Annotated in this window: 2 protein-coding genes (both running past the window's edge); both read left to right on the forward strand. The window is 72.5% G+C overall.

Features of this window, described 5'->3' with window-relative positions; all coding sequences use genetic code 11:
* Positions 1-148, forward strand: partial view of a hypothetical protein gene (locus NLX83_RS25315; protein WP_254237652.1) — the 3' end only. Its footprint begins 197 nt before the window's first position; only the last 148 of its 345 coding nucleotides appear in the window; the start codon falls outside the window, past its left edge; its stop codon occupies positions 146-148.
* Between the two features lie 92 nt (positions 149-240).
* Positions 241-57,671, forward strand: partial view of a phosphotransferase gene (locus NLX83_RS25320; protein WP_254237653.1) — the 5' portion only. 13,633 nt of this gene lie beyond the right edge of the window; the window shows 57,431 of its 71,064 coding nt (coding positions 1-57,431); its start codon is at positions 241-243; its stop codon lies beyond the right edge, outside the window.

A 57,671-nucleotide genomic window follows, 5' to 3' on the forward strand; every position in this document is an offset into this window, starting at 1 on the left:
GGCCGAGGACTTGCTGCTCACGTTCGCCGACTCCGGGACCAGGGTCAAGGAATTCGGCGACTACCTGATCCAGACGGCCCGCGAGCTGCGCGCCGGTGAGGACGCCAACGAGGTCCAGCACCGGACGGCCAATACAAAGGAGACCTGATCCCGGCGCTGGGGCAATGCCGGGGTAGAACTGCCGAGGGCACGAAAAGCGTGTCCTATTTTGTTGTTTTACGTTGAGGTCTGGGGTGCCTTGTGGGTGTCGGTGACGCGGTAGGGAACGCCATCGACAGTGCCGTCGATCCCTTCGCGTACGCGATGCAGAAGTTCGCGGCCTCGGTCGACGAGTACGTCCACGAGTTCCAGAAGTGGGCGTCGAATCTCGGCATCTGGGTACCGCCGATCGACATGACCATGGTGGTCAACGGTCTGCTCGGCCAGTACCCCAAGGCCGACGCCGAGAAGTCGCGGCAGCTGGCCGAGCACTACTTCGACGAGTCCAAGCGCGTCCTGGACTTCAGCGAGAGCATGCTGACCCTCGGCAAGCAGCTGGAGATGGACTTCGAGGGCGCCACGTCGTTCCAGGCGCAGCAGAAGCTGGCCGAGGTCCAGCGCAACCTCTACGAGGTCGGCCAGGCCGCGCGCCAGATCGGCATGGGCGTCAGCGACTTCAACACCCAGATCGTGCTCATGAAGAGCATGTACCAGGCGAACCTGGCGCTGCTGGCCTACGAGGTGGTGCGCGCGCTGATCGCGGCGGTCCCCACCCTGGGCGGCAGCATCGCCACCTTCGTCGGCATCAGCCTGCCCATCCGCATCCTCGCGGCCAAGAAGATCTTCACCGAGATCATGGAGGCCGTCGCCAGGATCATCGCGGAGAAGGGCTTCATCAAGGGCATCGTCCTCGGCGGGGCGAAGGCCGCGGCCCGGCAGGCTCCGCGAGCGGTCCTCGTCACGGCGCCGAAGGCGATCGCCAAGGTGGTCGCCAAGGGCGCGGTGCACGTGGGGACCAAGGTGGTCCACGCGGTCAAGCCCACCACGATCTGGCAGGGGATCAAGAACGCGGGCCACGCGATGCGGCCCTCCACCATCGCCGGTCGCGCCGTGGCCCGGCGAGTGCAGACCGAACTGGCGGAACGACTGGCCCAGCAGGCCCTGCTCCGCGCGGGGCGCGAGGGAGCGGGCCGGTTCGCCCGGGCCCAGGCGATGCGCAGGGGCATGGCCGGGCGGGTGATGAGCACGGCGACGAACCGGGAGGTCGCCCGCCTCGCCGCGGCCCGGTTCGCGGGACGGGAGCTGGGGCAGTCGGCGATGAACCCGGCGCTGCGCCGGGCGCTGATCTCCCAGGTGGACAACACCCTGGCCAACACGACGATGCGCCGCGAGCTGTTCCAGCGCGTCAAGGGCTACGGTCTGCGGTCGGCCCTGCTCTACGGTGTGGGAACCGACGTCGCCGCGCAGTTCATGACCATGCTGCGCACCGACGGCCACCACCAGTTCTCCCCGATCGCGACGATGGCCGCGTTCGTCGGTGCGGCACTCGGCGGTGCCCCGCTCGGCCTCGCCAACCGGACCTTCGGCTTCCTCGCGCTCGGCGCGGCCGGTGGTCTCGCCGGTCTCTACGGATCGCACTACACCACCCAGGGACTGACCGACCTCTCGATCATGGCTGGCGTGGCGCCACCGGAGGTCATCGCGCAGCGCGCCTCCCGAGGCAACCTGCCCGAGGAGGAACTGTCGGCGAAGGCACTCTGGGAGGCCGCCGTCGGTGGTGCCCTCGGCGGTACCTGGGAGCAGGTGATCGGCGAGCGCAGCTGGGCCGACGCCCGGATGAACTTCACCGACATGCGCCTGGCGTACCGGTCGATGGGCCAGGTCGCCATTCCGGACCTGTTCCAGAACGCGCCGGTCAACGCTCCCCCCATCAACGCGCCCGACCCGACGGTCGCCGGTGGTGGCGGGAACACGGCCACAGGTGGTAGCGGGAACACCGCGACCGGCGGCGGTGGCGGCCGGACCACGACCTCGCAGACCGGGTCCCCGCAGACCGGTGAGGGCGCCGGGCGGCGGGTCGTCGTCGCGGGCGGGGACGGACAGCAGCAGACGCTGAACCCGGCAACGGGGCAGGTACAGGGCAACGACACCCAGACCCCCGGCCAGACCGAGACCCGCAGGCCCAGCCCCGCCCCCGACAACAGCGACGGCGGGACGCGGGACGAGGGCTCCTCCGAGTCCGGTTCCGGCGACGGTGACAGCAGCGGTGACAGCGGCAGCGGTGAAGGCGGTGAGGGCGGGGGGCTCGGTGGCCGCGTCGTCAACACCGTCGCCAACACCGTCAGCAACGTCGGCGAGGCGATCGCCAACCTCGGCGGTGGCGACGGCGGTGGCACCGGTGGCGACGGCGGTAGCACCGGTGGCGACGGCGGTGGCACCGGCTCGAACACCGGCGACGGGCAGACCCAGACCGGGGACAGCGACACCAGCGCCGGCGAGTCGAACACCGGTGACTCCGACTCGGACAGCGGCGACTCCGGGGACGGCACCCGGCAGCAGGGGGACGACGACACCTCCGCGTCGAACCGGCGCCAGAGCAGGATCGAGGACACCCACCAGGGTCCGGAGCAGACGCTGGAGACCCCGGAATCCCGCATGGAGGAGTTCACGACGGAGGGCGAGGGGGACGGCAAGAAGACCGACCAGCCCGTCCTGCACTCCGACGAGATGTCCACGATGGGCTTCTCGGTGGCCGTCGAGGACCTGCAGAACAACGGCACGATCACCATCCACACCGACGCGAACGGCAGTCCGACCAGCGTCACGGCCGTCTCGGAGGACGGTGCCGTCGTCGACGCGACCTTCGCGCTCAACGGGGACCTGCCAACCGGCGCGGTCCGCGTCGTCCCCGGCACGTTCGAGCTGACGCCCAACGGCTGGGTGCAGACCAGTCCAGCGCAGATCCAGGTCTCCACGGCCGTGGTCAACACGGTCGAGGGCATGATCACGCACTCCAAGGAGCAGCTGGACCGGGCGTTGCGCGCGCTGTGGACCGACAGCCCGGTGGTGCAGGTCGGCAACATCGGCCCGAGCAACGGCCGGGCCACTCCGGCGGACCCCGACGTCTCCCGGGAGGGCCAGACCTGGCACACCGCGCCGCGGGCCGTGCGGGTCGACACCCCCTCGACCACGCCGGACGCCGACACGGACACCGAAACCGAGGGCGACGCCGCCGACCGCGGCGTTCAGGCGCTGAGCGACGAGATCAGGCGGCTGCAGGACGGGGCGGAGGCGGACACCCCGGCCACGGACGGGCAGGCACGGCCGATCGCGGTCACCGGCCACGCCGACCCCAAGGTCCCGAGCGCGAAGAAGGCGGCGCTGGGCTTCCTCCAGCCGGAAGAAGAGCCCCGGCTGAACACGACGATCGTGCACTACTCCGACAACACGCGGATCGTCGTGGACTTCGTGGTCGACTCGGACGCCGACCACATCGTCGTCGACGCGGGTGACTGGGTCGGACTGCACGACGGGACGATCGCCCAGCAGACCACCGCGAAGGTCACCATCCCGGTGACGGAGTCCGCGGAGCAGATGCGCTCCTACATCGACACCGCGATGCGGGAGCTGCACAACACCGTCCCCGGCAACGACCCAGACGGGGCGGTGCCGCACGCCCGGTTCACCCACAACGCCGCCGACGCCACCTCCGAGGAGCGCACCCAGCCGCTGGAGGACAAGGTCGAGGTCAGCGCCGACTCCGAGTACCACCAGGAGTTCGACGGCGAGCTCAAGGACGCCGTGGAGCGGCTCGTCGGGCGGACGGCGACCGATCCCGGGACCGGCGCCGCGCTGCCGGTGCGGATGGAACGGGCCGGGGAGCTCATCCGGCTGCACTACCCCGACGGCACCGTGGTCGACGTCCTGATCAGGACCGTCAACGACCTGCGCGCGGGCGGTATCCGGATCACCCCGCCGGAGCGGGTGGCCGTGGACGGCGTGCTGCGGCAGTCGGGCCCGATGATCATCGAGGTCTCCGGCTTCGGCCCGGACGACGCGGGCAAGCGCAAGATGATCGCGGGCGTGCTGATGCGCAAGGCGCTGATGCGCGCACACGAGCTGGTCATGGGCGAGGGCGTGCTGGCCGATGGCGCGGTCGCGCTGCGCACCGACCCGCAGGCGCAGCCGGTCCTCGCCGCGGTCCGGTCGGTGGTGCCGTCCGCACGGGTCACGCCCGACCCCGACGCCCCGGGCGACCCGTCGCGGTACACCGTGCGGCTGGCCGGTCCGGAGTACACCGCCGACGTGCAGCGGATCATCCTGGCGATGGAGGCCGCCGGGTACCGGCTCGCCGCCGACGAGCACGGCGACGGCATCGCCAACGCCTGGGTGGCCGGTGGGCTCGGCGTGACCGCCACGTGGATCACCCCCGGCGGCGACACCATCGTGCTGAACCTGGAGACCCCGGCCTCCCTGACGGCCAGGAACTACGGGCGCCAGGTCCAGCAGCAGCTCCAGGGGCTCGCCGAGGGCGACCCGCTGGCCGACGCCCTCGCCCGGCGGGTGGAGGAGGTGGTCCAGGCCGTCCCCGTGCCGGACGACGCCGCCGAGCTGCGCTCCGAGGGCGACTGGCGCGAGGACCCCGAGCTGCTCGCGCAGCCGAGCCCCGAACCCCCGATGAACAGCCGGGAACGGGCGACCAAGCTGCTCGAGGCCGCCGTCAAGCAGGCCGGCGACGGCATCGGCCTGCTGCGCGACCTGGGCATCACCGGCGACGGTCCCTCGGTGCTGGCCGCGATGGTCCGGCTGCCGGAGACCAACCACGTCGCGCTGGCCAACACCGTGCTGGAGCAGCTGCACGCGCGCGGGCTGCACGTGACCGGCCCGATCGTCAACGCGTGGGCCGACGGCGAACCCGGCGTCCTCGTCCAGCTGCGCGACGCCCAGACCGGCCAGCGGGTGCGGCTGCGGCTGGTCACCGCGCAGGGCGCGGAGGCGAGGGCGGTCGCCAACCACCTCACCCGGCTGGATGCCGCCGACAGCACGGTGCAGCAGGAGATCGCCGACCTGGAGGCCGTACGGCGCAGCCTCGAAGGCACCGCGGGCGAGGCCCTCACCACCGAGCAGATCAACCAGCGGGTCGAGGAGTTCCGCCAGGCCATCGGGCGGGAGGAGGACGGCGGGACCGCGCAGACCCCCGAGCAGTCGGAGGAGCCCGCCGACGCCTTGCGGCGGGCGCTGGAGGACCTCGACGTCCGCCGGGAGCAGCTGGACCAGCAGCAGGCCCGGCAGGACCTGGAGCGGACGCGGCTGGAGCTGGCACGGGACGAGCTGCGGGAAGCCCGGATCGTGCCGCCGGGCGTCGACGGCGTCCGGGCGCCGGAGGCGCCGATCATCCGCTCGGCGTACGTGAAGGCCAAGGAGCACGAGTGGGCGGCCGACGCGGTCCAGGGGGACGAGGCGGCCGCGCGGATCGGCGAGGTCCCGGACGGGGTCACCGAGGAAGCCCTCGGCGCGATGGTCATCTTCACCGACTCCGCCGAGGACAACCAGCGGATGACCGACGCGCACCGCGGGGTCATGGAAGGCCGCGTCGCGGATCTGCAGACGGCCCAGGCGCGTGAGAAGACCATTCTGGAGCTCCTTGAGGAGCACGGCGACCGCCGGTCGGTCCGGAGCCGGCTGGAAAGGCAACTCGCGGAACACCGGGCGGCGATGGACCGGTCGGGCGTCCGCGACCTCACCCGGCCGGTCACCGCGCAGGACCTGCTGGACACCGGCGTCTACGAGGACCTGCTCGAAGCGGAGCCGAAGAAGCGCTTCTGGCACAACGCCGAGCGGCGCCTGCAGAAGGCGCTGACCAGGATGGCCGAGCGCGACGCCACCGTCATCAGCGAGGTCACCGCCGCGGCGCGGCACGCGGTCGCCAGCACCGGGCCGATCGCCGTGCGCTGGGGCTTCGACGACCTCGCGGCGGCGGTCCTCCAGGCCGACGAGAACAAGCTCATCGGGCACCGGTTCGTCCAGCACAGCCCGATCACCGCATCGACCCACGCCGACCACGCCTCGGCCAACACCTACGAGGCCGTCGTCTACCTGCCCGGCGACGCGAGGGTGCTGCACATCGGCGACGACGCCTGGACGGCGAACACGCTGCTGCCCGCGGGCACCGAGTTCGAGATCGCCCGCGTCCGCGAGGTCGGCGGCAAGGTCCAGCTGCACATCGTGGCCGTCGGCGGAACCGCGCTGGGCACGGCGACCTCGGACGACTCGGTCACGGCCGCGACGGGCGCGGACGGCGAGAGCACCACCGAGCGGGTGCTGCGGGCGCTCTACGAGGCCGTCAACCAGACCGCGGACGAACCCAAGCACGAGCTCGACCTCGGCGCGACCGGCAGCGAGATCCCGCACGTCATGGTGCGGCTGCCGGAGGACGGACACGCCGACCACATCCGCACCCTGCTGCGCGAGTTCCAGGCGCGCGACCTGCACGTGACCGGGCCGATCGTCAACGGCTGGCCGGAGGGCGACCCCGGCATCAGGTTCGAGGTGCGCGACGGGCAGACCGGCCAGCGGGTGCGGGTGCGCGTGGTCACCCCGCAGGGCGCGGATCTGCGCCGGGTCACCAACGACCTCACGCGGCTGGACGAGCGTGAACGCACCGTCCAGGAGAACCTCACGCGCCTGGAGTCCGTGGAGCAGATGATCCGCTCCGCTCCCCAGACCCAGGACGAGCGCGACCGGGCCGAGGACGCCGACGGCGACGCGGAGCGGGAGCCCACCCAGCGGGAGCAGGCGCTCGCCGAGCTGGAGGAGCACCGGCGGCAGCTCCAGAGCAGGCAGGACCGCATCAACGGGCGGCGAGCCCGGCTGACGGCGCGGCAGGAGGAGCTGCGCGCCGCCCTGGTCGCCCCGGCCGGTGTCGAGACCGTGCGCGCGCCGCGGCCCGCGCGGCCCGCCGACGCGGCGCTGCGGAACCAGGCGCTGGCCGAGGGCGTCGACGACTACGACGCGATCCTGCGGATGACCGACGCCTCCGAGTGGCGGACCGGCAGGCGCCCAGAAGGCATCACCGACGAGAACGTAGACGCGCTGCACGCCGCCACGGGCATCAGGGCCGAGATGTTCGGCAGGGCGCTCCAGGCGGCGCTGGCCAACCGGCCCGCCGATCAGCGCGCGGAGCCGATCACCGGCGCCGAACTGATCGCGACCGGTCTCTACGCGCACCACATCGACGGGCTGTACACCGAGGCCGAGCTGCGGCAGTTCGCCGAGCAGGACGCCGCGACCTTCAACGGTGTCACCGAGGCCTTCGACAAGGTCGAGCCGTCCACCGAGCCGGTGCAGCTGTACTGGGGCTACGACGACCTCACGCGGCTCACCGGGGCGTTCAGCGCTCCCGGCGAGCTGATCGGCAGGCGTTTCACCAACCAGGCGCCGACCGCGGCCGCGGTCGAGCCGGAGAACACGGGGCGCCCCCACCAGGCCCGGATCTACGTGCCGAGCGGGACGAAGGTCCTCTACCTCGGCGAGGTGTCCGGCACCCCGACCGACGCGCTGCTGCCCGCCGGGGCGGAGCTGGAGGTCGTCCGCGTCCGCGAGGTCGACGGCCAGGTCGAGCTGGACCTGATGCTCGTCGGCACCGCCGAAACGGCGCAAACGTTCGTCCAAACGGACGAAAGCTCGCAGCAAGAACCGGAAAGTGACCCAGCCGATACCGAACGGGCCGATACCGAACGGGCCGTCGAGGTGCTGCGCGAGGCCGCGGACGCGGCCCTGGCCGACGGCAGGCCGGAACTGGTCTCCAGCTCGCTGGCCTCGATGGTGATGCTGGGCGTCGCGCCGGTCACGCCGGACGCCGCCCGGCTGGTCGCCGCCGCGGACGACGTGCTCGCCGCCTACCGCGACTTCGCCGCGATCGCTCCGGACGCCGACACCACCGCGGCGGGCGACGCTCTGCACGACGCCGTGCACGCGGTGCGCGAGCTGCTGGGGTTGCCCAAGCTGGACGAGGCGACGACCGCGGCCGCGGGCTCCGTCGTCACCGAGCTCGACGATCCGGCGCGGGAGCTGGTCGGCAGGGTCGCGGAGTCCGTCGCGCAGGAGATCGCCGACGTCACCGGGCGCTCGGTGGAGAGCGTGCGGCAGGCGATCCGGGACGCCGTGCGGACGATGACCGTCCTCGACGACGGCGACACCGCGGGACGGGCGTTCGTCGACTGGGCCATCGGCGACGGCAGGCTCTCCGTGCGCGTCGAGGACGGGGTCACCGTCGCCGAACTCGCGGGCCGCGTCGTCCACGAGGCCACCCACATGCTCCAGGGCGATCCGCGGGGACTCGCCCCGGATGTGTTGCGGCGCATGGAGATCGAGGCGCACAAGGCCGAACTGGTGCTGTACCAGTCGCTGCCGACGAGCGTGCTCACCGCGGAGCTGGCCGAGGTCGCGTCGTGGACGCCGGGCATGGTCGAGCTGGTCGCGGCGAAGGTCCACCCCGACGACAGCCCGTACATCGTCGGACTGTCCGAGGGCACCAGTTCGCTCCAGTACTCCCGCCGGGACGGCGGCAGGCTCAGGGGTCTGTTCGGCCGTGCCCTGCGGTCGCTGCGCGCCGGTGACAGCGCCACCGGGATCGCCCAGCTCCAGGACCTCGTCGCCAGCGCCGTCGCCACCCTGCCGCAGGGCAGTCCGGTCGACTTCACCGCGGTGGACCTGAGCCAGTTCCGCGACGCGCTGCCGGTCGTCCAGGGCGATCCGGGCACGCTGGACACCGCGATGGACGAAGGCGCCCGCCGAGGCGCGGCCAGGGTCTTCGTCAACGAGATCGCGGCCAGCTACCGGGAGGACGGCCCGGGCACGGCCCACCGCGAGAACCTGCGCCGGTTCGCGGCCGAACAGCTCGGGCTCGAAGCGGACGAGGTCCAGCTGGTCGCGCTGAGCAAGGGCCGGTTCTTCCGGGTGGTCCACAACGGCGAGACCGTCTCGGTCATCGGCGTTCTCTTCACCGTGGAGGAGCTGGCGGCCCGCACTTGGGCGGACCCGTGGCTGCAGTCCCAGGGCTTCACCGCCTTCGACCTGTCGACGGCCCAGGCCGCGGGTGTCATCCACTTCGGCGGCGCCCCGATCCCGGTCCTGATGAGCTCGCCCGCACCGGGCGAGACCGAGTACCAGATCGCCCAGAAGATCGCCGCGGCCGCGCCCGACGAACGGCAGCCGCACGTCGACCGGCTGAAGCGGCTGCTGACGTTGTCCGCCAAGGCGTTGGCGGAGCTGCACGTGCGCACCCGGAACGCCGCGCTCGGGGACGGCCCCGCCGGGGCCCACTGGCTGGAGACGGCCGCGGAGTTCCTGCGCACCGCCCACGCGATGGCCGTGGCCGACGGCAGGCCGGAGCTGGTCCCCGGCAACCTGGCCTCGCTGCTGGAGCAGCAGGCCAGGACCGCGGTGGCGATGCCCGACGAGTGGGTCGCGGCGGCGCACAACGACGCCCACGGCGACAACGTCCTGTACCACCGGGACGAGGAGACCGGCGAGGAACGCGTCACCCTGATCGACTTCGAGTTCCTGCACGAGACGCTGGCCTCGGACCGGACTCCGACGGGCCGGATCTCCACGCAGCGCGACCTGGAGATCTTCGCCGACCACCTCCGGCGCACGCTGGAACAAGACCTCGACCTGTCCGAGCTCAGCACCGAGATGACCGAGCACTTCCAGTCCGCTTACGAGTCGGCGGTGCGCGGGCTGACGCTGGACGCCGAGCTGAACGCCTACAAGGCGTTCGCCGCCGCGCAGCAGGTGTTGACCACCTACCGCGAGGGTGGCTCCCCCGAAACTCTCGCCGCCCAGGTGCACACGGTTCGCGACATGCTGGGGCTGGCCAGGCTGGACGCGGAGACGACCGCCGCCACCGGCTCCGTCGTCACCGAGCTCGACCCTTCGACGCGGCAGCTGGTCGGCACGGTGGCGGAGTCCGTCGCGCGGGAGATCGCCGACCTCACCGGCAAGTCGCTCGGCGAAGTGTCGTGGATGATCGACCACGCGGTGTGGACCATGACCGAGCTCACCAGCGCCGATACCGACGCGCGCGCCGTGCTCGACTGGTCCACCGGCGAGGGGCGGCTCTCCGTTCGGGTCGCGGACGGGGCCACCGTCGCCGAACTGGCCGGGCGGATCGTCCACGAAGTCACCCACCTGCTCCAGGGCGACCCGCGGGAACTGCCCACCGAAGTGTTGCGGCGCCTGGAGATCGACGCGCACAAGGCCGAACTCGCGCTGTACCGGTCACTGCCGACGAGCGTGCTCACCGAGGAGCTGGCCGCGGTCGCGGCGTGGACGCCGGGCATGGTCGAGCTGGTCTCGGCGAAGGTCCACTCCGACGACAGCCCGCACATGAGGGCGCTGGCCGAGGGCGACAGTTCGCTGCAGTACTCCCGGCGCGGTTCCGGCGGGCTCAAGGGTCTGTTCGGGCGCGCGGGCAAGCTGGTCCAGTCGCTGACCCAGAGCGAGTCCATGACTCCCTCGGTGGCGCAGCTGCGCGGTCTCGTCGACAGCGTTCTGGTGGGACCGTCCGGGCAGCGGGTCCGGGTCTCCACCTCGTCGATGAACGAGTTCGTCGACGCGCTGGCCGTGGTCGAGGGCACCCGCGACGGCGACACGATCCCGCACATCGACAGGCGGATGGCGGCGTTCAGCGAGTACTCGACCGCGCTCGTGCACGCCGACGAGCCGGGCAGCCCCGGAGCGCGGCACCGGGAGAACCTGCGCCTGTTCGCCGCCGAGCAGCTGGGCCGTGACGAGGGCGACGTCGAGCTGGAACTGCTTGCCGGGGAACGGTTCTTCAAGGTCCTGGTGAACGGCGAGGCCGTCGCCGTACTCAGCGTGCACCAGTCCATCGAGGACCTGGCGTACCGCTTCTGGGCGGACCAGCGGCTGGCGGAGTACGAGGTCGAGAACCACGGCTACGACCGCTTCGAGATGCCCGAGTACCTCGCGCTCGGCGTGGTGCACGGGCCCGACCTGCTGCTCGGTGTCTCGCTCACCACCCTGATGCCCGGCGAGACCCTGACCCAGCTCGCGCAGCAGGTCGCGCGGGCGGGCGAGGACGCGCGGCCGCAGCAGGTCGAGCGGGTCAAGAAGATGCTGGAGCTGGCCGCCAAGGCCTTCGCGGAGCTGCACCTGCGGACCCGGCACTCGTCCAGCGCGGAAGGCCCGGCCGGGGCGCACTGGCTGACGCCCGCGACCGAGCTCGTCCGCGCCGCGAACGAGCTGGCCGAGGCCGACGGGCGGTCCGACCTGGTGCCCCGGGACCTGGTCACGGCGCTGGAGGAAAGCGGTCTGCTGGCCGAGTTCCTGCCCGCCGCGTGGGTCTCCGCCGTGCACGCCGCCGCGCCGAGCGAGGAGCACACCTCCGCCGACAACTTCCTCTTCAGCGACGAGGACGGCACCGCCAGGCTGTCGCTGATCGACCTTGAGGCGCTGACGCTGTCCCTGGACGGCTCGGGCGTCCCGCTCGGCATGTCCAGCGAGAACGATGTCCGGGCGATCGCTGTCGGCATCCGCACCGCCTTCGGCAGGGTCGGCATGGACGGCCTCGCCCCCGAGCTGGTCCAGCACTTCGAAGCCGCCTACGAGAACGCCGTGCGCATCGCGACGATGGACGGCGACCTGAAGAACTTCCAGACCTTCGTCGCCGCGCAGCGCGTGCTCAACGAGTACAAGGCGTTCAGCGAGACCGGCGAGGACACCGGCGGCGTCGAGGACGCGGTGCGGGCGCTGCACGAGCTGCTCGACCCGCTCGTGGCCACCCAGGCGACGACCGTGGTGACCGACCTGGACGCGCAGAGCGCGGAGATCGAGCGGGTCGCGCTGCTGGCCGTCGACGCGATCGCCGACGCGCTCGGCGCCGACAGCGAGTACACCAAGGAGGACATCGCCGACGAGATCCGCGAGATCGTCGAGACGATGACCTCGCGCCCCGACGGCACGCTCCGGGCCTACCTGAACTGGGAAGACGGGAAGGTGACGGTCCGGCTGACGCCCGGGACCACCGTCGCCGAGGTGGCCGGGGCCGTGGTGCACGAGGTGACGCACTGGCTCCAGGGGCAGCCGACCGGGCTGAGCACGACCGAGTTGCAGGACCGCGAGGTCGCCGCGCACCTGGCCGAACGCGCCGTCTACCAGGCGATCCCGGCCGAGGCGCGGACCGAGGCGATGACCGCGGTCGTCGAGGCCGCCGACTTCGAGTCCATCGTCCGCACCGAGATCCACCCGCCCAACAGCGCCTACCTCGCGGCGCTGAGCAGCGGCGAGACCCTGTTGCAGCAGTCCGCCTCCGACGAGGGGCTGCCCACCGCCGCGCAGGAGCAGGAGTTCAGGGAGGCCCTGTCCCAGCTCGACGTCCACCTCGACGCGAACCGGCTGGTGGAGCCGGGGGCCGACGTGGACCTGCGCGAGCTGCACCGGCTGTTCGGGCCGCAGGACCTGCCGGCCGCGATCGTGACGGCGCTGGCCAGGGGCATGGGCGTGGTCCGGGTGATCGCCATGACGCCGGACGTGCAGATGCGCCGGGCGATGCTGCACCACGCGTGGCACGGGGCCGACGACGCGGGCAGGGCGCAGGTGCCGCCGAGGCTCCTGCGGCTGGCCGTGGAGAACCGCTACGGCGAGAACGTCCCGGCCCGCGTCACCGAGTTCCAGGCTTCGGTCGCCCGGCTCGACCAGGGCTACTCCCCCCTGCCCGCGAACGTGGGCGAAGCCGCCGCGCTCTTCGGCTACGACCCGGCGAACACCACCGAGATGGCGGCCTTCGCCACCGTGCTGGAGCAGGCGGGCATCGACCCGGACACCCGGTCCTACGACGAGCTGAAGGCGTTGCGCTCGGCCGCCGTCGACCTGTCGGTGCGGCGGGGCATGGCGACCGGCGAGCAGCGGCGCAACGTGATCGAGGGCGATCCGCAGGTGCTGGGCGCCGCGGTCCGGCTGCGGCCGTCGTTCCTGCGCCCGAGCGAGGCGCTGCCCGCGGTCCCGCTGCCCGCGGACTCGGCGGCGCGGGCGGCGCTGGACGCGAGCGTGCGCCAGGTGCTGCTCCAGTTCCTGCACGGCCAGCCCGCCGGGGTGGCCCTGCCGGGCGACCTGGCGTCGCCGCAGCTGTGGGACCAGGTGCGGTCGGCGATCTACTTCCACGGCGTCGGCTACGCGGCGCTGATGGTCAGCCAGCTGCCCGGCGCCCACCCGGTGCCGAACCTGGCAGCGGCCGACTTCGCCACCCTGGTCGGCGACCCCAACGCGCCGACGCCCGCCCAGCAGGCGTACCTCAACGGCGAGTTCCTGCGGGTCGAATGGGCGATGCCCGGTGAGGGCACGCTCGGCGCGGCGCTGGACCGCACGGGCGGGCGCACCGGCACGTTCGCCGCGACGACCGAGGACAACCTCCCGGCCCTCGCCGACCAGCTCGGCGTGCGGATCGTGCTGGTCGACGAGAACGGCGAGGCCCAGGTCCACGGCGAGGGCAGGCATCGGCAGCGCGTCGTCGTGCTGCGGCGGGGCTCGCACTACGTCGCGGCGCACACCTGGGGGCTGAGCGTGGCCGCGCCGCTGGGCGACGCCGCCCGGCCCGGTTCCGCCGCGGAGGACGCGTACCAGGGGTCCACCGCGGGCAAGCCCGTCGCGGCGCTCACCGCCGAGGAGACGCTGCGGCGGCTCGTCCCGGAGTTCACCGCCGCCATCGACCCCGCCTGGCTCGCCGCCGCCGGGTTGACCTCGGGCGAACTGCGCATCATCGCCGCGACGACCAGCCCGGAGCTGCTGCCCGCGGTGATCGCCGCGCACCTGGCGCGTGGCGCCAAGGGCATGCGGTTCATGCCCCTGTTCACCGAGCCGAACGAGGTCGCGCGGCAGGTCAAGGTGCTGCTGAGCGGTCCGGCCGCCGACCGCTCGCGCGTCCCGGTCCAGCTGGTCGACATCGCTTTCCACCGCCTCTTCGGCGCCGACGTCCCGGCCTTCGCCGCGCAGGTCCGCGACGAGATCGCCGAGCTGCACGGGGAAGTCGGCCTGCCGAGGACCACCCACGCCCTGCCGACCGCGCCGCCCCTGCCGGAGATCACGCCCCGGGAGGCGCTCCAGCACTACGCGCCGCAGTACACCGGGGACCTCGACTCGGCGACCCTGCTGGCCGCCGGGCTCGACGTCCAGGCGCTGCGCCAGATCGCCAAGCTCTTCGGGCCGGAGCAGGTGCCCGCCGCGGTCGTCACGGCCCTGGCCAGGGGCATGAGCTACCTGCACGAGGCGATCCGCCAGCCCGATGGGCCGATCATGCGCAACCGCGACTGGTCGTTCGCGTGGACCGGCCTCGACGAGCAGGCGATGACGCGCATCCCGGTGGACCTGCTCCAGGTCGCGGTGAACCGCAACCACGGCGCCACCGTCCCGGACGACATCACGCAGTTCCAGGAGGCGGTCGCCCAGGCGCACGAGAACGCGGCCCAGCAACAGACCGAAGAAACCGAAGAGACCGAGCAGACCGAGCAGACCGAAGAACCTGAGCAGAGCGAGCAGCCCGAGACGAGCGCGCCCGTCGAGGTCCCCGTCCTGGTGCCGTGGACCGACGGCACCGCGACGGTGCTGGACCCGGACGCCCTCGCCGCGCTCCAGGCGGACCGCGACGTCCCGATCGCCGACGACCCGACCAACTCCGACGGGCTGTTGCTGCGGATCGGCTTGGGCGCGGAGCCCTTGGTGATCCGGATCGACCCGGACGCAGACGGCCCGCGCGTCGAGGTGCCCGGGGACCGGCGTTCCCCCCTCGTGCTGGTCGTGCCCGCGCTGCCCGGCGACGCCGCGGACCAGGCGGCCGTGCTCGGCCCGCTGCTCGTCCAGCTCCCCGACCTGGTCACCGAGCACCGGGCGACCGCGGCGGAGCCCGGTGAGCAGACGCCTCCCCCGGCCCCCGGCCCCATCCAGGTCCACCACGGCGAACTCGGCACGTCCGTCGTCATGCCGCTCGCGGGGCTCACCCCCTGGGCGTACCAGGGCACCGCGACGCTGATCGACCCCGACGTCTACGTGGCCCTCGGCAACGACCCCGCTTTCCCCGGCGACGCCGCTCCGGACGCGAACTTCCTGCTGATCCGGATCGAGGACGACAGCTTCCCGCTGGGATTCGAGGCGGACGGCGACGAGTCGGCGGGCCCCCGAGTGACCGTCAGCTTCGCCGAGGACGGGACGCTGCAATGGTTCCGCGTCACCGTGCCCGCGCTGCCCGACCACCCCGCCGCGCAGCAGGCCCTGGTCGACCAGATCGTGGACCACCTCCCGGCCGCGCTGGACGGGGCACGGCCGCACGTCGTCACCGGCGAACCCGAGGCCGAAACCGGGGCCGCGCAAGCCGATCCGGATGCGCCGACCCAGCCGCTGCCGCAGGTTCCCGCGGCCAGCACCCTGGCCCTTCCGATCACGATCACCTGGACCGACGGCACCGCGGACACGGTCGACCCGGACGTCATCGACACCCTGCGGCAGGCGTTGCCGGGCTTCGTGCCGGTGCACGAGACCGAGGTGCCGGTGTGGGTCGAAGGAGACGACATCCCGCTGACGATCCAGGTGGAACCGTCCACGACGGACCCGCGGCTGGAGATCGTCAGGTCGGAGTCCGGCGCGCTGATGGAACTGGTGCTGGTGGTACCGGCGCTGCCCGCCGACGCCGACGCGCAGCTGGTCGTGCTCTCCGACCTGGTGAACACGGTCCCGGACTTGGTCGACCCCACAGCAGCCCCCACGACAGCCCCCGCGACCGCACCGGCGGGCCAGTCCCAGGCCGGGACGAGGTCGGTCATCACGGCGCTGCCCGCGCTGACGCCCTGGTCCCACCAGGGTTCCGCGACCACGGTCGACCCCGACGTCTACGTGCGGATCGGCGCGGACGACGCCTCCTCGGCGCAGACCGCGCCCAGCGGGGACCACCTGCTGGTCCAGGTCGACGGGCAGACCGTCCCGTTGGTGGTCACCACGACCGGCGACACCTCGGGCGATCCCGTCGTCATCGTCTCCCTGCGGCCGGACGGAACGGTGGCGGGATTCGAGGCGCTCGTTCCCACGCTGCCCGACGACCCGGACGCGCAGCGGCTCGCGGTCGAGCAGATCCTCGAACAGCTCCCCGTGGTGCTCGCCGACGCGCGGCAGCTGCTCACCCCCGACCAGGGCGACGAGCGGCCCGCGACGACGGCGAGCGGGATTCCGCTGGTCTACGACGAGGGCCTGGAGGTCGGCGAGGACGGCAGGCCGATCCCCCAGGGCGAGCCCACCCTCCCCGGCTTCATCAACGGCGGCGCCATCGGCCGCATCCCGCACGCCCAGGCGATCGCGGAGCAGCTCGGCGTCAGCGCCGTCGACGTGGACCAGGCGATCACCGCCCACTGGCAGGACGTGCTGAGCCCGCACGGCGCGCAGATCGAGTTCCGGACCACCGACGGCAGGCGGATCACCCGCCTGGTGCACATGGAGTTCACCGACCCGAAGAAGGTGCGTTCCGGGGTCCGGCCGCACGAGCAGGGCCACGGCACCTTCGCGCAGGGCCAGGGCGGCTTCGAGAACTCGGCCGGCCGCAGCAGCTCGCTCAGCCTGGGCCTGGCCGCCACGGCCGAGGACATCGTCGGCCTCGCCGTCGCGGGCGCGCCGGTCATCGGGGAGAACCCGATCGCCTCCGCCAACATCGGCAAGAAGTTCTCCTTCTCCACCAGCCAGTCGGTGCAGGCCCAGCAGTTCGGCGAGACCAACCACGCCGTCACCACCAACCGCGGCCCGGCGACCGCGTTCGAGGTCGCGGTGACCGTGCGGGTCTCCGAGCTGACCGAGGACCCGGGCGAGTTCGTCCAGGTCGCGGAGTTCACGCCGTACGGCAGCACCGACGGCCAGTGGACCCCGGACACCAAGGACACGCTGGTCGTCGGTGTCCCGGACACCTTCCTGGAGCGGGTGGAGAAGTCCGTCCGGCGCGATCTGTCCACTGTGGACACCACGGACGCCGACGTCCCGCACATGGCCCTGGCGGCGTGGGACGGCCGGAACAAGCTGATCAAGCAGGTCATGGACATGCTCGGCCCGTCGGTGGGCACGGCCGTCCCCGACCTGCGCAGGCAGATCGAGACCGCGATCGTCGAGTTCAGCGCGGACATGGTGCGCCCGGCGAACCGGGACGAGGGCTACTCGTTCCCGATCGTCGACTCGGCGGGCAACGTCGTCGCGCGGCCGATGCTGCGGTCCGCGCTGAACCCGGCCGGGGCCACCATCGTCGGCGGCAACGACGCCGGGCGCTTCGCCAAGGGCGGCCTGCTGCTGGAGCGCGTCCTGGTCTGGTTCCTCAAGACCGGCGGGGTCACCGCCGTCGGCCGCGGGCTCAACACCGAGACCGGCGCGGGCTCCAAGGTGCTCGGCTGGCTCGACTCCATGGTGCAGGGCATCCTGCCGCACCGGGGCGGCCGCTCCTGGAGCCGCTCGGAGACCAGCGTCACCTACTCCGACTCCACGGTCATCAACGTGCGCGTGGGGCGCGAGCGCGCCGTCACGCTGAAGGTCCCCGCCGCGATCACGGTCCAGCTGCAGAGCCCGACCGGGGACAAGGTCGGCGATCCCGCGGTCGTGGACACCGAGCTGGTCGTGCAGATGTCGCGCAAGGACGCGGTGGAGCACGGCTACCCGACCTCGGTCGACGCGATCGGCCCGGACGGCGAGTCGGTCGACGGGATCGTCAAGAACCCGAACGAACCGGACGCGGTGCTGCCGGAGTTCGTCTCGAAGGTCGGTGTCGGCACCGGTCTGCTGGAGGAGCTCGTCCTCGACACCGAGGACGGGCAGCCCAAGGGCAAGGGCGAGGGCGACGCGCTCGCCCCGTTCATGCACCAGATCCTGCGGGAGCTGGCCAAGACCGGCGCCGTGCCCCCGCAGGCGGGCTCCACCGCCCAGACAGCCACCGAGCCGGACGCCCCCAAGCGCAAGCGGGTCTGGCGGCGGGCCGCGCAGGACAAGCGGGTGGTCAACCAGAACAGCATCGAGCGCCAGATCTCCGAGGCGATGCTCGAGTCGGAGATCGACCAGCTGGTCCAGAACGGCAAGCTGATGGTGCTCAAGCACTCCGACCTGCGCGACCCGGAGGACGCCCGGCAGACCCAGCTCATGGTCAACGCCCAGCTGGACCACTCGGCGGCGGTCTACCTCGGCAAGCAGCACAAGCAGCTCGCCCGGCTGCTGATCGAGACCGCCGCGAACTCCTTCGCCAACATCCGGTCCAAGGCCAAGCGCTGGTTCCTGGGCCGCGGCGGGGACAGGATCGAGGCAGGCGAGTTCGGCCAGGGCGGCGGGTTCGGCCGCAGCGTCGGCTCCGGCTCCTCGGTCGCCGAGCGCGCCAACGACGTCCACCTCTTCGAGGTCGACGGCAAGATGGACGCCTGGCTGGTCCCGATCACCGTCACCGGCACGGTCACCGGGCCGGACGGCGAACCGCAGACCGTCACCGTCACCGGCAAGGTCAAGATCTTCCTGCCCGCGGGCTTCGCCAAGGAGATGGAGCCGGTCAAGGTCGCGGACAAGACCGACAAGAAGGTCTTCGCGACCAACGGCACCATCGTCACCTCGGTCGAGGCGCGGGGCCTGCGGGAGGCCGTCAAGGGGATCGCGCCCGAGCTGTTCAAGCCCGACTCGGACTCCGTCGAGGTGCTGGAGAGCATGCTCGACGTCACCACCCTGCACGCCAAGCTCAAGCAGATGATCGCCAGCGGCACCACCAACGACCAGCTCTTCGAGACCGGTGTGGGGCGGCACGGCAAGTACAAGGTCGGCATGAGGCTGGTGCCGAAGCAGACCCATCGGATCGGTCGGGTGCCCAACGCGGTCACCGGGCACTTCACCTTCCGCCTCAACGCGATCACCGGCAACGTGAACTGGTCCAGCCCCAGGGGCGTGGACGGCTCGTTCGCCGAGGGCCTCATGGAGCTGGCGGGCGAGAGCGGCGTGTCGGCCAACATCGGGCGGGCCACCTCGGGCGGGGAGGTGCGGACCCGGATCGGCGGTGAGGAGCAGCTCCCGCTGAGCTTCGAGGACGAGCAGCCGCACATGCGGACCGAGTTCGACCTCGTCGTCGAGGTGACCTACGAGCCCGGCGCCAAGCTGCCCGGGGAGCGGGGCTGGACCCGCTCGGTCACCCACGACCTGAACGCGACCTGGGTCAAGGCCGAGTCCGAGATCATGGAGGACTACGCCGACGGCACGCTGGCGCTGCCGCAGGAGGACGTGACCCGCTCGCTCAAGCGCTGGCGGGAGGGCGACGCCCAGTTCGGCCGCAACACCGTCACGCTCTCCGCCGTGCGCCTGGCGCGGGCTCAGCGGGCGGCGGGCCTGGAGATCGACCACGACCTGCTCGACGCGGCGCTGCGGCAGTACTCCGACGAGGAGCGCGGCACCGACCCCATCGACACCCGTGCCGCGACCGAGGCGGCGCTGGACCGCCTCACCGAGATCGCCGAGACCGCGCACGCCGCCCCCCAGGCGATGCGGGACCTGCACCTGCCCGCCGCCATCGCCAAGGGCCAGTCGCTCGGCGGCCAGGCGGCGGTGCGGTCGCTGGTGCTGGAGCACGAGGAGAACGGCGAGACCACCCAGGTCCACGAGCACGACCTGCTGATGGGGCTCATCGGCGAGAACATGCCCGAGCTGCTCGACCGAATTCGCGGCCTGCACGGCGGTCTGGCCGCCGAGACCGCGGGCACCCGGATGCGCGGGCAGATCAGGTCGATGTTCAACCGCAGCCACAAGCTGTGGTCCGGAACGGTGCCGGTCGGCGGCAAGCTGCCGGTGCTCGCCGAGCACGCGGCCATCCACGGCACCATGAAGGCCGTCGGCAAGCCGGAGATCGTCGGCAGCCTCGGCAAGCACGGCATCGAGAACCTCGGCTACGGCTACGAGGAGATGGAGACCGCGCACGGCCTCAACGTCTCCGTCGGCGGCGGCCTGAACAACGCCGGGGTCATCGGCGAGGGCGCCGGGGACGCGCTGCCGGACAGCCTGTCGGTGGGCACCGGGCGCGGGCGTTCGGCCAACATGGCCGAGAAGCACCAGCGGACCTCGATCGACAGCCGGGCCAACTGGAGCGGCGTCCACATCGTCGAGATCCCGGTGGAGCTGACCTTCTCGGTCAGCAAGTCCCGCCTGCCGGGCAAGCTGCTGAACAACGTCCTGCTCGGCGGCCGCAACGTGCTGCCGGGCAAGCTGAACGCCTCCAGCTCCGGCACGGTGACGGTGCGCGGCAAGCTCACCGTCGAGGTGCCCTCCGGGGTGGTCTCCGAGCAGCGGCCCGCCCCGCCCGCGAACATCAACTTCGGCGAGCTGACCGACGCCCCGAACACCATCGGCGTCGACTACATCGACACCGCCCCGATCGAGGCGGCGTTCCTGGAGTTCGCCAAGAAGCTCGGCGTCGACGAGGCGCAGCACGGGGACCTGTTCCGCGCCTCGGTCGGCCCCGACCTGGCCGAGAACAACGTGCGCAACTGGCTCATGGGCCAGAACGTCACCACGGCCTACCAGATCCCCGGCCGGATGGACCCGGGCTACGCCCGCACCGTCTTCAACGCCTCGCTCAAGATGCGGCTGCGCGGCGTGCACGTGACCTCCGAGCGCCCGGACGGGTTCAACCTGGGCTACGCCAACAGGGACCACCACTCGTTCAAGTACGACATCGGCAACCAGAGCACGCTGCCGTTCAACCTCGGCGCGGGCGAGGGGCTGGACAGCCTCGGCGAGGTGCTCGACGGCGTCGACTTCAAGGGCAGCGCCTCCGTGGGCGCCCAGCGCAACCGCGGGGGCTCGGTCCTGCGCGGCAGCCGCCAGGAGCACTTCCACAAGGTGGTCGGCGAGGTCGTCGACGTGACCGCCTTCTACCACGTCGACTTCGAGGGCACGGCGAAGTCGGTGAGCACCAAGGGCAAGGAGAAGCTGGAGAAGCAGCTCTCCCGCCCCAACGCCGCGCGCGGCCAGGTCCAGTTCCGGGTGTTCTCCGAGAACGTGCCCGCGCTGCTGGCGGCGCTGGAGAACCCCGCGTGGGACCGCGACTCCGTGCTCGAACTCGCCGGCCTGAGCCCGGAGAAGATCGCCGCGAAGCTGCGCGAGCGGGAGGAGGACGCCCCGCGCTTCGACCTGGACCAGCTCATCGAGCAGGCCGCCGAGGCCGACCAGCTCGACACCGACTACCCCTTCCTCGGTGCCGCGAAGCAGGTCGAGGCCGGGCTGCCCCGGTCGGTCCGGCGGAAGCTGGAGGGCACCGACGGCACCGACGGCAGCGTGCTGGTGCGGCTGGACAGCGATCCGACGATCGCCCGCGCCGACGAGCAGACGGAGCTGGCGCGGCGGATCATCGCCGAGGTCGCGGACGTCCGGCAGCGGGCCGAGGCGCTGGCCACCCCGGAGAACCAGAAGGTCGTCGACCAGGCCGTCAAGCACGTCGAGGCGGCCGCGGCGATCGCGCTGGAGATCATCACCACCAGCGAGCAGCTCCCCGCCGCGCGGGCCGCGCTGCGGCGCGCCGAGACCGCCAACCAGGAGGCGCGGGCCGCGCTCGCCGAACAGCAGGGGCGGGCCCAGCGGGCCGAGCGGCCCGGCGCGGTGCGCCGGACGCTCCAGCGGATCGGCATCGGCCGGGCGAACGACGAGGCCGTCAAGGCCGCCGAGCAGGCGGCCAGGGAGGCCGGGCAGCACCTCGACCGGCAGCGGCAGGCGTTCGACCAGCTCAACGGCGCCTGGGACGCCGCGACCGGCCGCGGTGGCGAGATGCACGACACGCTCCAGGCCCTGGAGACCGCGGTCGGCACCGTCCTCGACGACCCCCGTGGCATCGCCGTGCTGCGCGACACCGACCTGCGGCACGAGGGCGACCCGCTGGAGACCGCCCGCGGTGTGGCCTCCGAGCTGCGCTCCGAGGTGCTGCTGACGCTGACCGAGGCGGACGGCAAGAAGGTCAGGTACTGGGTCGCGCCCGACGGCGGCGTGCGCCGCGACGAGGCGGACGGCGGTCCGGCCTACGAGCTGGACAACAACCCGGCGTTGCAGGAAGAGGTCGACCGCAAGCGCCTGGACCGCGACGAGCTGGTGCGGCGGTCCGTCGCCACCGGCCGCCCGCTGCGCATGCTGGTCCACGAGTCCCGCGACCCGGCGATCATCACCGCGGCGCGCTACGGCGTGAACATCGACCACACGCTGGCCGAGGCCGCGACCCGCAGGGAGCTGCGGGAACGGCTGGGCTACCAGGTCCACGACCCGCGCGCCGACCTGCTGGCCGAGCGCACCGAGCGGGACCGGGCCCGGTGGGAGGGCATGCGCGAGGACTTCACGCTCGCGCTGACCCAGGCCGGGATCTCCGAGCAGGAGATCATCCGCGCCCTGGTGCACGGCGTGGACCTCCGCGCCTTTTACCAGCAGGTCGTGTTCGACCGCGGAGTTCCCGCCACCGAGCTGCGCAGGCGCAGCAACCTCGTGCCGCTGATGCTGAACATCCCGAACACGCACGCGGAACTGGGCGCGCTGTTCGGCTTCGCGGACACGCCCGCCGACATGGCCAAGTTCCGGCACCTGCTGGAGGAGGCCGGGATGCCGCGGACGCTGGGCGCCTACGACGCGGCGCTGCTGCGCGGGCTCGCCGCGGACATGGCGGTGACCCACGGCCTGTTCCAGGCGTGGCAGCGCAGGCAGCTGCTGGAGGTGGACCCGCAGCACGCGATCGGCGCGGCGCTCCTGCGCCCGGCCGACCCGACCCAGGCCCCGGCGCCCGCGGCCGACCCCGAGCGGCAGGCGGCGCGGGCGGCCACGGTCGACGAGATCGTCCGCCGCTACTACCACGGCCTGCCGATGGGCCGCGCCTTCCGCGGTGAGAACGACCTGGACGCCGACCGTCGCGCCGAGATCGACGCCGCGCTGGCGCAGTGGGGCGTGCCGTACGCGGCGTGGGTGGCCTCGCAGATGGAGGACTCGGCGTTCTCCGGCGACTTCACCACCGAGCGCCTGGCGCGGCAGACCGGGGACGGCAACGTCCCGACACCGGACCAGCTGCGCTACCTCTTCGACAACGAGGCGTTGACCGAATGGGCGTCGAACGGGGCGATCAACCCGTTCGAGGCGGTCTTCCGCCAGCTCCCCCAGGACGCGCTCGCCGACCGCGGCATCTTCACCGCCGAGGAGCTTGCCCAGGACATGCGGGCGGCGCTCGCGGCCGACCTGGAACGCGAGCCCGCCGACCGCGAGCTGCTGCACCTGGTCGACGGCCTGCGCAGCGAGTCGCAGCGCAAGGGCGCGATCGGCGACTGGACCAACCACGACCAGCTGGGCGGCGCGCTGCTCGACGCGATGCCGAAGCTGCTCGCCACCCGCCACGGGCTCGACATCGCCGTGGTCGACGGCGACTCCGCGATCACCCGGCACGGCGGCGACGGGCACCTGATCACGTTGCTGCGCACGGGCGATCACTTCATGCCGGTGTGGTTCACCGGCAGCGCGCCCGCCCTGCCCGACGTGCCCGCGCCCGCCCTCCCCATGGCCCCTGCGGGCGAGACCACCACCGGCACCGGCACTCTCACCGGCACTGGCACGGCACAGCCCGCGCTCCAGCCGCGCCCGCCGTACCAGGGCGACACCGCCTTCCAAGAGGCCCTGATCCGGTTCCCCACCAGGGCCTGGAACACCGGCACCACCACCGCGATCGACCCCGACGTGCTCAGCGCGCTGGTCGCCGACGGCACCGTCCCGGTCATCACCAGCCGGGACTACCTGGGCGAGCTGGAACTGCGGATGCCGGGCGGCGGCCGGATCGCGCTGGCGGTCGAGGTGGACCCGGACGCGAGCGCGCCCCGGATCGTGCTGTCCAAGAACCCCGACGTCGCGACGCGGCTGATCGTGCCCGCGCTGCCGGACGATCCCGCGGCGCGGCAGGAGTTCCTGGCGGAAGTCCTGCGCGAGGCGCCCGAGCTGATCGCCAAGGCGCGCGCGAGGTTCGGCGGTCCGTCCGCACCCGACCCCGACCCGGTGGCCGCGGCCATCCAGGCGCAGCTCGGGTTGCAGGGCGGCAACACCGACCCGCTGGCCGGGCTCATCTTCTCCACCAACGACCAGGGCACCGGCCTCGACGGGCAGCCGCTGCGCGAGGGCGAGCCCTCGCACGTGGCGCTGACCGAGGCCGGCGTGATGAGCGAGGTCCCCCGGGTCGAGGAGATCGCCGCCCAGATGAACGTCGCCGCGGGCGCGCTGGAGGACGTGGTCCTGGCCAACTGGGCCGACGTGCTCAGCCCCGGCGGCGTGACCGTGCGGCTGACCGCGCTCGACGGCGTGGAGAAGGTGTTCCGCCTCGCGCTGACCGTGGAGGACCTGGTCAAGGTCCGGTCCGAGGTGGTCATGGCCGACCAGGCGCGCGGCCGGTACCCGCTCGGCCAGTTCGGCCAGGGCGAGACCACCGGGCGCAGCGGCAGGCTCGGCCTGACCCTGGCCGCCGGTCTCGGCAACGCGATGGAGATGATGAGCGGGCTCCCCGGCCTGAGCACGATCGCCAACCTCACGCTGGGCAAGGTCCTGTCCTGGAGCCAGGGGCAGCAGGTCAGCGCCCGCATGACGCGCGAGAGCTACCGGGCGTTCAAGGGCAGCCAGGGACCGTTCACGGTGTTCGAGGCCGCCACCACGCTCACCGTCGCCGAGATGCTCTCCGACGGCACCGAGACCCAGCTCGACCCGCTCGCGCCGCGGGAGTGGTCCGAGGACCAGCCGGACACGATCCTGCTGTCGGTCGACGAGTCCTACCTGCGGCCGGTCACCGACGTGGTGCGCCGCGAGGTGGACCCGGACCACGTCGACGCCAAGATGCCCAGGACCAAGGCCAGCGCGGTCACCGGCCGCGAGGAGATCATCGACGCCGTCATGGGCCAGCTGCGCGAGGCGCTGGGCACCACCTACGACGAGATGAGCCCCCAGCAGCGGGCGGGGCTGCGCGCCCAGGTCTACGACGGGGTCATGCGCATCCCCGCGGAGTGGCAGAAGACGGTGAACTCCGGCTTCGAGTTCCCGATCTTCATCGACGGCGGGGCACCGTTGTACGCCCAGGTCTCGGCGAAGATGCTGCTGGACACCGCCAGGCTGATCGGCGACGGGCAGAACTCCTACCTGGAGTTCTGGGGCTACACCACGCACTCCTCCGGCGGGACGACCGCGACCGGCCGCGGCGCCGGGGCCCAGGCCAAGGGCTCGTCGAAGGCGATCGGCGCGAAGCTGACCCGGCTCTGGTCGCGCGGCACCAGCAGCAGCCTCTCGTCCTCCTCCACCGGCATGCGGTTGCAGATGGACCGCTACCGCAAGGGGATCGCGAGCCACCTCACCCAGGCCGAGGTGACGATCAAGCTGCTCGGCCGGGACCGCAAGGAAACCCCGGTCGCCACCGCCACGACGACGATGCAGGTGCACACCGAGACCCCGGAGACCACCGCGTTCTACGCGGGCATGCCGGTGGCCGCGTCGCTGGTCGGCGAGGACGGCAAGCTCGTGCGCGGGATGCCGGAGAAGGAGGACGGCGCCGAGGACGTGCCGTTCCCCGAGCACTTCCGCACCGGCGGCCCCGGCCTGTCCGCCATCGACCAGATGACCGTGCGCAACCTCGACGGCACCCCGCGCACCGCGGGCGACGGCGACCTGCTGTCCCCGGTGCACAAGCTGCTGATCGAGCAGCTGAGCACGATGGACTTCGTCCTGCCCGGTGACTCGCTCGGCCCGGACGTGGACGCGAGCAGGCGGGCGCAGCTGACCGAGGTCGCGCGGACGCTGATCGCCGAGAACAAGGCGATGATCACCGACCAGCTCTCCAGCGGCGCGGTCGGCATCGACTACACGCAGCTGGTGCACGACGGGCTCAAGCTCAGGGTCAAGCGGCTCAACCCGCTCAAGGGCCACGCCGAGGAAGAGGTCGAGATCGTCCTGTCGGGCGTCGCCGACTACGACTCCGCCACCCATCTCGGCCTGAGCTCCACCCGCGACGTGTACGAGATGCTCTGGCACGACTCCGGGCTGTCGGTCACCCAGGGCAACACCAAGTCCAAGAGGTGGGGCGGCAACCGCTCCGGCGGCGAAGAGGTGTTCGAGGGCACCGGGGCCGGGGGCGGCGGTGTCGGCAAGGGCGTCAGCAGCAGCGTCACCGTCGGCCTCGGCGACACCGAGGCGCACCTGCTGCACAACGACAGCCGGGTGCACGGCTGGAAGGTGCCGCTGAAGCTGGTCGTGCGGGTCAACGACGGCGACGGGGCGGTGCGGCTGCCGGGCTCGGCCGCGGACGGCTCGGTGACCTTCGACGGCAGCACCGAGATCTACGTGCCCGAGGGCTTCGTCCACACCGGCGAGGCCCCGACGAGGGTCGCCGACGAGACCGACCGCGAGCTGTTCCGGGACAACGACACCGAGGTCGTCTCGGTCGCGTTCAAGGGGCTCTTCGAGAAGGTGGCCGGTGCGGTCGGCCAGCTGGTCGGCCACGACTCGGTGAGCAAGCAGGCGGTGGAGGCCGAGCTCAGCGCGGGCGCCCTGCACGCCGCGCTGAAGGACTACATCCTCAGCGGGAGCACCAACGACCAGCTCTTCGAACTGGGCTCGCTCAAGGGCCTCGCGCCGCACAAGCGCTACTCGCTGAAGATCACCGCCGAGCCGGAGGAGACCGACCTGCTCGGTGTCGTCGTCGGCAACACGGTGACGGCCAAGGGCTTCTTCTACTACACGCAGGTCGCCTCCGGCATCTCCCGGACCGGCACGGTGGGCGTCGACGGCGGGTACACCGAGGGCATCGCGGACGTCGCGGGCGACGTGGGCGCGGGCGTCTCCGGCGGTCGCACGACGAGCGCGGGCCAGTCCGGGGCGCACACCTCCTCGTTCGGCGCGGACACCCTCAGCATCGAGTCCGACCAGCGGCTGCACCTGCGCACCGGGCTGCGCTTCCGCGTCGAGGTCATCGAGGAGACGGTCAGCGACCGGGTCCGCGGTAGGAAGACCCCGCCGGTCTCGAAGTCGGTCAAGGTGGAGCACCGCGGCGAGTTCACCTGGATCAGCCCGGAGTCCGACCAGGTCAACGCCTACGCCGAGGGCAAGCTGAAGCTGCCCGCGGACTACCTCACCGAGTCGTTCCGGCGCTGGCGCGAGGGCGACGCCGACGTCAACCGCAACGTCATCGCCAAGGCGGTCGCCCGGTTCTCCCGGGAGCAGCTGGCCGCGGGCGAGACCGTCGACCACGGGCTGCTGCGCGACGTGCTGGCGAGCTACACCCGGGAAGAGCGGCACGACGCCGCGGAGATCGCCGCGGCCACCGAGGTGCTCGACGTGCTGGAGGCCGTCGCGGAGCACTCACCGGCCGCGGCCGCGGAGGTGCGCGCGCTGCACCTGCCGCAGTACCTGGCCAAGGGCGAGTCGTGGGGCGGCAGCCGGGCGGTGCAGTTCCTCCGCCTGTTCCGGAGCGACCCGGACGGCACCGCGTCACGGCAGGCCCGCGAGAACGAGGTGCTCACGCAGCTGGTCTCGCAGGCGGCGCCCAACGCGTTGCGGTCGGTCCCCGGGCTCGCGCGCGCCCTGAACGGCCTCGCGGCGGGCACGCGCATGTACGGCCCGATGACCTCGGCGCTCAACAGCGAGTACACGCTGGTGCCGAACCTGGTGGTGGCGACGGACAGCAAGTTCCCCTGGCTGGCCGAGCGCGTCAAGGTGACGATGTCGGTGCGGGTCGTCGGCGACGCGGAGATCACCGGCAAGCAGAAGAAGCGCGGCACCGAGAACGAGTTCCGGCGGACCCGGCGCGTCACCCGCTCCCGCGGCGTCAGCACCCGGGCGGGCCTGAACGTCTCCGGCGAGGGCACGATGGGCACCGGGCTGGACGGCATCCCCGACGGCATGTCCGCGAGCACCGAGATCGGCACCAACACCGCGATCGCCCGGTCCAACACCGCGCTGATGGCCTACACCCAGCTCGACTGGCGCGGCGCGCACGACGTGAGCATGCCGATCGAGGTGACGTTCAAGGTCACCAGGACCGGCGTGGTGCGCGGCCTGCTGAACAACATGATGACGTGGGGCCGCAACCACGTCCCCGGGATCGGCCGCCCGAGCTCCAGGGCCGAGGTCCTGCAGGGCGTGCTCGGGCTGCACGTCGCAGACGGCCAGCTGATGAGCGAGCGCCCCGGGCCCCCCGGGCACATCGACTACCGGCCGATCCGGCGGCTGCCGGGCAAGCGGATCGGCCTCGACCTCGTCGAGCACGCGCCGATCAAGAACGCCGTCCAGGACTTCCTGCACCAGCTCTACGGCGAGCGCGCCGACGAGCTGGAGGACGCCGTCGACAAGATGACCTCGGTGGAGTCCCTGGCCGCCGGGCTCACCCGGTTGGTCGGCCAGCCCGGCGGCGACGACCTCGGGCCGACGCTGCCCCTGCGGATCCCGCGCGGGCAGGCGGGCTACGACGTCACGAAGATCCAGGTCAAGGCCAAGCTGGACGTGTCGGGCGTGCACGTGGTCGGCACCCAGCCGGACAACGGCGGCCTCGGCACCGTGATGCGCGAGAACGACACCCTCGACATCGAGATCGGCAGGCAGCGGTCCACCCCGGTCGGGCTCTCCGGGGACGAGGCGCTCGGCGAGCTGGTCGACGGGGTCGACGGCACCGGCTCGCTGTCGGCGGGGGCGGGCAGCCAGGTCAGCATCTCCGCGACCACCGGCGAGCGGGTGGACCAGAAGACCGAGGAGTTCGGCTCGCTGGTGCACGTGCGGGCGCAGTACCACGCCCACCTCGCGGTGCACGAGTACGTCAACAGGGCCGACAACACCGACATCCCCGGCCGAGTGCGCAACCGGGCGAACGCCGCGACCGGCGCGCTCAACTTCAAGGTCTACGAACGCGACCTGCCCGCGCTGATGGCGCAGCTGGAGTCGGCGGAGCCGTGGAACCGGCTGGTGGCGCTGGGCCTTCAGGACCACGACGCCGACACCGTCCGGCAGGCGCTCGAACAGCGCGAGACCGAGGCGCCGGAGTTCGACCTGGCCGCGCTGCTCGCCGACGCCGAGACGGCGGGCAGGCTGGACAGCGACTACCCGCACACCGGGGTCACCAGGGGCATCCTGGAGGGCCTGCCCAAGGGCGTCCGGCGGTTCCTCGCGGGCCAGAACACCGACGCCAGCGGCAGGCTGCTGGTGAAGCTCACCAGCGACCCGATGCTGGACACCGCGGCCGAGCAGACCGAGATCTCCGGGCGGGTCGGCGACGCGATGGTGGACGCGCGGGCGCGGCTGGCCGGGCTCGACCTCGACACCGTCGACCCGGCCATGGTGCGCGAGGCGCAGCAGGCCGCCCAGGACGCGGTCGACATCGCCGAGCAGATCCGGGCGACCAGTGAACCGCTGGCCGCCGCCCGCGCCGAACTGCGGGCGGCGGACGAGGAGTGGCGGGCCGTCCTCGCGCGGGTCTACGGCGAGCACGGCGCGAACGCGACGCCGCGGAGCCTGCTGAACCGGCTCGGCCGGAACCAGCAGCCCACCGCCGCCCAGCGGGAGCAGGCGCTGGCGGACGCGCTCCGGCAGGCCATGGCGAACGAGGGGGCGCGGCTGAAGGAGGCCAAGCTCGCGTTCGACAACGCGGTCGGCGCCTGGGAGACCGCCGTCGGCCGCGGCGGGGAGATGCACGACGCGCTCAGCGTGGTCTCGCACCACCTCCAGCGGCTCACCAGGACCCTGGACGTCGGGCTGGCCCAGCTGCTGGCGACCACGCCGCGGCATTCGGGCGACCCGGTCCAGCTCGCGCGCGGCGTCGCCAACCAGCTGCGCGCCGAGATCCTGTTGCTGCGCACGGAGAACGACGGCACCGTCACCCGCTTCCACGTCTCGCCGGACGGCGCGGCGCGACGCGACGACGCGGTCGCCGAGCTGGACGACCTGATCACCCGGCAGCAGACGCCGACCGAGATCGACTCCGAGGGCGCGCTCGTCCGGGAGTTCGACGTGATCAGCGAGGCGCTGCGGCTGCGCGTCAACCTGTCGGAGCTGCTGGAGCGCTCCGCCGCGATCGGCAAACCGTTCGAGCTCGACGTCGCCACGGCGCGGGACCCGGCCGTCGCCGCCGCCGCGTTCGCCGGCGTCGACGTGGACAAGCTGCTGGCGACGGCCGCCGAGCACCACCCGGACCGGTCGCGGGCCGACGTCCTGCTCAACGGCCTTGAGGCGACGCCCGGCAAGCACGGGAAGATCATCGGCACCAGGGAGGCGCTGCAGAGCTGGGACGCCGTCCGGCCGGACTTCCACCAGGCGTTCGCCGACACCGGACTCCCCAGCGCGGCGGTCGGCTGGGCGCTCGCGGAGGGGGTCGACCTCCTCGGCGTCTACTGGCAGGCGACGGCGGACGGCACGTCCCCGGTCGACGCGATCCGCTCGGCCGTCGCCTCGCTGGGCATGGTGGTGCCCGCCTTCACGCTGGCCGAGGTGGCCCCGCTGTTCGGGTTCGCGACCACGCCCGAGGATCTGGCGCGGCTGCGGCACATGCTCAACCAGGCCGGGCTGACCGGCACGGTCGGTGTCTACGAGGCGGAGCTGCTGCGCGGCCTGGCGATCGAGCTGGCGATGAACCACGGCCTGTTCGACGCGGCCGAGCGCAGGCTGGCGCTCGAAGTGGACCCGCAGTGGCTGGCGAGCGCGGTGCAGACCCGGCCCGCGCTGTTCGACCAGCCCCCGCCGCCCAGCCTGGCCGCCGAGCGGGAGGCCCGCGCCGCGACCGTCGAGCAGATCGTCCGCAGCTACTACCACGGCCTGCGGATGGACCGCGCCTACCGCGGCCCGAATCCGCTGGACGCCGCGGGCCGGGCGGCCATCGACGAGGCGCTGGCCCGCTGGGGCGTTCCCGCGGCGGCCTGGGTGGCGACCCGGCTGCCGGGCGCCCGGTTCACCGGCAACCTGGCCACCGAGGACCTGGCCAAGCAGACCGGGGACAAGAACGTCCCCACCCAGGCCCAGCTGGAGTTCCTCGCGCTCAACGACGCGCTGACCGAGTGGGTGCCCAACGGGGCGCCCAACCTGTTCGAGGCGATCGTCCGGCAGCTGCCGCCGGGCGCCTTCCCCGCCACCACGATCACCAACGCGATGGACCTGGCCGAGGACATGCGCGCCGCGCTGGAGCACGAACTGCGCCTGCCCCACCACGAGCGGCACCTGTTGCACTTCGCCGACCTGACCAGTGAGACCCAGCGCGCGGGCGCGCTGGCCACCTGGGCGGTCAAGGGCCAGCTCACCGGCGCGCTGCTGGAAGCGATGCCGATGATGATCGCCGCGCGCCACGGCCTGGACATCGTGGTGATAGACGACGAGGGCGTTGTCCGGAACGAAGGCGGCGTCGGCGGCGCCGAGGCCGTCCTGCTGCACAACGACGGCCACTTCATGCCGGTGCTGTTCACCGACCCGGACACCCGCCCCGCGCTCGGCCCCGACGGTGACGACCCGTCCCCGGGCCAGGAACCCTTTGGTGGCACTCCCGTGGTCTCCGGTGTCCCGGTGCCGGTGGTGGGCGCGCGGGCGTGGGCCGGTGGCACGACCACCCAGCTGCGGCCGGAGGCGATGCGCGCGGTCACGGCGCAGGTGCCCGGCGCGGTGCTGGACGACGACGACCCCGGCATGGTCATGGCGCACCTCGCCGGTGGCGCGGTGGTCCCGGTCCTGGTGCTCGTCGACCCCGCCGTCCGGGCACCGCAGCTGGTGCTCGCCGAGGACAGCGGGTCGGTGGAACTGGTGGTGCCACCGCTGCCGGGCAACGACACCGGACAGCGGCTGATGCTGACCCAGGCGCTGGAGTCGGCGATCCTGCAGCTCCCCGACTTCGTTCCCACCTCGTGGCTGCTCACCTTCGGCGGCAACGGAAACGGCGACGGCGCCCCGCGGCCCTCGGGCCAGGTGACCAACGAACGGCTCCGGGCCGCGCAGGTCCAGCAGTCCGAACAGCGGGCCGCGGGCGAGGACGACGCCCGGCGGGAGGCCGAGGCCGAGGAGGAGGCCCAGCGGCAGGCCGAGCAGCAGGCCCGCGAGGAGGCCGAACGCGAGGCAGCCGAGGCGGAGGCCGCGGCTCAGGCCGCCGCAGCAGCGGCCGCCTCGGGCACGCTGCTGCCCGCCGTCGTGCCGAAGGCGGCGAGCACGCCCGCCGCGGTCCACCAGATGTCGCAGGACTTCACCGCCGATGGCGAGGCGCTGGGCGGGCTGCGGCTGCTGGTCGAGGCCATCGCCGAGGCGCGCGAGACCTCAGCGCTGGGCACGGACGACGCGACCACGGCCGAGACCGTCATGGCCGAGGAGCGGATCGCCACCCAGCTGCACGAGGACGCGGGCGCACTGGCCTTCCAGCTGCACGGGCTGGCCCAGACCCACGCCGCACCCACCGAGCAGGGCCTGGCCACCGCGCAGGTCCGGCTCTCCGACCGCTACCGGCGGCTGGCCGACACGCTGACCCGGGTCAGCGCCATCGCGGAAGCGCGCCAGGAGCTGCTGGCCCAGGCCCACGACTCGGACCTGGAATCCCTGTCCTGGTCCTACCAGGCCGTCGCGGCCACCATCGCCGAGCAGCGGGGCCAGACGCCGCAGCTGTTCGGCCAGCCGATCACGGCCGCCCGTCTCGACCAGCTCGCCACCGCGGCGACCGCGCGGGCGGACGAGGCGCGCGCGGAGGCCGACCAGCACCTCGCCGAGCTCAACCGGGCGCTGGCGGTGCTGGAGCGCGAGACGGAGCTGCTGGAGGACCTGCACTCCACGCTCCCGGTACTGATCAACACCGGCGACGTCGCGCTCGGCCTGGCCGAGGACTCGGGCAAGCCGGTCCTGATCGCCAACCCCAAGCCCGGCCGCTGGCCCGGGATGGGCAAGATCGCCGAGAGCGACCTGGAAGCCGTCGCGCACCTGCTCGCGCTGGTCGAGCAGCACCAGGACCTCGTCGCGCAGCTGCGGGCGCTCGGCTTCGACGGGCGCCGGGCGGCCGACTTCGCCGCGCTGATCGGCGACACGTCCCAGCCGGAGACCGCGCGCCGGGTGGCCGCCGAACTGCGCGAGGTCGACCTGCGCCTGCGCACGGTGATCAACGGCGACGGTCGGCAGCACGGGCTCGGGCTCGGCGAGGCGGTGGACGGCTCCGACACCCGGCACCGCTGGCTGGACCGGATCGCCATGGGCCACCCGCGCTTCCGCGGCGAGATCTCCACGCTGCGCGGCCTGCGGCTGGTCGCCGAGATGTCCAGGGCCGAGGAGCACCCGGTACCGGCGATGGCTCGCTCGATGCTGCTGGTGAAGAACCGCAACTACGGCGACTCCTCGGTTCGGGGCAGGCTCAACGACGCGCTGCACCGGATCGTCATCCGGCAGACCACCGAGCTGTCCATCGACGACGTCAGCTTCGACCTCGGCGAGCACTCGCTGCCGGGTCAGCAGGAGGCGGCCAACCCGGCCGTCACGAACGTGTTCAACGTGTCGTGGAGGTCCGGCCCGCTCAAGCTGTTCCGCCCCGGCTTCACCGTGCAGCTGCGGATCATCGACGTCGACTCCGGGGACGCGGTGCGCCGCTCGGACGTCGCCAAGGACGGCTGGGTGGAGCGCGGCCAGCTGGTGCTGGACGTGCGGGCCGACGCGACCACGGAGGAGATCGACGCCGCGCTCGGCGAGATCATCCTCGCCGAGGCGGCCAACTACGTGCCCCAGGTCGCACCGATCAAGGTCGACATCAACTCCACCCTGCTGTACCAGGCGGGCAACCTGCTCGGCACGGGCGTCGGCACCGCGATCACGCTGCTGCTGGGGATGCCGCTGAGCGTGCCGTACCTGGTCGCCATCGGGGTGGTGAGCCTGTGGTCGTCCCTGTTCGGGATCGCGGCCTGGTACACCTACGGCGGCAAGAGCACCGAGGCGGGCAACGCCGCTCGCAGGCTGCGTTCGACCTGGCGCGGTGGCGTCGGCCCGACCAACAAGCAGGTCAGCGACACGACCTTCACCACGCGCAGCGCGCTGGTGTCCGCGGCCGAGGTGTTCGGCGTGACGCTGCCGGACGTCCTCCCCTACGAGGAGACCCACGAGCTCAGCGACGAGGAACGCGCGCGGTTCAACGCCTGGGTGCGGGACGCGGGCGAGGCCGTCGTCACGAAGCTGGCCAACAAGACCTTCCTCGACGAGTACCCGCAGAGCAAGGACATCACCGACCTCTTCAAGGGGATGAAGAACGTCCAGTGGGCGCCGGACGAGCACATCGCCGCGACCGACGCCTCCGCGAACCAGGACCCGAGGGACCTGGGCACGCTGACCGCCAAGCTGCCCACCGGCGAGACGGTGAAGATCTCCCTGGTCGAGGGCGATATGGCGCACACCGACCAGTTCATCAAGGGCGCCAACGTCGACAAGTCCGAGCTGCGGTACTGGATCAAGGTCTCGCCCAACCTGGTCCGGCGGGGTCCCGAGGCGGTCGAGGCGGCGATCGCGGCGAAGTACGCCACCCTCGTCGGTGCCGCGTCCCGGGTGATGTTCCAGCCGCCGATGTCGAGCTACCTCAAAGAGAAGTTCCTCATGGCGGTGCCCGACATCGCCATGACGTGGACCTTCGCCGCGCTCGCCAAGACCATGCACCTGCTGCCGCCGATGATCGCCAGCAGCCTCGGCATCCGGCTCGGCTCCGCGCTCCAGGCCTACCTCAACGTCAAGCACCGCAAGGCCGCCGCCGGGCTCTACGCCGACGCCAGCCGGGAACGCCAGGCCGGGCAGGAGATCTCCAGCGTCGACGAGCTGACCAGGCACGCGGGCAACGCGATCGGGCTGGTCGGCGCGTCGGTGCAGATGCTGGACGGGCTGCGCGCGGAGGTCGAGACGCTGCTGCCCGCCAGGCCAGGCGGTCAGCGGCTCGTGTCGGAGGAGCCGCTCGGCGAACTGGTGTCCATCGCCAGGCGCATGGTGACCGCGGAGGCCGGCGCCAACGCCGCCTCGGGAGACGAGCACGTCGAGAGCGTGCGCCTGGAACTGGACCAGGACAACGGCTTCCAGCCGATCCTCGTCGTCACCTCCGACCTGCCGGGCTCCCCCGAGCGGACCCCGCTCACCGAGGCGCAGCTCCGCACCGCCGAGCCGCACCTGCCGCCCGCGACCGGACCGGACGTCGCCAACACCGCGATGCTGATGGCCGCGGCCAAGCACATCAAGGCCGAGGCGGAGAAGCTCGACCGGGTCGAGAGCGTCCGGATCGAGCTCAACCCGATCGACGAGTTCCGGCCGATCGTCGTCATCACCAGCAAACCGGAGATTCGCAACCCGAAGATGCCCGCGGAGATCCGGATCGGGCTCTCCGAGTCCGCGGACCTGCCGAGCGACTTCAGCCCGTTCACCACGCACACGGACGTGAAGACCGCGGACGGCAAGGACGTCCGCGAGTTCGCGATGCTGCTGCCGACGCAGTGGACCGAGGCCGGGACGCAGCTCACGCTCGCCGAGGCCCAGGCGTGGCTGACCCAGCACCTGGACGAGATCGCGGTCACCGAGCGGCTGGTGCACCCCAGGGAGAAGCGCCAGCTCGCCTGGAACGCCGGTATCCGGTCCATGGGCCGCGGCGTGCTGAACGCGATCATCAGCACCGTGCAGGGCCAGGCCGACGCGGACACCGCGCGGCAGGACGCGCTCGCGGAGGGCAAGACCGAGGCGCAGGCGGATGCCGCAGCGGCGGCGGTGCTCCAGGGCAGCATGGCCGGGACGGCCCAGTCGGTCGCGGACGCGGTCGCGTCCATCGGTGAGGGCATGACCAGCGTCATCACCGCGCGCCGCAACATGGAGGTCAACGCCAAGACCGTCCGCACCGGGCTGAAGGCGCAGGCGGTGACGCCGCGCGCGATGGACGACACGGTGCGGCACGGCTCCCAGCGGCTGCGCCAGACCAGCCAGGCCGTGACCGAACTGCTCGGCACCGTCACCGATCCCGACCTGACCGCGCGGCTCCAGCCGCTCCTCGAACGCGCGCAGTCCTACAACGCCGACCCCGAGCAGATCATCGACGACTTCGACGCGTTGATCGACTCCGGGGCGCTCGCCGACATCCCGTACCTGGGCAACGTCCGGCGCATCGGCCGCGGCCAGTACCAGCTGTGGGTCGACATGGCCGAGAACCCCGGCCCGAAGAACATCAAGGCCAAGCTCCAGGGCAAGCACCCGCGCTTCATGAACCTCCGGCTGCTGCCGCCGATCCCCGGTGAGCCCAACAGCCTGCTGGTGCCCAACGGCTTCGACACCCACGCACTGGCCATGGGGCACGACGCGCGCGCCCTGCTGCCGCTGATCGAGAGCTGGGTGGCGGTCTACCACCACGGCGCGACGGGCGTGCCGAGCCAGGGCGCGTTCCTGCTCCAGGACGCGGGCACGGGCAACCTGCCCAGCCTGTTCGGCCGGGTCTCCAGCCAGGCCGCGGGCAAGGGCGTCGACCCGGTGGACATCGGCGTCCAGGCGGGCAGCGCGCTCGTCTCCACGGCGCTGAACGTGACCGCGTCGGGGTGGCACACGCGCGGGATGTTCCAGCGCAACGAGCTCAACGGCTACATCCTGTCCCGCGACTCCAAGGTCATGTCGCCGGACCGGATCCTGTACTCGCTCGGCTACGCGGAGGGCTTCGGCAAGGCCAACGCCGAGCTCGTCGACATCGTCCTGGAACACGCGCAGCAGACCGGGCGGTTCACGCCGACGACGGTGGAGATCCTGCGCAGGCAGCTGGGGTCCGAGGACCTCTCGCTGGAGCAGCTGCTCAACCGGTACGGGCTCGACGCGAGCACCCTGCCCGCGAACTGGACCTTCGAGGACCTCGACCTGGCGGTCCGGCAGGTCTACCCGAACCAGGCCCCCGCGGAGGCGCTGCCGCTCCCGGCGGCCGAGCCGGGACTCGACCGCCCGGACCTGCCACCGTCGGTGGTGGCCGCCGAGTGGGCCGCCGAGCTGGTGGGACTGGACCACTCACCGGTGGAGATCCGGGTCGTCACGGACCCGAAGACGCTGGCGCAGATGGAGCGGGAGCGGCAGCACGGCTTCGTGCCGACCGAGGCGGGTGGCACGGTGATCTACCTGGCGCCGTCGGCCTTCGCCACCCTCGACACCCTGGTGGAGACCGTCGCGCACGAGCTGCGGCACGCCGACCGGCTGCGCGCGGGGTACACGCCGGGCAACACGCCGGTGGAGGTGCTGGAGACCGACGCCCACGAGCACGGTCGCGCGGCGGTCGCCCGGCTGCACAACCTGGAGGGCGGTGTCCCGCCGAGGTTCCCCGCGCAGAGCGACTACGCCCACCTGCCCCTGGCGACGGCGCCCGTCCCGCGGCTGTACCACACCGCGCACGACGACCACGGCTCCGGCGATCCGGTCCAGCTGCTGCTGGACGGGCTCGCGGCGGGCGTCCAGTCGGCGGAGGACATCGTCACCGACTCCCTGATGGCCGACGAGGACCTCGCGGGCATCGACCTGGACAGCTTCGGCGACGACCTCAACTTCTCGCTCAACGCCAGCAAGAAGTTCCTGCTGGGCAACGACGTCAGCACCATCCACAAGCCGAGGTCGCCGTTCCTCGACGAGGGCGACGCCGACCAGCAGGGCGTCAACGAGGTCTCGGCGTACGCGGTGGACCGGCGGTTCAAGCTCGGCCTGGTGCCCGCGACCACGTACTGGGAGGGCGACGAGGAGCACGGGCCCGGCGTGATCCGCCAGTGGCTGGACAACGCGACGCCCGGTGACCCGGACACCTCCGCCTACAGCAGGCGGCACCAGGACGCGATGGCCTTCCTGGACTGGCTGGTCGGCAACGACGACCAGCACCCGAACAACTACCTGACCACGATCGACGAGGAGACCGGCGAGAAGCGGCCGCACCCGGTCGACTTCGGCGTCTCCTTCCCCGGGACCTCCGACCGGGCCTTCACCGAGGAGAACATCCGCACCAGGCCGAAGCGCTCACCCTTCGCGAGCAAGGTGGTGCTGGAGGAGCTGGCGGACCCGACGCGGAGGCTGCACCCCGGACTGCTGGCCGACATCCGCGCCGTCACGCCCGCGCAGCTGCGCGCGGACCTGGTCGCGGCCGGGCTGGAGGACGACCGGATCGAGGCCGTGCTGACCGCGCTGGAGACCGTCCAGCGGACCGGCAGGCTGACCGGCGAGCCGGACACCGAGCCGGACACCGACCTCCCGATCGCCCCGGCTGCGGTCGTCCCGGCCCAGGGCCCGAGCGACGACGCGGCGCTGCGACCGCTGCGCGAGGGCCTGGCGGCCGGTATCCGGGCGGCGGAGGACGTCGTCACCGACTCCCTGATGGCCGACGACGACCTCGCCGACATCGACCTGGCCAGCTTCGGCGACGACCTCAACTTCTCGTTGAACGCCGCCAAGAAGTTCTTGCTGGCCAACGACATCAGCACCATCCACAAGCCGAGGTCGCCGTTCCTCGACGAGGGCGACCCCGACCTCCAGGGCGTCAACGAGGTCGGTGCCTACCGGTTGGACCGGCGGCTCGGGCTCGGCCTGGTCCCGCCCACCCTCTACTGGGCGGGCGACGGCGAGCACGCCCCGGGCGTGATCCGGTTGTGGCTGGACGACGCGGCCCCCGGCGAGCCGGACATGTCCGTCTACAGTGGACGCGACCTGGACGCCATGGCGCTGCTGGACTGGCTGACGGCCAACGACGACCAGCACCCGAACAACTACCTGACCACGGTCGACGAGACCGGCCAGAAGCGGCCCCGGCCGATCGACTTCGGCGCGTCGTTCCCGAGCACCTCCGACCGGGTGCACTCGGTGGAGAACATCCTCACCCGGCCGAGGCGCTCGCCCTTCGCCAACCGGCTCGCCCAGGAGGAGGCCGCCGACCCGACGCGCCTGCTGCACCCCGAGCTGCTGGCGGCGATCCGCGCTGTCGACCTGGAAGACGTCCGGGCCGACCTGCTCGACACCGGCATGGACGCCGACAACGTCGAAGCCGTGGTCACCGCGCTGGAGACCGTCCAGCGGACCGGCAGGCTGACCGGTGAGCCGGAGACCGCCCGCCCCGACGGTGACGGTCCTCCCGACGGCGTCACCCCCGGCGATCCGGACATCACGCCGGACGTCGCAGAGGAGACCGAGGAGACCGGCGAGACCGAGGCGGCCGAGACCGAGACCGAGCCGGACACGGAGATCCCGGTCGCCCCGGCGGCCGCGGCGCAAGCCCTCACCGGTGACGCGGCCGTGTTCAAGGGCACGCGGGACCTGCTCGACACCGCGTTCGGGCTGCGCGCGTCCTGGGAGTCCTACCTGGCCCCGGACGCCGTCGCGCAGGAGGGCGACACCGCGACGGGCAGCGAACCCCTTGGGGCGTCCCAGGAACTGCTCACCGACGCGGTCGCGCTCGCCGCCGAGATGCGTCGCCTCGCGGAGCTCTACGCCGGCCCCACCGACCCCGGACTCGCCGCCATCCAGGGGACGCTCGCTGACCACTACACGCGCGTCGCCGACGCGCTCGACGTGGTCATCGACATCGCACAGCGCCGGAAACCCCACCTCGACGCCGCAGACCTGGCGCTCGGCAAGTTCGCCGGCTGGACCAGGCAGGCCGCGCAGGCCGAAGACGGCGAAGCGACCCTGTTCGGCCAGCCGATCACCGCCGACGAGCTGAAGAGGTTCGCCGAGCTGGAGCGGGCCCGGGCCGACCAGGCGCTGGAGCGGGCCGACGAGTCCCTCGCCGAGCTGGACGCCGCGCTGGCCGTGGTCGAGGAGGTGGCGGAACCGCTGGCGGACGTGCACGCCGGGAACCCGGTCCTGGTCGATCCCAGCGACACCGCGCTCGGCGCCGCCTCGATCACCGGCACGCAGATCTTCTTCGCCACGCCGAACCCGGGCCGGTGGCCGGGAATGGCCGCCGTCGCCGCGAGCGACCTGGACTCGGTCCAGCGGCTGCTCACGCTGCTCGACCAGCACGAGGCGCTGGCGACCGCGCTCACCGACGACCAGCCCCGGCCCGCGGACGTCCAGCGGATGACGGCGGAGCTGGAGCAGGTCAAGCACCAGCTGCGCCTGATGATCAGCGGCGACGGCACCGGCCACGGCCTCGGCCTCAACGAGGCGTTCGAGGGCAGCAAGACCCGGCTGCGCTGGCTGGAGAAGGTCGTCACCGGGCACCCGCGCTTCGCCGGGGCGAACACCACGGGGCTCCCGCTGGTCCGCGAGCTCACCGCGCTCGACGAGCACCCGGCACCCGAGCTGGCCCACGCCTGGCACCTGCTGAAGACCAGGAACTACGGCGACCCTTCGGTGAAGGGCCGGTTCAACGACAAGCTCTACAAGATCTTCGGCAGGCAGACCACCGAGCCCCCCATCACCGCGGTGAGCCACGAGTACGCCGGCTACCAGGGGCGCGGCACCGCCGGGACGCAGCGCCCCGGTTTCGCGGGCATCGTCACCATGGCGTGGTTCTCCGGCGGGGAGAGATCGCTGGGCCTGCGGCTGTTCCGGCCCGGGTTCACCGTGCAGACCCGGCTCTACGACGACCCCGACCCGAACGCGCCCGCGGTGCGCCGCGCCAAGGAAACCCGCGTCGGCCGGGCGGCGGAGCTGCCCGACGGCTGGGTCGAGGGCACCCAGCTGGTCCTGGAGGTCCGGCGCGGCGCCACGATGGAGGAGATCGACGCGGCCCTGCGCGAGATCATCCTCGCCTCCGCCGCCGACTACGTCCCCCAGGTCCCGTACCCGAGCTTCGCCGTGCGGCTGGCCCTGCTGACCGAGGGCGGTGCCGCCTTCGGCGCGGCGCTCGGCACCGCGATCTCGGTGCTGGTGGGGCTGGGCATGAGCGGCTCGTACCTCGCGGGCCGGCTGGCGCAGAGCCTGTGGGCCTCCGCCCTGCACCCCGGCATGTTCTTCGGTTCCTGGGGCAGGGAGACCGAGGCGGGCAACTCCGCCAGCAGGCTGGCGGCCGCCTGGCGCGGCGGCATCGGCCCGACCAAGACCCAGTTCGCCGAGGAGGCGCGCGCACTCAGGGACCGGCTCGGCGCCAAGCGCGGCACGGCCTCCGCCGCCCTTCCTGACGCCCCCGCCCCCCAGCCGAAGGTGGAGCTCACCCCCGCCCAGCGCGAGGCCTTCGCCGGGCGGGTGCGGGAGATCGGCGCCCGCCTCGCCGCCGAAGTGCAGGACGGCACCTTCGTCGCCAGGCGCGCGAGCACCACCGATCCCGCCGAGCTGGCGGCGGCGATCACGGCCAGGATCGCCGAGCAGGGCGAGACGAGCGTCGACATCGGCGAGCTGATCGCGGCCGAGAACAGCACCAAGCTCACGATCAGCGAAGACGTCGCCGGGCTGATCGAGGCGATGGCGGGCACCGCGGGCTGGAGCGCCGACCGGCGCGCGGCGCAGGACGCTCGCGCGGACAACGAGCCACACGACTTCGGCACCCTCCGCGTCGCCAGGGAGGGCGCGGAGACGCTGCAGATCTCCTTCGTGGAGTCCGAGACGGAGCACTCCGACCAGTTCCTCAGGGGCGCCACCGTCTCCGACTCGGAGCTGCGCTACTGGATCACCCTCTCGCCCAACCTGGTCGACGCCTCGGACGCGGAGCTCGAAGCCGCGATCGCGGCGAAGTTCGCCAGTGTCGCGGCCGCCGCGTCGGCAGTGCTGTTCCAGCCGGAGCTGAGCGTGATCGCCAAGGAGGAGCTGATCCTGTTCCCCGGGGACGCGGCGTTCACCGCCGGGTTCGCGGCGCTGGCCCAGCAGCTCACCCAGAGCGAGGACAGCATGGAGATGATGCTGGCCGCCGTCGTGGCCAGCCTCGGCTCCCGGATGGGCAGGGCGTTCTCGGCCTACTTCAACGCCAGGTACCGCCAGACCGCGGACGCGATCTACACCGACGCGATCCGCTACCGCCAGCACGGGGAGAAGATCGCCAGCCTGGACGACCGGACCCGGATGGCCGACACCTCCATCGGGCTGATGGCCGCCGCGATCGAGCGGATCGACGGGCTGCACGCCGACATCCAGCGGCTGCGGCCGGACTCGGCACAGCCCGAGCTGGTCTCCGCCGACACGGACACGATGCTCCAGGACGCGACGACGCGCCTGGGGGCTCTCGCCGAGAACCTGGACCGGGTCAAGAAGGTCGAGGTCCGGGCAGGCGCCGGTCGGCCGTCCGTGCGCATCGAGTTCGAGTCCGCGCACCGGCACCCGAAGCTGCCCGACTTCATCGTGATCTTCGTGTCGGCCTCCGACGGCCTGCTGGTCCCGTACATCCCCAACACCACGGGCAGCGACCTGACCACCGGCCGCGGCGGGGAGGGCCGCTGGTACGAGATGCTGCTGCCCGACCCGGCCGGGGACGGCACGAGGCTGGAGGCCGAGGCGCTGGAGCGCTGGCTGGCCGAGCACCTCGGCGACATCGTGGCCGTCGCCCCCCACGTGCACCCGTGGGGCAAGCGCCAGCTCGCGATGAACTCCGGGCTCCGCTCGCTGGGCAGCGGCGGCCTCAGCGCGCTCACCAGCGCGGCGCAGGGCGACGTGGTGGCGACCGGTCAGGCCGTCGCCGAGGTGGGACAGGCCGTTGGCCAGGGCATCGCCTCGATCATGACCAGCCAGCGGATGCTGGAGCAGGCGGGCACGAACACCCGCCGCGGTCTGCGGCGGGAGTCGACGACCCCGCGGTCGATGGACGACCTGGCCAAGCACGGCCTCGACAGGCTGGGCAAGGCCGCAACGGCCCTGCGCGAGGCGATCGAGGAACGCGCGGACGACCCGGACGTCGCCGCACGGCGGCGACAGCTGCTGGAGCAGCTGGCCGAGGCCGAGCTGGAGGTCGATCGCCAGAAGATCGTCGACGACTTCGACGCACTCGTCACCAACGGTGAGCTGACCGGGATCACGAACGTGGCCGAGGTGCGCCGGATCGGCCCCGGCACGTACATGATCATGGTCGACGGGGTGGACGACCCGGGCCCGTGGGAGATCTCCGCCAAGCTCCGCAGCAACCACCGGCGCCACCTGCTCCTGCGCGTGGTGCCCGGGGTGCCGGGTGAGCCCACCGTGCTGCGGCCCAACGAGGGCGACGCGGACGCGATGGTCATCGGCACCGACGCGCGCGCCATGATCAGCGAGATCCGGGGGTGGGCCGCGGAGATCCGCCACGGGGCGACCGGGGTCGCCGGCCAGGCGAACTTCGTCCGGATGGAGATCGGTTCCGGCAACCTCGGCAGCTTCGTCGGCCGCGCCACCAGCCAGCTCGCCGGTGGTGGGGCCAGCCCGGCCAAGATGCTCTTCCAGGTGCTCAGCACGGCCGTCGCGATCAGCGTCAACAGCGTCGTGACCGGCTGGAACATGGCGGGCAACAACATGCGGGACAAGGTGAACGGCTACCTGATGTCCCGCGACTCCGCGCTGATCTCCGACCACCGGGCCCAGTACGCACTGGCGTACGGCCACGGTTTCCTCAACGCAGAGCAGCAGCTCCGGGACGTCTACCTGCAGTTCGCGGCGGTCACCGGCGAGCTGAACCCGGTGACCGCGCAGATCCTGCGCGAGCTCAACGCCGACGAGAACGCCGTGCCGCACGAGGTCCTCGACCGGCACGGCATCGACGGGAGCGCGCTGCCGGAGAACTGGACCGACGCCGATCTCGACCGGCTGGCCCGGCAGACCCACCCGGACGCCGAGCTCCCGCCCGCGCCGGTGGAGCACGAGATCATGGCCTCCGACATCGAGCTGCGCCAGCTGCCGGTGGGCATGGCCTCGGTCGAGTGGGTCGCCGGGCTCGCCGAGCTGGACCACGAGACCGGGGTGCGGTTCGAGATCCTCGACCCCGCCGACCCCCGGCACACCTCGACGCTGGAGCGGCTGGAGCGGGAGCTCGCCCTCGCCATGATCACCACGGAGGCGGACGAGCAGGGGATCAGGACGATCTACCTGTCCCCCGGCGCCTTCTCCAGCATGGAGATCCTGGTCGACGCGGTCGCCGAGGAGCTGGCGCACCGCGACCAGCTGCGCGACGGCCACACCCCGGGCAACACGCCCGTCGACGTGCTGGAGCGCAACGCCCGGGCGCACGCCGAGGCGGCCTTGCAGCGCCTGCGGGACAAGCTCGCCCAGGGCCCGGCGATGCCCGACACGCGGTACGCGGAAGAGGATTTGGCCCAGGGCCCGGTCCCGTACTTGTTCCACTCCCCGGGCGTGACCCCCCAGAACGGCGATGGAGGAGACGACAGTGGCAGTGCAGTTTCGGGTGACGATCGTGGACGACCTGCCGACGAGGTCGGGACTCCTGGTGTCGGGGTACCTGACGGCGGGGACGATGACGGACGACGTGCTGCTGCGCGATCCGGAAACGGACGGGCAGTGGCAGGTGCTCGGGGTGGAGTTCCCGACACCGAGGGCACGGGCCGAGGGCAGGACGACGGTGCTCGTGGAACGGTCGGAGACGCCGCCGCGGCCGGGGATGACGCTCGTCAGCTGACCCGGCCCGCGGCCACCGACGTCCCGCCGAACACCGGCCAGGGCGTCCCGGCCGCCGCGATCGACTTCATCGCCTTCCACGCCAACGCGTTCCGCGCGCTGGGCGGAGAGGTCGTGATCGTCGACGGGATGGAGGACAGCCGGTGGATCGGCTTCTTCGAGAAGGCGGCGGCACTGGTGGCCGAGCCGACCGGCGACCCGCAGGCCGACAAGGGCCGCCAGTACCTCAAGGACGCGCTCCAGTACGGCGAGAAGATCCTCGTCGCGCACGTGAACGGCGAACCCCACGCCGCGGCCCGGATCACCGAGTCGAACGGCACCGTCGAGATCTCCGCGCTCGGCAGCTCCCACGAGCCCGGTGTGCGCGGAGCCGCGGTCGCCGTCGAACTCGTGCTCGCGCAGTACGTGGTGGACAACGACCTGGCGGTGGCCAGCGTCGCCGACGCGGACTCCAGGCCGTTCCACAACGCGATCGGCCGCCAGCTGGACAAGACCGTCGCCCGGTTCGGCGCCGAGGACCTCAACTCCTTCTGGTCAGCGGAGGACGCGCGGCAGATCGTCGACGGCGTCCAGGGGCGGATCGCCACCCAAGCCGAGCCCGCGACGGTGCCCCGCCCGCCCGCGATCATCCCGCCGCACTCCGGCGAGGACGTCCCCGCGGAGGCGCTGGACTTCATCGCCTACTACACCGACCGGTTCCTCGGCGACGGCGGGCGCATCACCGTGGTCGAGGACGGTACGGCGAGGGCAGCCGAGTTCGAGCGGCAGGCGCTGGCGCTCACCCAGAGCGGACCGGAGAGCACGGAGCGGGAACGGTACGGCCGGAAGAACGTGCTGGAATCCTTCCGCAAGGACCACGACTTCGTCATCGTCGCCCACGACGCCAACGGCATCCAGGGAACCCTGAGCGTCAAGAAAACCGACTCCGGCTACGAGGTGCAGGGGCTGGGCAACGCTTACCGCGGTGCTTCGGGCGCGGGCACCGCCCTCCAGTACGCCCTGGCCGACCTGGCCCACCGGGACGGCACCGGCGTGCGGAGCGGGTACTCGAAGGAGGACGCCGAGGGCTACCACGCGGTCATCGGCCGCCGCCTCGACGAGGTGGCCTACCAGCTCGACGACGAGTACCTGTACCTGCTCGACGTCCACGCCGACTCCGAGGAGCCCGAGGCCGACGCGCTCTACCAGTTCGGCACCGAGTTCCAGGACAGGGCCAAGTACAACTCCGTGTGGACCGCGGGCGACGTCGAGCGGGTCGCGAACGGGGTGCGGGAGCGCCTCGGCGGGCGCGGCTGGGAGTCGCCGGAGGCCGACCCGGCCAGCACCACGGGACGGGAGCTGGCCAGGGCCGAGAAACTCCGCATGGTCCAGGAAGCCGCGGAGAAGGCCGGGCTCCTCGAACAGCTCAACGGTGTCACGGTCGTCCCGATCGACGACGCGCCGACCGTGGACTGGATGCGGGAGGAGAACGCCCGCGGCTCCACGCCGGTCGAGAAGCACGGCCGGGAGATCTGGCTGAGCCCGGCCGCGTTCGCCAACCAGGACACCCTCATCGAGGTGCTCGCGCACGAGCTCGCGCACGCCCAGCAGCTGCGCGCCGGGCTCACCCCGTCCACCACCAGCGTCAGCGTGCTCGAAGCGCACGCCCGCGCCTCGGCCGACGCCGCGCTCGCCAGGGCTCGCGGCGAGACCCCCGCCGAGGTGCGGTTGCCCGAGCGCACCGGGCAGGCTCCGACCTCTGCCACCGACGAGATCCAGCACCTGTTCGAGGGCTGGCCGCCGATCGAGCCCAACGTCGGCCGGGGTGTCCCCGAGCAGGCCATGGACTTCATCGCCGACCACGTCGGGCAGTTCTTCGCCAGTGGCGGCCGGATCACCATGGTCGCCAACGACACGCCGGAGTGGGCGGAGTTCGAGCGGCAGGCGCTGGCACTCACCCGGAGCCGGGGGGAGACGCCCGAGCGCATCGAGTACGGGCGGATGAACGTGCGCAGCTCCTTCACGCAGCCGCACGACGTCGTCCTGGTCGCCCACGACGCCAACGGGATCCAGGCGTCGCTGGGCGTCAAGATCGAGGGCGGCAGCCTCGCCGTGACCGCGCTCGGCAACGCCTACCGGGGCGTTCCCGGCGCGGGCACCGCGCTCCAGTACGCCCTCGCCGACCTCGCCGCACAGCAGCAGCGCCAGGTGGTCAGCAGCTTCGAGTTCGACAGCCTCGCGCCCTACCACCAGGCGATCGGCCGCCGGACCGGCGACGAGGCCGAGCAGGTCCAGCCGGGCTTCGACGGACTCGGCTCCGTGTGGACCCTCCAGGACGCCGCGCAGGTCGCCGACGGCGTGCGGGAGCGGCTGGGCGGCCGCCGGTGGGAGTCCCAGGAGGCCGACACCGTCGACGTCGCGGAGCGGGAGCGCGTCCAGGACGAGAAGCTCGCCGCCGTCGAGGCCGCCGCGGAGCGCGCCGGGCTCACCGCCTACCTCGACCTCGTCGACTACGTCGAGTTCATCGACGACGCGCCGACGCTGGCCTGGATGGAGCGGGAAGGCGCGCTCGGGGCGACCCCGGTCGACAAGGGCGGCGAGGAGATCTGGCTCGCGCCGGGCGCCTTCGCCGACGAGGCGACCCTGATCGAGGTGCTGGCGCACGAGCTGGCCCACGTCAAGCAGCTCCACTCGGGCCTGGACCCCACGAACACCCCGGTGAACGTGCTGGAGACGCACGCGCGGCTGGTCGCCGAGGTGGCGCTCGCCAGGGCGGGTGGCCAGACCAGGCCCGACGTGCCGCTGCCCACCGAGGACTCCTCGCGGGTGGACAAGGACGAGATCCTTACGCCGTTCCTCTTCCACAGCGAGGACCACGGGCACACGGCACCGTCGATCGACGCGATCCCACCGAACACCGGCCTCGGGGTGCCCGACGCGGCCGTCGAGTTCCTCGCCGCACAGGCGAAGGAGTTCCTCGGGCGGCACGGGGCGTTCGTGGTCCTCGACCCGAGCACGAGGAACGCGGACATCGTCGCCTTGGAGCAGTTCCGCCGCATCGCGGCCGAGCTGTCGGACGACGAGGGCGGCCCCGCGCTGCGCGAGGCGCTGGCCAACGGTGAGGCGTTCGCCATCGCTCACGTGGAGGGCCGGGTCGAGGCCGTCATCGGCTTCACCAACGCAGACCAGACCTCCTTCGAGGTCATCTCGACCGGCAGCACGAACACCGCCGCGCTCGGCACCGCCGAGTTCGCGCTGATCGAGCGCGCGAACGCGAACTGGCTGCCCGTCAACGAGAACATCGACCAGCGGTCCGAGCAGACCGCGCTGCACAACGCGATGGGGCGCAGGCTGGGCGCGGAGCACCCCTCGTTCAACTCCGCCTGGTCCGTGGAGGACGTGCGAACGCTCAACGACGCGGTCAACGCGCGGCTCACCGGTGCCCCGGCTTACCTGCTCCTGAACGAGCGGGGCGAGTCCGTCGTCACGCTCGACGAGCTGGTCCCGGCACTGCGCGCGATCCCGGGCGTGCGGGTCGAGGTGGCCGACGGCGCGCTGCCCCGGATCACCTTCACCGAGTCCGGGACGACCGTCGAACTGAACGTCGTCCGCAAGTGGACGGCGGAGCGCACCTCGACCGACGTCCGGTACAGCCCGGCGGGCGGCCCGGCCGTGCTGACCGTCTCCCTCGGCCACTTCAAGACCAAGGCCGAGGTGCTGGCGCAGCTCGCCGAGCTGGTGGCCGTGTTCGGCGCGGAGGCGGCCCCGGCCGACATCGCGCTCGTCCCCGCCGACGTGGCCGGGCGCCTGGCGAAGCTGAACGTGATCGCCGACCAGATGGTCACGACCTTCGACCCGGAAACCCGCGAGGCCCTGGCCGAGGAGTTCGGTTTCACCGCGCTCCAGCTCACCGTCCCGCAGCCCGGTGGCGGCGTGCTGACCGTCGCGGAGGCACTGCCCAGGTTCGTCGAGGCGGGGCTGCTCTCGCCGCGCGCCCGGGCGATGCTGCGGGAGCAGGCCGCGTTCCGGGACGTGGTGGTGGCCCCTGACGCCGACGCCGTGGCGGCCACGCCGGTGGCGCCGATCCAGCCGCTCGCGCCGCGCCCCGCCTTCAACAACTCCCCCCGCGACAGGGTGAAGCTGATCGAGGAGCTGGCCGTCTCGGGCGCGGTCGCGGAGCTGACCGCCGAGGCCGAGGACGACTTCTCCTCCGTCGAGGTCACGCTCGGTTCGCTGGAGTTCGAACTGATCGTCCTTTCCGGCAACACTCCGAACGAGCACATGATCCCGCAGGCGACCTTCGGGTTCATCCCGCTCGTGGAGGCGTCCGCGCCGCTGTCCAGCATGGTGAGGACGGATCGCGACAAGCAGCAGAAGATCTACCTCATCGTGCCCGCCGAGCTCGGCACCGACCGGATCACCCGGGAGATCGCCTACTACCTCGGTGGCGTCGCGGAGAACGTCGAACCGCCGAAGGCGAAGGCGACGGAGGCGGAGCGGGCCGCGGCCGAGCAGGAGGAGCGGCGGCGCAGGCACCTCGCGGGTCAGGTCGCGGTCCTGAACCTCGTGGCCTACCAGTGGTCGGTTCGCTTGCAGGACAACGGTTTCGACCGGGAAGCGCTGGCGGCGGCGCAGGCGGAGATCCTGGACTTCGCCGACCAGGTCCTCGTGGCCTTGCCGGAGGACGGGCGCGCCGCGTTCATCGACGAGCGGCTCTCCGCCCCGGCGCGCACGTTGCTGGGCGAGCGCGAGTACCTGCTGCGCATCGCCGCCAGGGACGCGCTCGGCGCGCTTCCGGAGTCGCAGCAGCAGCGGTTGCCGGGAGACCTGCACGGGGTCGCCAACACCGACGTGGACCTGATGCGCGAGGCCGCGGGCCCCCGTAGGCCGCGGACGGCAGCGCCCGAGCAGGAGTTCCCGCCCGCGGAGGTCACCCGGGTCCTCGACGAGCGGGAGGGTCTGCGGGCGCCGTTCCTCGGGCACGAACTGCTCGCCGCCGACCACCGGCCCGACTCGCGGACCAGGGAGGGCCTGTCCACCGCGATGCGGGCGGTCAACCCGCTCGGCGCGGCCGATCCCACGGTGGCGCTCAGCGACGCCGACGCCGCGATGGCGCTGCACGACCACCTGTCCGAGACCGCCCGGTCGGTGGTCGCACCGCGCACCTTCGACGGCTTCGCCGACGGCGACGTCACCAGGCCCACCGGCACGGAGTCCGGTCGTCTCGGCCGCCTGGAGGACCGGGGCGGCCGGTTCCAGCGGGTCCCCGCCGGGCAGTCCCCGGCCGAAGCGCTGACGGGGGCCCTGCGGTCCACCGCCAACGGGTTCGCCTATGTGGTCGTGCACCGAGCGGGCCCGGACGGTGAGCCGGTGTCCCGGGTGTACGGCGCGAGGATCGCGGACGGCGAACTGGTCCTGCTCGACCCCGCGCGAGTGGACTTCGCCCCTCTGTCCACATTGGACGATGGAGTGCTCGCCGTCGACGTGATGGTGTTCGAGGGCAATCAGGCCAGGCCGGTGCCCCGTCTCTCGCTGAGCCCGATCACCTCGCGCCCGCCGACCGCCGCCTACCTCGAAGCCCTCCCGGACTTCGAGCGGCGCGGGTGGATCGAGACCGGCCTCCGGGCCATGCGGGCCGAACAGCGCGGCCAGGACATGAACGCCGTCCTCTCGCCGAACGCGGCCCAGCACTTCGCCGGGTTCCGGGACCGGGCGGCGCGGCTGCAAATGCGCGCGCTGGCCGAGACCGCGGACGCCAGGAACAACCCGGAGCTCTTCGGCAAGGCCGTGCGCCAGTGGGAGGCCATCGCCCAGTGGCGCGGCGTCACCCTGGAGCAGCTGCTCGCCACGGCGTGGCAGGCCGGACTGCACTCCCTGGCCGAGGTCCGCACCGCGGACGTGGGCACGCCGACCCTCTACGACCTGGATGAGGGCACCAACCCGAAGAAGACGCACAAGCTCAACGAGGACCTGGCGAAGCGGGCGGAGGCGCTGCGCGACGCCGAGGTCAGCGAAGAGGCGCAGCGGGACCTGACCGCGTACCCGCACGTGTTCGCCGCGGTGAACTCGCTCTACGACGCGGAGCTCCCGTCGAACGAGCCCGCATCGCCCTACCTGCGGCCCGGTGGTCTGCTGCCGCCGTTGACGCTGGAGCTCCAGCAGGCGGGCAAGGCACTCGGCGCGGACGCCTCCGGCAGGCTCGCGCCCCGCCAGGCCCCGAAGAAGCTCGCCAAGTGGATCTTCGACGTGGATGCAGCGAGCCCGGTGGAGAAGCTGCTCGCCCTCAAGTCGATGTACCAGGACGGGCGGCTGAAGCTGCCCGCGAAGGAAACCGTCAACGGCTACGAGCGCAAGCAGACCAAGAAGGGGACCGTCGCCGAGCCGATCCGCGGAGAGCTCGACCCGATCGGCCGGTTGTCCCTGGTCACCGGCGCCCAGGTGCAGACGGTGGCGCGCTTCGCGCCCGCCCGGACGCCGGACGAGGAGGTGCGGCGCCTCGCCCAGCACCAGGCGGCGGTCGCCAACCAGCTCCGCGAGGTCGTCGGCGACGGCGGGATCGCGATGATCCTGCACATCACCGAGGACGACCCGACCGGACGGCGCGGGGCCGTGTTCCTGGTCAACCACGGTGGCGAGATCCACGTCCACGCCGCCGAGGACATCGAGATCGACAAGCCGTTCGCGAAGGTCGAGGGAGTCACCAAGCGGCTCCTCTCCCGCCGCGGGTCGAACCCGCCGATGGCGGAGATCCGCGACGTCAGCCGGGTGGACGTCGTGATGTTCAACAGCGACGGCAGCCAGGCATACCTGCCGGTCGCCGTGCCGAGCGAGCTGAACACCGTCCCGCCGAGCGCGGCGGTGCTCGACGACCAGGCCCACACCGCCAGGGCGCGGGCCGAGGCGGTCGCCGTGGCCGGGGCCCACCTCGCGGCCGAGCTGGAGATGCCGCGCGGGCTCACCCCCGAGCTGGTCGAGATGTACTCCTCGCTCTCCGACCAGCGGGCGAAGGCGCACTTCCACATCTGGTTCAACGCCACCGGCCAGAACGCCGAGAGGCTCCAGCGGGCGCTGGAGTCCTTCATGGCGCTCGCCGAGGACCGGGCGCTGCGCGACGGCGAGGACGTCCCGACGCTGGAGACCGCCCTCATCGCGGCCTGGCGGGACTCGGCAGGTGCGTATCTGACCGATCGCGCGCCCGCGGCGAACACCGCGGAACTGGTCGACCAGCTGCCGCACGAAGTCGCCCAGCCGTTGAACGCCGCGCTGGCCGACTCGGTGCGTCCGGCCGACCCGCACTACGCCGACGCCGTCGACATCACCGCCCACCAGCACCCGGCGACCACCCCGGTGGAGATCGCCGAACTCCGCGCCCGCGCGGGTCTGCCCGCCGACCACCTCCCGTCCGCGGAGTCCGACCGGCGGCTGGCCCGCGCGGCGTTCGCGGAACAGCACGAGGGCAACGCGGAAATGCTGGCCCTGCTGGAGGATCACGAGTTCTACTACGACCGCGGCGGGCGCACGATGGTCCTCGCCCACCGCGGCGTCGGCGCGCTGGTCGACCTCTACCACTCCCCCGACAGCCCGCGGAGCCCGCGGAACCCGACCGTCTACGTCAACCGCACGACCGGCCACAAGCAGGACTGGACGGTCGACCGGCACCGACCGTCCACTCAGGACGACCGGACCTTCGGCATGCTCGTCAGCCCGTCCGATATCTCCGGCGACCTGGTGCAGCACAGGGACCTGTTCCAGGCCATGCTCGGCTTCGTCGCGACCGATCCGGAACACGCGTTCGCCCAGTTCCAGAACCACCCCAACGAGGCGGACCTGGTCGTGGTGACGCCGTTCCAGGCGGTCTCGGACGGCTCGACCGCGGTTCCCGCGGGCCGGGTCCCGGTCGCGGTGACCCAGCAGCTGCCGACCTACGACCAGGGCGCCGAGGAGCGCACCCCGCACTGGATGCGGCTCTGGGAGAAGGTCTACTCGGTGTTCTCGGCGCCGCAGGCGTCGTACCTGGCCGACCACAGCCCGCTCACGGCGAGCGAGTTCGGCAAGGTCGTCACCTCGCTGACCGGTCTGCCGACGCGGACCGCGCCGGTGGCGACGACCGAGCTGCCGCAGCTGGTGCGGACCCTGCACAACCAGAACCTGCCGATGTACGCCCTGCTCGGCGAGGACTCGCCGAGGTACGTCGCCGTGATCCCGTTGTCGGGCGACCAGGTGCTGGTGCCGAGTCACCCCGACCACCCGGGCGGCACGGTGCTGACCGTCGCCGAGCTGGCCGCGGCCGTGTGGACGACCGCGCTGGTGTACCCCGACAGCTCGATCACCGTCGACGTCCCCGCGTCGACCATCGCGACGCCCTTCGCCGAGAACGGCCGGATCACGGTGGTGCAGCCGGGAACGGCGTCGTGGGACACCTTCGCCCGCCAGGCCGAGGCGCTCACCCGGAGCGAGCCGGGCACGTCCGAGCGGATCCGCGCGGGCCGGGACAACGTCCGCGACGCCTTCCGCACCGAGCACGACTTCGTCGTCGTCGCCCACAACGACGACGGTGTCCAGGGCGCGGTGAGCGTCCGGGTCACTCCCGGCGGGCTCGTCGCGGTGCGGTCCGGCAGTGCTTACCGGGGCACGACGGGCGCCGAAGCCGCCGTCCAGGACGCCCTCGCCAAGCTCAACGAGGACCACCTGGCGGGCCACGCCTGGCAGGACCAGGTGGCCGACGCCCCCGCCCAGGCGCGGGTGATGGGGCTGGTCCACGAGCAGTGGATGGCCGAGGTCCACGAGGCGGCCGAGGCGGCCGGGCTCGGGCACCTGCTCCAGGGCGACAACGCGGTCAAGGTCGTCCTCGTCGACGACGGGCCGACACTGGACTGGATGGCACGGGAGGGCGCGCCCGGCGCCACGCCCGTCGACAAGGGCGGCAACGAGATCTGGCTGGCGCCGAGCGCCTTCGCCGACCCGGAGACCCGCATGCGGGTCGTGATCCACGAGCTGGCGCACGCCCAGCAGCTGCGCGCCGGGCTGAGTCCTGCCAACACCTCCGTCGCCGTGCTCGAACAGCACGCCCACGACGTGGCGAACGCCGCGCTCGCCGGAAACCCCGGCACCGTGCCCATGCCCGCTCCCGGGAACCCGAAGGAGGGCGGCGAGCACGTCCGCTTCCTGTTCCACGGTGACGGCCACGACCACGCGTCACCGGCGGGCACGGTCGAGGGCCTGGCCGCCGTCGACGAACTGTTGGCGGTCATGGGGCCGCTACCCGGCATGACCGTCGAGACGGAGGGCACGGACCTGCCGCGGGTCACCTTCCACAGCTTGGGCCGCTCCGTCGACGTCGCGCTGCGCACCACCACCGACCGCGACACCCGCTGGGCGCATTCGTCGACGTACACCAGTGCCACCGGCCGCACCGTCGCCATCATCGAGGTCCCTGCGGGCAAGGACGTCACCGACGCGGCGGTCGAGGTCGCGGAGGTGCTCGGGACCGTCGGGGACTCGCTGCGCCAGGTCGGCGCTCTGGACGAGCTGAGCACGCCGAGCATGAGCGACGGCGAGCCCACGAGGCACATGGCTCACGTGCGCCGCCGCCTCAACAAGCTCAACGCCCTCGCCAACGCCCTGGTCGCCACCGGCATGGCCACGGGTCCCACGATGAGCGCGCCCCACGGTGGTCCGGAGGTCTCGGACCTCTGGATCGAGTTCCGTGCCGAGACGTACGGGCTGGTCGCCGAGGTCGGCGAGGACGGCATGGCGCGGATCATCCAGGGCGGCGGCCTCTCCCCCCGCGCCCGGCTGGCCATGTCCACGCTGGCGGACTGGTTCCAGATCACCCGGGTCGCCGACGAGGGCCTGGCCGGGCTCGACGCCGGTCCCGACCTGCCCGAGCCGCTGCGGGCCGCCCCCGCGCGCCGGGGTTTCGACGCCGCTTCGGGCGACGTGGCGAGCGTGCTGGACGACCTCGTCACCTCCGGCGCGGTGCCCGGACTGACCCACGGCGAGCACGAGTCCGGCGGGCCGGTGGCGATCACCCTCGGCTCCACGCGGCTGAACCTGGTCACCGGCACGATGTTCGGCACGCCGGAGGGACAGTACGGCCAGCTCTCCGCGTTCCAGGTCCGGGAGGGCCAGGCGAACATCAGGTTCGGCACGTACCGCGACACCGGCGACGAGCTGGGCTACCAGCGCGTCGTGCGCGAGTACGCCTACCACCTCGGCAAGCTGGCGCACGAGGCGGCGGAACCGACCGGGCGGCTGCGCCGCCTGCTCCCCCGCGGCCCCAAGGCGGCCAGGGTCGACGCCGAGACGGCGGGCCGGATCGCCGTGCTGAACGTGATGGCCGCCCAGTGGGCCACGGGCATGCGGGAGGCGGGCTTCGACCGGGCCGCGATCGCGTTGCTGGAGCAGGACTTCCTGGAGTTCGCCGATCGCGTGGCCGCGGGGCTGCCCGCGGACGCGGAGTGGACGGCGGTCAGCGACGCACGGCTGAGCGAGACCGCCCGGCTGCTGCTCGCCGAACGCGACTACCTGCTGCGGCTGTCCGCGCGCGAGGACCTGGCCGCGCTGCCCGAGCAGGACCAGCGCGCCCTGCCCGAGCACACGTGGCAGCTGACCAACGCCGACGCGGTCGACGCGGTCGCCGGGGAGCCGCTGCCGACTGGAACGGCCGACGACACCCCGCCCGCTGAAGTGACGCGCGTCCACGACGAACGCGGTGCCCTGCGGGTGCCGTTCCACGGGCACGTGGTGTTCGGCGCCGAGTTCCGCCACGAGGGCGCCCAGTGGACCAAGGCCGAACTGCACGCGGCCATGCGCGCGGTGAACCCCGGCGGCACGGCCGATCCCACGATGGCGCTCAGCGATGCCGACGCCGTGCTCGCCCTGCGGGACCGGGTCCTCGGCACCGCCCGGTCGACCGCCGCGCCCCGGACCTTCGACGGTTTCACAGACGGCGACGTCACCAGGCCCACCGGGCGCGAAGTCGGCCGGTTCGGCCGCATGGAGGACCACGGCGGGCGGTTCCAGCGGGTGACCGGCGACCCGGCCGAGGCGATCGCGCAGGCTCTCGCGGGGACCTGGAACGGGTTTGCCTTCGTGGTCGTGCACCGCCCCGGTCCTGACGGCACACCGGACTCCCGGGTCTACGGCGCCAGGGTCGCCGATGGTGAAGTGGTCCTGCTCGACCCGGCGCGGCACGAGCTGACCGCTCTGTCCACTGTGGACTTCGCGGGCACCGTGGTCGATGTGCTGGTGCACAACGGAGAACGGGCCAGGCCGGTGCACGGCCTCCCGCTGAGCCCGATCAGCTCGCGCACGCCGACCGAGGAGTTCGTCCGCGACGAGGACCGCGCGGACTGGGATGCCCTCGCGCAGCGGGTCCAGCGGGCCGAGGACAACGGTGACGTCGGATTCCTCCCCCTCCAGGCGGCCGAACACCTCGGTGGGCTCACCGACCGGGCGGCACGCACGGAACTGATCGCGTCGGCGATCCTCATCGCCCGCGCCGAGGCGAATCCGGACGCCATCACCAAGGCGGTGCGGCAGTGGGAGGCCATCGCGCGGTGGCGGGGGATCAGCCTGGAACAGCTGCTCGCCGAACGCTGGCACGCCGGGCTCGGCCAGCTGGCCACGACCGGCGACGCCGCTGAGCACGCCCCGCAGCGGTACGACATCGGGGAAAGCAGGCTGCGCAGGGCACTCGGCCTGGACGGGGCGAAGGCCCGCGCCGAGAACCGCAGGCACCAGGAGCGGGCGATGCAGCGCGTCGCCGAAGCTCCGCGGGCGACCCGGGAGCACCTGGCCACGTCCAGCCCGGAGCTGTGGGCGCTGCTCAACTCCGTCTACGACGCGGCGGACACCTCGGCCGAGCCCGGCACGCCCTACCTGCGGCCCGGCGGCCTGATCCCGCCGCAGCGGTCGGAGGTGGAGGACCTCGCGAAGGCCCTCCGGGACGGCAACGGCGTGATCGCGTCCCACCAGGAACCGGCGACCTGGCGCGGGCCGATCCAGAACAGCGCCAACAGCAGCGCCTACCAGGACTTCCTCGCCGCGCGCTCGATCTACGTCAACGGTGTGCCCAAGCTGCCCGCCGAGGCGACCGTCGACGGCTTCACCGACGGTGACGTCACCAAGCCCTACGGCGCGGAGATCGCTCCGCACAGCCTGGTGGAACTGGTCACCGGGGGGCGCGTCCAGACCATGGCCGAGGTCACCCCCCTCGCCGGTGACGCGGGCAGGCACCTCTCCGAACTGGGCCGCGCCCACGCCAGGATCGAGGGCGAGCTGCGACGGGCGGGCGAGGGCGCGATGGCGCTCGTCCTGCACATCACCGACGACGACCCCAGGGGCGAGCGCGGCGGCCTGATCGCGGTCAACCACGGCGGCCGGATCGAGTTCATCGCCAAGGACGGCGTCGAGGTCGAGCAGCCGTACGCGGAGACGCGGCGCGGCACGAACCCGCCCAAGGCCGAGTTCCCCGGCACCCGCCGGGTGGACTTCCTCATCATCGACGGCGCGGGCACGCCGGTCGTGACGGACCACCCGCTGAGCCGGTTGAGCACGACGCCGCCGACCGCCGAGCGGAACCGGCTCCTGCACGAGCAGCTGGCCGAGCTCCGGCGGACCGAGCGGGAGAACACGGCCGAGGCGGACGCCGTGCTGGTCGCGGTCTTCGGGCTGGAGAACGCCGTCGCGCTCCTGGCGGGCGATCAGCCCGTGCCCGCGCCGCGCGGGCTCTCCACCGAGCTGACCGAGATGTACGAGACCCTGACCGACCGGCGCGCGCAGGCCCAGTTCCACCTCTGGTTCGACACCGCGGGCAAGGACCCCGCCGTGTTCCAGCGGGCGCTGGAGTCCTTCATGGCCATCGCGCAGGACCGCGCGGTCCGCGACGGCGACGTCGTCGCGCCGACGCTGACCGACGAACTGCGCACCCTGTGGCAGGAGCAGGTCGAGGCATTCCTGGGCGCAGACCACCCCGCAGTCATGAACACCCCGGTCACGGCGGCTCACAACGGCGCCGAGCGGGTCCGGCGGACGATGACCGTCGCGCTGAACACGCGACTGGCGCCGCAGGTCAACCTCGCCGAGCCGGTGGAGAACAACGCCGCCCTCCAGGCGTTCGCGGAGAACGCGCCGCGGCTGCTGCCGGAGCTGAGCGGGCGCGAGGTGCTGAACGGGCTGCGGCGGCACACCGACCCGAACCGGCC

It is taken from the genome of Allokutzneria sp. A3M-2-11 16 (assembly GCF_024213555.1).
GTDB lineage: Bacteria > Actinomycetota > Actinomycetes > Mycobacteriales > Pseudonocardiaceae > Allokutzneria.